This window comes from Streptomyces sp. VRA16 Mangrove soil (genome assembly GCF_017377775.1).
Taxonomy (GTDB): Bacteria; Actinomycetota; Actinomycetes; order Streptomycetales; family Streptomycetaceae; genus Streptomyces.
In genome coordinates this window covers 1-56,861 of the sequence record NZ_JAFVLN010000010.1, presented here as the reverse complement: position 1 = coordinate 56,861, position 56,861 = coordinate 1, and the positions used below count along the sequence as shown (strand labels likewise).

The 56,861-nt window shown below is 69.9% G+C and carries 51 protein-coding genes and 1 pseudogene (1 of these 52 running past the window's edge); 29 read left to right on the top strand and 23 right to left on the bottom strand.

Annotation, left to right across the window (positions count from 1 at the left end; genetic code table 11):
• The 4 genes from J3486_RS25800 to J3486_RS25785 form a co-directional block, all read left to right on the top strand.
• Positions 1–105, top strand: partial view of a LysR substrate-binding domain-containing protein gene (locus tag J3486_RS25800; RefSeq protein WP_207824244.1) — the end only. The gene continues 849 nt to the left of window position 1, outside the view; only the last 105 of its 954 coding nucleotides appear in the window; its start codon lies off the left edge, out of view; the stop codon is at positions 103–105.
• A gap of 184 nt (positions 106–289) precedes the next feature.
• The gene (locus J3486_RS25795) at positions 290–1,201 is read left to right on the top strand and encodes a MarR family transcriptional regulator (protein WP_207824242.1); all 912 of its coding nucleotides are present in this window, start codon (positions 290–292) and stop codon (positions 1,199–1,201) included.
• 102 nt (positions 1,202–1,303) lie between these two features.
• Complete coding sequence (locus J3486_RS25790) at positions 1,304–1,690, top strand: roadblock/LC7 domain-containing protein (protein ID WP_207824240.1); 387 nt, start codon at positions 1,304–1,306, stop codon at positions 1,688–1,690.
• A gap of 7 nt (positions 1,691–1,697) precedes the next feature.
• A complete protein-coding gene (locus J3486_RS25785) occupies positions 1,698–2,126 on the top strand; it encodes a hypothetical protein (RefSeq protein WP_207824230.1) in 429 nt (142 codons plus the stop codon).
• 58 nt (positions 2,127–2,184) lie between these two features.
• Here the strand turns inward: J3486_RS25785 and J3486_RS25780 are convergent, their stop codons facing one another.
• The 5 genes from J3486_RS25780 to J3486_RS25760 form a co-directional block, all read right to left on the bottom strand.
• Positions 2,185–4,512 carry an FtsX-like permease family protein gene (locus J3486_RS25780; protein WP_207824228.1) on the bottom strand — a complete coding sequence of 776 codons (2,328 nt, stop codon included), beginning with the start codon at positions 4,510–4,512 and terminating at the stop codon, positions 2,185–2,187.
• Complete coding sequence (locus J3486_RS25775; RefSeq protein ID WP_207824226.1) at positions 4,509–5,201, bottom strand: ABC transporter ATP-binding protein; 693 nt, start codon at positions 5,199–5,201, stop codon at positions 4,509–4,511. Before J3486_RS25775 ends, J3486_RS25780 begins: the two co-directional genes overlap by 4 nt.
• Positions 5,198–5,725, bottom strand: a complete 528-nt coding sequence (locus J3486_RS25770) for a PadR family transcriptional regulator (protein ID WP_207824223.1) — start codon at positions 5,723–5,725, stop codon at positions 5,198–5,200. Before J3486_RS25770 ends, J3486_RS25775 begins: the two co-directional genes overlap by 4 nt.
• Positions 5,726–5,935: 210 nt before the next feature.
• Entirely contained in the window at positions 5,936–6,169 is a 234-nt protein-coding gene (locus J3486_RS25765; protein ID WP_207824221.1) for a hypothetical protein, read from the bottom strand.
• Positions 6,166–7,095 (bottom strand): SPFH domain-containing protein, encoded by a 930-nt coding sequence (locus tag J3486_RS25760; protein ID WP_207824219.1) that lies wholly within the window; start codon positions 7,093–7,095, stop codon positions 6,166–6,168. The genes J3486_RS25765 and J3486_RS25760 overlap by 4 nt, the downstream gene beginning before the upstream one ends.
• 319 nt (positions 7,096–7,414) lie before the next feature.
• Between J3486_RS25760 and J3486_RS25755 the strand changes: the two genes are divergently transcribed.
• A complete protein-coding gene (locus tag J3486_RS25755; RefSeq protein WP_207824218.1) occupies positions 7,415–9,742 on the top strand; it encodes a transglycosylase domain-containing protein in 2,328 nt (775 codons plus the stop codon).
• A 105-nt stretch (positions 9,743–9,847) separates the two neighbouring features.
• Here the strand turns inward: J3486_RS25755 and J3486_RS25750 are convergent, their stop codons facing one another.
• The 4 genes from J3486_RS25750 to J3486_RS25735 form a co-directional block, all read right to left on the bottom strand.
• Positions 9,848–11,881 carry an ATP-binding SpoIIE family protein phosphatase gene (locus J3486_RS25750; RefSeq protein WP_207824216.1) on the bottom strand — a complete coding sequence of 678 codons (2,034 nt, stop codon included), beginning with the start codon at positions 11,879–11,881 and terminating at the stop codon, positions 9,848–9,850.
• Positions 11,882–11,918: 37 nt separating this feature from the next.
• Complete coding sequence (locus J3486_RS25745) at positions 11,919–12,080, bottom strand: hypothetical protein (protein ID WP_207824203.1); 162 nt, start codon at positions 12,078–12,080, stop codon at positions 11,919–11,921.
• Between the two features lie 187 nt (positions 12,081–12,267).
• Complete coding sequence (locus tag J3486_RS25740) at positions 12,268–12,945, bottom strand: DUF402 domain-containing protein (protein ID WP_207824201.1); 678 nt, start codon at positions 12,943–12,945, stop codon at positions 12,268–12,270.
• A 74-nt stretch (positions 12,946–13,019) separates the two neighbouring features.
• Positions 13,020–14,423, bottom strand: coding sequence for an aspartate ammonia-lyase (locus J3486_RS25735; RefSeq protein WP_207824199.1), 1,404 nt, complete (start codon positions 14,421–14,423; stop codon positions 13,020–13,022).
• Between the two features lie 126 nt (positions 14,424–14,549).
• Here J3486_RS25735 and J3486_RS25730 point away from each other — a divergent pair, with 126 nt between their 5' ends.
• Positions 14,550–14,924 carry a VOC family protein gene (locus J3486_RS25730; protein ID WP_207824197.1) on the top strand — a complete coding sequence of 125 codons (375 nt, stop codon included), beginning with the start codon at positions 14,550–14,552 and terminating at the stop codon, positions 14,922–14,924.
• Positions 14,925–14,982: 58 nt separating this feature from the next.
• On the opposite strand, the gene J3486_RS25725 is transcribed toward J3486_RS25730, so the two are convergent.
• The gene (locus J3486_RS25725) at positions 14,983–16,665 is read right to left on the bottom strand and encodes a fumarate hydratase (protein WP_207824194.1); all 1,683 of its coding nucleotides are present in this window, start codon (positions 16,663–16,665) and stop codon (positions 14,983–14,985) included.
• Positions 16,666–16,842: 177 nt separating this feature from the next.
• Between J3486_RS25725 and J3486_RS25720 the strand changes: the two genes are divergently transcribed.
• Together J3486_RS25720 and J3486_RS25715 are read left to right on the top strand one after the other, a co-directional pair.
• Positions 16,843–17,523, top strand: a complete 681-nt coding sequence (locus J3486_RS25720; RefSeq protein ID WP_207824192.1) for a DUF1707 domain-containing protein — start codon at positions 16,843–16,845, stop codon at positions 17,521–17,523.
• 181 nt (positions 17,524–17,704) lie between these two features.
• On the top strand, positions 17,705–18,073 hold the full coding sequence (locus J3486_RS25715) for a WhiB family transcriptional regulator (RefSeq protein WP_207824190.1): 369 nt from the start codon (positions 17,705–17,707) through the stop codon (positions 18,071–18,073).
• A 304-nt stretch (positions 18,074–18,377) separates the two neighbouring features.
• On the opposite strand, the gene glpX is transcribed toward J3486_RS25715, so the two are convergent.
• On the bottom strand, positions 18,378–19,418 hold the full coding sequence (glpX, locus tag J3486_RS25710; RefSeq protein ID WP_207824188.1) for a class II fructose-bisphosphatase: 1,041 nt from the start codon (positions 19,416–19,418) through the stop codon (positions 18,378–18,380).
• Positions 19,419–19,684: 266 nt separating this feature from the next.
• Between glpX and J3486_RS25705 the strand changes: the two genes are divergently transcribed.
• Positions 19,685–20,221 (top strand): DUF4245 domain-containing protein, encoded by a 537-nt coding sequence (locus tag J3486_RS25705; RefSeq protein WP_207824186.1) that lies wholly within the window; start codon positions 19,685–19,687, stop codon positions 20,219–20,221.
• Positions 20,222–20,287: 66 nt separating this feature from the next.
• On the opposite strand, the gene J3486_RS25700 is transcribed toward J3486_RS25705, so the two are convergent.
• From J3486_RS25700 to xseA, 3 genes are all read right to left on the bottom strand, one after another.
• A complete protein-coding gene (locus tag J3486_RS25700; protein WP_207824184.1) occupies positions 20,288–20,878 on the bottom strand; it encodes a malonic semialdehyde reductase in 591 nt (196 codons plus the stop codon).
• Positions 20,879–20,984: 106 nt separating this feature from the next.
• Positions 20,985–21,284, bottom strand: a complete 300-nt coding sequence (locus J3486_RS25695) for an exodeoxyribonuclease VII small subunit (protein WP_374194769.1) — start codon at positions 21,282–21,284, stop codon at positions 20,985–20,987.
• Entirely contained in the window at positions 21,281–22,495 is a 1,215-nt protein-coding gene (gene xseA / locus J3486_RS25690; RefSeq protein WP_207824182.1) for an exodeoxyribonuclease VII large subunit, read from the bottom strand. The genes J3486_RS25695 and xseA overlap by 4 nt, the downstream gene beginning before the upstream one ends.
• A gap of 118 nt (positions 22,496–22,613) precedes the next feature.
• Between xseA and J3486_RS25685 the strand changes: the two genes are divergently transcribed.
• On the top strand, positions 22,614–24,086 hold the full coding sequence (locus tag J3486_RS25685; RefSeq protein ID WP_207824180.1) for a choice-of-anchor A family protein: 1,473 nt from the start codon (positions 22,614–22,616) through the stop codon (positions 24,084–24,086).
• A gap of 30 nt (positions 24,087–24,116) precedes the next feature.
• Here J3486_RS25685 and J3486_RS25680 read toward each other — a convergent pair whose 3' ends face one another.
• Positions 24,117–25,490, bottom strand: a complete 1,374-nt coding sequence (locus J3486_RS25680) for an APC family permease (protein WP_207824177.1) — start codon at positions 25,488–25,490, stop codon at positions 24,117–24,119.
• A gap of 131 nt (positions 25,491–25,621) precedes the next feature.
• Here J3486_RS25680 and J3486_RS25675 point away from each other — a divergent pair, with 131 nt between their 5' ends.
• Positions 25,622–26,617 (top strand): 4-hydroxy-3-methylbut-2-enyl diphosphate reductase, encoded by a 996-nt coding sequence (locus tag J3486_RS25675; protein WP_207824175.1) that lies wholly within the window; start codon positions 25,622–25,624, stop codon positions 26,615–26,617.
• A gap of 128 nt (positions 26,618–26,745) precedes the next feature.
• Complete coding sequence (gene ppgK / locus J3486_RS25670) at positions 26,746–27,492, top strand: polyphosphate--glucose phosphotransferase (RefSeq protein WP_207824173.1); 747 nt, start codon at positions 26,746–26,748, stop codon at positions 27,490–27,492.
• 13 nt (positions 27,493–27,505) lie between these two features.
• Here the strand turns inward: ppgK and J3486_RS25665 are convergent, their stop codons facing one another.
• Positions 27,506–28,048: a DUF6542 domain-containing protein gene (locus J3486_RS25665; protein WP_307804936.1), complete on the bottom strand. Its 543-nt coding sequence runs from the start codon at positions 28,046–28,048 to the stop codon at positions 27,506–27,508.
• 254 nt (positions 28,049–28,302) lie between these two features.
• Here J3486_RS25665 and ychF point away from each other — a divergent pair, with 254 nt between their 5' ends.
• From ychF to J3486_RS25650, 3 genes are all read left to right on the top strand, one after another.
• Positions 28,303–29,391: a redox-regulated ATPase YchF gene (ychF, locus tag J3486_RS25660; protein WP_207824170.1), complete on the top strand. Its 1,089-nt coding sequence runs from the start codon at positions 28,303–28,305 to the stop codon at positions 29,389–29,391.
• A 325-nt stretch (positions 29,392–29,716) separates the two neighbouring features.
• Positions 29,717–30,001 (top strand): hypothetical protein, encoded by a 285-nt coding sequence (locus tag J3486_RS25655; protein ID WP_093721254.1) that lies wholly within the window; start codon positions 29,717–29,719, stop codon positions 29,999–30,001.
• Positions 29,983–30,396, top strand: a complete 414-nt coding sequence (locus J3486_RS25650) for a PIN domain-containing protein (RefSeq protein WP_207824168.1) — start codon at positions 29,983–29,985, stop codon at positions 30,394–30,396. Before J3486_RS25655 ends, J3486_RS25650 begins: the two co-directional genes overlap by 19 nt.
• Positions 30,397–30,412: 16 nt before the next feature.
• Here J3486_RS25650 and J3486_RS25645 read toward each other — a convergent pair whose 3' ends face one another.
• Both J3486_RS25645 and J3486_RS25640 read right to left on the bottom strand, forming a co-directional pair.
• Entirely contained in the window at positions 30,413–31,822 is a 1,410-nt protein-coding gene (locus J3486_RS25645) for a hypothetical protein (protein WP_207824166.1), read from the bottom strand.
• 139 nt (positions 31,823–31,961) lie between these two features.
• Complete coding sequence (locus J3486_RS25640) at positions 31,962–33,710, bottom strand: DUF6119 family protein (protein WP_207824164.1); 1,749 nt, start codon at positions 33,708–33,710, stop codon at positions 31,962–31,964.
• A gap of 353 nt (positions 33,711–34,063) precedes the next feature.
• On the opposite strand from J3486_RS25640, the gene J3486_RS25635 reads away from it, so the two are divergent.
• The 9 genes from J3486_RS25635 (at position 34,064) to J3486_RS25595 (ending at position 46,736) form a co-directional block, all read left to right on the top strand.
• A complete protein-coding gene (locus J3486_RS25635) occupies positions 34,064–36,229 on the top strand; it encodes a hypothetical protein (RefSeq protein WP_207824162.1) in 2,166 nt (721 codons plus the stop codon).
• A gap of 17 nt (positions 36,230–36,246) precedes the next feature.
• Positions 36,247–37,881 carry a class I SAM-dependent DNA methyltransferase gene (locus J3486_RS25630; RefSeq protein WP_207824161.1) on the top strand — a complete coding sequence of 545 codons (1,635 nt, stop codon included), beginning with the start codon at positions 36,247–36,249 and terminating at the stop codon, positions 37,879–37,881.
• A complete protein-coding gene (locus tag J3486_RS25625; protein ID WP_207824159.1) occupies positions 37,874–39,076 on the top strand; it encodes a restriction endonuclease subunit S in 1,203 nt (400 codons plus the stop codon). The genes J3486_RS25630 and J3486_RS25625 overlap by 8 nt, the downstream gene beginning before the upstream one ends.
• Entirely contained in the window at positions 39,073–42,411 is a 3,339-nt protein-coding gene (locus tag J3486_RS25620; RefSeq protein ID WP_207824157.1) for a type I restriction endonuclease subunit R, read from the top strand. Before J3486_RS25625 ends, J3486_RS25620 begins: the two co-directional genes overlap by 4 nt.
• A 225-nt stretch (positions 42,412–42,636) precedes the next feature.
• The gene (locus J3486_RS25615) at positions 42,637–42,822 is read left to right on the top strand and encodes a hypothetical protein (protein ID WP_207824155.1); all 186 of its coding nucleotides are present in this window, start codon (positions 42,637–42,639) and stop codon (positions 42,820–42,822) included.
• Positions 42,819–44,225 (top strand): N-6 DNA methylase, encoded by a 1,407-nt coding sequence (locus tag J3486_RS25610; RefSeq protein WP_307804935.1) that lies wholly within the window; start codon positions 42,819–42,821, stop codon positions 44,223–44,225. Before J3486_RS25615 ends, J3486_RS25610 begins: the two co-directional genes overlap by 4 nt.
• Entirely contained in the window at positions 44,206–45,399 is a 1,194-nt protein-coding gene (locus tag J3486_RS44360) for a hypothetical protein (protein WP_229378597.1), read from the top strand. Before J3486_RS25610 ends, J3486_RS44360 begins: the two co-directional genes overlap by 20 nt.
• 660 nt (positions 45,400–46,059) lie before the next feature.
• On the top strand, positions 46,060–46,341 hold the full coding sequence (locus tag J3486_RS25600; protein ID WP_229378596.1) for a hypothetical protein: 282 nt from the start codon (positions 46,060–46,062) through the stop codon (positions 46,339–46,341).
• Positions 46,323–46,736, top strand: a complete 414-nt coding sequence (locus J3486_RS25595; RefSeq protein WP_207824150.1) for a DNA-binding protein — start codon at positions 46,323–46,325, stop codon at positions 46,734–46,736. Before J3486_RS25600 ends, J3486_RS25595 begins: the two co-directional genes overlap by 19 nt.
• Before the next feature lie 55 nt (positions 46,737–46,791).
• On the opposite strand, the gene J3486_RS25590 is transcribed toward J3486_RS25595, so the two are convergent.
• The 3 genes from J3486_RS25590 to J3486_RS25580 form a co-directional block, all read right to left on the bottom strand.
• A complete protein-coding gene (locus tag J3486_RS25590; RefSeq protein WP_207824148.1) occupies positions 46,792–47,148 on the bottom strand; it encodes a hypothetical protein in 357 nt (118 codons plus the stop codon).
• Positions 47,149–47,275: 127 nt separating this feature from the next.
• On the bottom strand, positions 47,276–47,683 hold the full coding sequence (locus J3486_RS25585) for a type II toxin-antitoxin system VapC family toxin (protein WP_207824147.1): 408 nt from the start codon (positions 47,681–47,683) through the stop codon (positions 47,276–47,278).
• Positions 47,680–47,955: a hypothetical protein gene (locus tag J3486_RS25580; protein WP_207824145.1), complete on the bottom strand. Its 276-nt coding sequence runs from the start codon at positions 47,953–47,955 to the stop codon at positions 47,680–47,682. Before J3486_RS25580 ends, J3486_RS25585 begins: the two co-directional genes overlap by 4 nt.
• Before the next feature lie 242 nt (positions 47,956–48,197).
• Here J3486_RS25580 and J3486_RS45015 point away from each other — a divergent pair, with 242 nt between their 5' ends.
• From J3486_RS45015 to J3486_RS25560, 4 genes are all read left to right on the top strand, one after another.
• The gene (locus J3486_RS45015) at positions 48,198–49,208 is read left to right on the top strand and encodes an Lrp/AsnC family transcriptional regulator (protein WP_307804934.1); all 1,011 of its coding nucleotides are present in this window, start codon (positions 48,198–48,200) and stop codon (positions 49,206–49,208) included.
• Between the two features lie 122 nt (positions 49,209–49,330).
• Entirely contained in the window at positions 49,331–50,797 is a 1,467-nt protein-coding gene (locus J3486_RS25570) for an amidase (RefSeq protein ID WP_207824692.1), read from the top strand.
• A gap of 29 nt (positions 50,798–50,826) precedes the next feature.
• On the top strand, positions 50,827–51,048 hold the full coding sequence (locus tag J3486_RS25565) for a hypothetical protein (RefSeq protein WP_207824143.1): 222 nt from the start codon (positions 50,827–50,829) through the stop codon (positions 51,046–51,048).
• Entirely contained in the window at positions 51,045–52,676 is a 1,632-nt protein-coding gene (locus tag J3486_RS25560) for a sodium:solute symporter (protein ID WP_229378595.1), read from the top strand. Before J3486_RS25565 ends, J3486_RS25560 begins: the two co-directional genes overlap by 4 nt.
• Here J3486_RS25560 and J3486_RS25555 read toward each other — a convergent pair.
• Positions 52,598–53,590 (bottom strand): SMP-30/gluconolactonase/LRE family protein, encoded by a 993-nt coding sequence (locus J3486_RS25555; protein ID WP_229378594.1) that lies wholly within the window; start codon positions 53,588–53,590, stop codon positions 52,598–52,600. The genes J3486_RS25560 and J3486_RS25555 overlap by 79 nt on opposite strands.
• Positions 53,591–53,750: 160 nt before the next feature.
• Here J3486_RS25555 and J3486_RS25550 point away from each other — a divergent pair, with 160 nt between their 5' ends.
• The gene (locus tag J3486_RS25550; protein WP_229378593.1) at positions 53,751–54,194 is read left to right on the top strand and encodes a MarR family winged helix-turn-helix transcriptional regulator; all 444 of its coding nucleotides are present in this window, start codon (positions 53,751–53,753) and stop codon (positions 54,192–54,194) included.
• Between the two features lie 114 nt (positions 54,195–54,308).
• Here J3486_RS25550 and J3486_RS25545 read toward each other — a convergent pair.
• Positions 54,309–56,861, bottom strand: a pseudogene (locus tag J3486_RS25545) (glycosyl hydrolase family 65 protein); the annotation flags it as partial.

The following is a 56,861-nucleotide window of genomic DNA, read 5'->3' as shown; positions in this document are numbered from 1 at the left end:
ATGCGCGGCGGAGCCGCGCGCGCCACCGAGTACGAGGAGCTCGCCGCGGCGCTTCGCGAGGCGCTGGAACCGCTGCCCGTACGGGTGCTCGGGGCTGAATCCTGACGGGTGACAACCGGTCAAATCAGCCCGGGACACTGGCTTTTGTGCCGCCGGATGCGTCAACTCGCGTCAGGTAGAGGCAGGTAGGAAATGTGCCACGGGGACGTGCGCCCCGGCTGATACAACATCCCCCCTGAGTGCGACGCGTCAGGCGTCTGTGCGAAACGCCGGGGGTGTGATGGCGGTCATGCGGTGGGACGGGTGGGGCCCTCTCGGCCAGGCCGGCTGCGACCTGCTGGCCCAGACCCTGATCGCCTGCGGGCACGAGGAGTTCACCGGCCGGGTGCGGGTGAGCGGCAGCCCCGGCGGCACCCTCCATCTGCGCCACGGTCTGGTCGTCGCCGTCGAGAGTCCCGGCTCCCCGGGCCCGGAGGCGCTGCTGCTGCGCTCCGGCCGCGTCACCGACGAGCAGTGGGCCGAACTCGTCCGGGAGGCGGGTGGATCGGCCTGGCCCGTCGCGGGGCTGATCGCCCACCGGTACGCCGGGGCCGTGCAGTTGCGCGTGGTGTGTCTTCAGGCGATGCAGGACGCCACGTTCGCCGTCGTCGCCGGGGTCGTCACCGGCTGCGAGCGCGCCCCCGAGGGTGAACCCGCGGCCCCGTCGCCGGTCGGCGAGACCCCTGCCCTGCTGCTCCAGGACGCGGCCCGACGGCTGCTCGCCGTCGCCGAACTCCCGTACCGCGTCGGCCCCGACCGGGAGCGACCGGCCCCCGGCACCCGCGCCGTGCCCGCCGTCCGGCTCACCGCGCTGCGGCGCGAACTGCTGCTGCACGCCGACGGCCGCCGTACCGCCCGCGACCTCGCCTTCCGCACCGGACGCGCCGTCTACGCCGTCACGGTCGAGGTCGCGCGGATGCTGGCCGAAGGGCTCCTGGAGTGCGACGAGAAGCCTGTCCCCGCGCGCCTGCCCGGAGTGCGCCCCGGCGTGCGGATCGCCCCGCGGCTGCGCGCCCTGCCGCCGGCCCCGGCCCGCCCCGAGCTGGAGGCGCGGCACGAGGAGGCGCAGGCGCCGGCGGAGCCGACGGACCTGCCGCGCCGCCGGCCCGGCGCCAGTGGCATCAACGAAGCCCTCAACCCGCAGAGAAGCAAGGCGAGTTGAGCCCGCCCTTCGGCGGTGCCGGGTCGGGGGACGCGGTGACCGGCGAGGGGCATCCGACGGAACACACAATCAGATGCACTCTGCACCTGGGGGGATGGACTCATGGATCACAACGCACTCGCGCTGGAGATGCGCGGCCTGCGCGAGCAGGTCACCGGCATCACCGACACGGCCGTCGCCGCGGCCGACGGGCTGCTCATCGCCGCCGACACCGCCGACGCCATCGACAAGGAGGGCCTGGCGGCCGTCGCCGCCGCCGGGCTCGGCCTCGCCCGGCGCACCGCCGACCTCACCTCCCGCGGCACGCTGCGCAGGACGGTGACGTACGGCAGCCGGGGCTGCGCCGCCTTCTACGCGGTCGGCGACACCGCGCTCATGGTCGTCCTCGGCGACGAGGGCCTGGACGTCGACCGGCTGCACGCGGCGACCCAGCCGGCCCTCGACCGGATCGAGGCGATCCTCGCGGAGAAGACCCCGGAAGGCGTGTGATGAGGGAATGGCGACGAAGCGCATGAACGCCAGCTTCTCCGACCAGGTCATGGGCCTGGTCAAGAGTCTCCGTACCGAAGCCCCCGACTGCGTGGCAGCGGGTGTCGTCGACATGTCCACCGGCATGCTGCTCTCGTACGAGACCGTGGACAACCATCCCTCCGAAGTGCTCGACCTGCTGGCGGGGGCCACCCTCGACCTGTTCCAGGGGCGCACCGTCCTGATGATCGAGGACGTCTGGAAGGAGCGGCGCGGCCAGACCCACGACAACCACTTCTTCCAGGAGATCCTGGTCAACAGCGACAACGTCACCCACCTGTTCGTCCGCCTCACCGAGCAGCAGGACGTCGTCGCCGTGGTGATCTGCCGCAAGTCGGTGAACGTGGGCATGCTCATCGCCCAGGTGCGCCGGGTCGTGAAGGAGTACAGCCTCTGACCCGCACCGCGAAAAGCCCCTCCGCGCAGTGTGCGGAGGGGCTTTCGGGTCCCGCGGGCTACTCCGTGCGCAGCCCTTCCGGCCGCATCAGCCGGTACAGCGGCGGCAGGCTCAGCAGGGTGACCGCCGCGATCGCCGCCGCGCCCACCCCCGTGAGCGGCAGGAACACCAGCCAGTCCGTGACCTGTTTGCCGGCCATCCGCAGCATCAGCCGGCCGAGCACGAGCCCGCCCCCGACCGCCACCGTCATGCCGAGCACGACCGGGATCGCCGTCTGCCACAGCACCGACCAGGCCAGCGTCGAACGCCGGGTGCCGTAGGCGACCAGCACCGACAACAGCCGCCTGCGGTCGCGCAGCTGCTCGATCTGCGAGACCAGCATGGACGCCGCGATCAGCGTCATCGTCAGCGCCGCCGCCGTGAACAGGCCGCGCCGGATCCGCGCGTACTCCTCGTCGGTGGCCAGCCCCTGGTACGCGTACATCCGCATGCCCGGGTCGAGCCGGAAGCCGGTGTTGCGCACGTACTCGGCGGCGTCGGGCACCCGCAGGTCCACCTGGATCTGGGCCGTCGTGGTGGCGGTGTCCACCCGCCCGATGTCGACGGCGGACGGGGTGGCGAGGATGCCACCGAAGAGATGGCCGCCCGGGTCGCGCCGTGCCTTCACCGCGCGCGTGTCCTTCGGCAGCGTCCACCGCAGGGCGCCGGAGTCCCCGAGGTCGAGGCGGGCGCCGGGCCTGGCGTCCTTCGTCACCTGGGCGTCCTGCACGGTGTCGTCGGTCCCGGTGACGCGGAAGACGTCGCCGTCGTGGCAGGACGGCACCTTCGCCAGTTCGCGCAGGGTGGCGCAGGTGCCGACGGAGAGGGTCACGGTGCGCTGGACGCCGTCCGCGTCCGGCTTCGCGCCCGCCGGGGTCACCCAGGTGTCCACGGTGCCGATCACCGAGCGCACGCCCTTGGTCGCCTCGAAGTCGCGCACCATCCGCTCGGCCAGCTTCCCGTTCGACGCGTCGGCGTACGCGCCGAACTGCGCCCGCGACGGGTCCTGCCCCGTCGACTGGGTGAAGTCGCCGTCGATGCCGGACATGTACATCTGAAGGGCGATGCCGCCCGCCACCGCGATGGTGATCCCCGCGACCGCGCGGCTCGCGCCGTTGCTGCTCAACTGGAGCCTGCGCACGGCCAGTTGCCACGGCACCGGGCCGCCGCGCAGCCGCCGTACGACCGCCTCCACCAGCCACGGCAGCACCAGGACGAGACCGAGCAGGACGAGCCCGATGCCGGTCGCGGTCCGGGCCACTCCGAGGCGGCCCCGCGTGTCACCGGCGCCCGTCGTGAGCAGCAGCAGCGCGCCGAACACCGGCACCGGCAGCCGCCACCACAGCCGGCGGGCCCGCGGGCGGCCGCTGCGCACGACGCCCAGCGGCTCGATGGTCACCGAGCGCAGTGCGAACACGGTGACCGCGATCGCCGCGAGCGGCACGGCCAGCAGGATCAGCGCGCCGAGCACCGGCACCGGGCTGAAGTCGGAGGGGAACGCGTCCAGCCGCCAGACCTTCACGACGGCGAAGAGCTGCCGCCCGGCGAGGAAGAACCCGATGCCGAACCCGATGCCGAGCAGCGTGCCGAACAGCGCCTCGCCCGCCGCCGTCCTGCGGGTCATCCGGGCGTCCGCGCCGACCAGCCGCAGCGCGGCGAGCCGCCGGTCGCGGCGCTCGCCGCCGAACCGTACGGCCGTCGCGATGAAGATGGCGACGGGAACGAGCAGGACCATGCAGGCGAGCACGATCAGGACGACCAGGATCGGGTCCATCTCGTCGGTGCCGTAGTCCACCCCGAAGTGGTCGAGGCGGGACGTGTTGGCGTTGTCGGCGAGGGTGTCGCTGCCCGCGTAGAGATAGAGGTGGAACGGGCTCTCCAGGCCCGCGTCGTGGATCGTGCCCACGATGCGGTAGTCGTAGCGCTCCTTCAGCAGCGTGCCGTCGGGGGAGTCGAGCAGCTTCTTCAGGGCGGGCGAGACCACCATCTCGCCGGGGCCCGGCAGCTTGTCGACGCCGGGCGGCAGCGGCGGGTGGGCGCCCTCGGGGCGCAGCAGATAGCCGTCGACCGTGTCGTCGCGGTAGCCCGAGGAGAGCGAGCGGGCCAGCATCGTGCGGTCGCTCTTCTTCAGCCTGCCGTCGAGGTCACCGACGCCCAGCTGCCGTGCGTCGCCCCGCGCGTCGCGCTCGTGCAGCAGCGTCGGCACGGAGGCCGCCCCGAGCAGCAGCGCCACGCCGAGGCCGACGCCGAGCGCCGTGAGCAGCGTACGGACCCAGCCTTCGCGGCCGCCGGAGAAGGCGAACCGCATGCCGAGGCCGAGGTCGCGCAGCCACCCCGAACGGGTCATCGGGCGAACTCCACGCTCATGTCACGGGACGTGCCGTCGCGCACGACGACCTCGCGGTCGGAGTAGGCGGCCACCCGCGCCTCGTGCGTGACCAGGACGACGGCGGCGTTCGCGGACCGGGCCGCGTCCGTGAGCAGCTCCATCACGCGCTCGCCGTTGAGGGAGTCCAGGGCGCCGGTCGGCTCGTCGGCGAAGAGCACGCGGGGGCCCGTCACCAGCGCGCGGGCCACGGCGACGCGCTGACCCTGGCCGCCGGATATCTCACCGGGGCGTTTTTCGGCCAGATCGTCGACCTCCAGGCGCTCCAGCCAGCCGGCGGCCTGCCGCTCGGCCTCCTTGCGCCTGGTGCCGTTCAGCCGCAGCGGCAGCGCGACGTTCTCGACGCACGTCAGCTCGGGCACCAGCTGGCCGAACTGGAAGACGAAGCCGAACTCGCCGCGGCGCAGGGCGCTGCGCTCCGCGTCGGACATCGCGGACAGCTCGCGGCCGTCGTACGTGATGGTGCCGGAGTCCGGTGTGACGATCCCGGCGAGGCAGTGCAGCAGGGTCGACTTGCCCGAGCCCGAGGGGCCCATGACGGCGACGACCTCACCGGGGTGGATGGAGAAGGAGGCGCCGTCCAGCGCGGGCGTCGGGCCGTAGGCCTTGTGCAGATCGGTGGCGGCGAGCAGGGAACCGGCGGGAGTCATGCGGAACGCACCTCCGCGGCGAGCTTGTCGAGGCGCGCGGCGGTCAGCTCCAGCCAGCGCAGGTCGGCTTCGAGGTGGAACAGGGCGTGGTCGCAGATGAGCTGGTCGGCGAGGTCGCCCTTGCGCTTGCGCTCGGTCAGGGCGCGCATCAGGCGCAGGTGCTCGGCGCGCTGGGTGTCGAGGATCTGGGCTGCGTCGCGCTCGGTCAGCAGCGCGAGGACGACCTTGGTGTAGAGCGTCGACTGAAGGTACGGTTCCGGCTTCTCCGGGGACGCCAGCCACTGCTGCACGTCCGTGATGCCGGCGTCGGTGATCGCGTACCGCTTGCGCTCGGGCCCGCCGCCCGCCTCTATCCCGTCGACCTCGACGAGGCCGTTCTTCAGGAGGCGGGACATGGTCGAGTAGACCTGCCCGTAGTGCAGCGGCTTGTCGTGCCCGAAGGTCGAGTCGAAGGTCCGCTTCAGGTCATAGCCGTGGCGAGGCCCGGCTTCCAGAAGCCCGAGAAGGGTGTGGCCGATGGACATGACGGCGACTGTACATGGTGTGTATACCCGGGGTGTATAGCGGGCCGGGATCTCTTCTGGGGTGGTGCGGCGGCCGACGGTCGGTGGGGGCCGGTCGCGCAGTTCCCCGCGCCCCTGAAGGCATGCGCAACGCGCAGCCTCCCCCGCAGAGGAGATGCCGCACGAAGTGCGCATCTCGGGGGCGCGGGGAACTGCGCGACTAGCCCCCACTCACGCGTCGGCCGCCGAACCGCCCTCCCTCTCCGAGGTCTTGGGCGGCCGGCCCCGCCGGGGTATCGGCCCGGCCGAACCGGGCAACCGCCCCGACTCCGCGAGCGCGCGGCGGAGCAGGAACTCGATCTGCGCGTTCGCGGAGCGCAACTCGTCCCCGGCCCACCGCGCCAGCGCGTCGTACACCGCCGGGTCGAGTCGCAGCAGAACCTGCTTACGGGGGCGCGGGGTCACTGGTAGAGCGTCCCGGTGTTCAGCACGGGCTGCGCCGCCCGGTCGCCGCAGAGCACCACGAGCAGGTTGGAGACCATCGCGGCCTTGCGCTCCTCGTCCAGCTCGACGATGTCCTGCTCGGAGATGCGGGCGAGGGCCGCCTCGACCATGCCGACCGCGCCGTCCACGATCTGCCGCCGCGCGGCGACGACCGCGCCGGCCTGCTGTCGCTGCAGCATCGCCGAGGCGATCTCGGGCGCGTACGCGAGGTGCGTGAAGCGGGACTCGATGATCTGGACGCCGGCCGCGTCCACGCGCGCGTGGAGTTCGACGGCGAGTTTCTCGGTGATCTCCTCGGCGTTGCCGCGCAGCGAGAGGCCCTCCTCCTCGTGTGCGTCATAGGGGTACTCGATGGCGATGTGCCGCACGGCCGCCTCGGTCTGCGTCGAGACGAACTCCAGGAAGTCGTCGACCTCGAAGCTCGCCTGCGCGGTGTCCTCGACCTTCCACACCACGACGGCGGCGAGCTCGATCGGGTTGCCGTACGCGTCGTTGACCTTGAGGACGGCGGTCTCGTGGTTGCGTACGCGCGTCGAGATCTTGGTGCGCGAGGTCAGCGGGTTCACCCAGCGCAGGCCGTCGGTGCGGATCGTGCCCCGGTAGCGGCCGAAGAGCTGGACGACGCGGGCCTCACCCGGCGCCACCATGTTCAGCCCGGACATGGCGAAGACCGCGGCGATCCCGAGCACGATGCCGACGGCGATCAGTACGGCCTTGGCGCCGTCGGAATCGACCCCCGCGCCGACGGCGATCATGGCGACCGCGGCGAGCAGACCGACGAGGCCGAGCAGCAGGGCGAGCCCGCCGCCGATGCTGTGCGCGGTGAATTCGCGCACTCCGGTCCTGGGCATCTGGGGTACGTCTGGTGTGGCGTCCGTCTCGGACATGGCAGTCCCCGTTCCTCTGAAACCTTGCTGAGCTGCTGGTTCGTGTCAGGCGTGGCGCGAACCCGTTCTAGCAAAGTGATATCACTTTACTCCACATGGCAACCTTCCACAGGTGTGACTCGTCGGTTCTCGTGGGGTGCGTGCCGATTGTCACGTCCCGAAAGTCCGGAAAGCCTGATATTCGCTGGTAGGCGCGGTGTTAGCTTCATGCACTGATTCAGCCTTCTCGCGGAGGGGTTGACCGGATTCACAGAACGGTGCGGCATGATCCGCGCACCGGAGCAGGCCGAGAACGACGAGATACGGAGCGGTGGACGTCATGGGCCGAGCGGAAGAGCGGCGAGCACGGCAGCGTGGTGGCACGCGCCGGGCGGCGCCTGCCCAGGCGACGGGTCACCGTGCCGAGAGCGGGCGCATGGACCGGAGGAGAGGCGGGAGGGCCGGCAAGGACGACCGGAGCTTCATACGCCGCCTGTTCACCTGGAAGAAGGTGCTGGGCACCATCTTCGGGTTCGTGCTGCTGTGCATGGGCGCGTTCGTCGTGCTCTACATGGTGATCGACGTGCCCAACGGCAACAGCGAGGCCAAGCTCCAGAGCAACATCTTCAAGTACAGCGACGGCACGACGATGGCCCGCACCGGCACCGTCAACCGCGAGATCGTCGACCTGGCGGAGATACCCCAGCCCGTCCAGCACACCTTCGTCGCCGCCGAGAACAAGTCGTTCTACGACGACTCGGGCGTCGACCTGAAGGGCACCGCCCGCGGTCTGGTCAACACCCTGTCCGGCAAGGGCAAGCAGGGTGGTTCGACGATCACCCAGCAGTACGTCAAGAACTACTACCTGACCCAGGACCAGACCGTCACGCGCAAGCTGAAGGAACTGGTCATCACGCTCAAGCTGGAACAGAAGAAGTCCAAGGACGAGATCCTCGCGGGCTACATCAACACCAGCTACTACGGGCGTGGCGCCTGGGGCATCCAGGCCGCCGCCCAGGCGTACTACGGCAAGGACGCCTCGAAGCTCACGGTGCAGCAGGGCGCGTATCTCGCGGCGCTGCTCCAGGCCCCCAGCCAGTACGACTGGTCGAGCGCCACCGACACCGGCAGGAAGCTCGCCAAGGCCCGCTGGAACTACGTCCTCGACAACATGGTCGAGAAGCACTGGCTCGACGCGAGCAAGCGTGAGGGCATGACCTTCCCCAAGCCGAACGAGCCGAAGGCGGCGTCCGGCTTCACCGGCCAGGAGGGCTACCTCTACGAGGCGGCGAAGGCCGAGGTCATCAAGGACCTCAACATCACCGAGGACCAGTTCAACGCCGGCGGCTACACGGTCACCCTCAACATCGACCCCAAGAAGCAGAAGGCGCTGGAGAAGTCGGTCAAGGACCAGCTGACCGCCAACCTCGAACCGAAGACCCGCAAGGCGGACGCCCGGGTGCAGGCCGGCGCCGTCTCGGTCGACCCGAAGACCGGCAGGATCGTCGCGATGTACGGCGGCGCGGGCCAGTCCAAGCACTGGAGCAACAACGCCACCCGCACCGACTACCAGCCCGCCTCCACCTTCAAGCCGCTGATCCTCGCGGCCGCGCTCCAGGACCAGGCCACGACCCAGTCCGGGCAGCAGATCAAGGCCAGCACCGTCTACGACGGCACGAGCAAGCGCCCGGTCGTCCTGGACGACAAGAAGGTCGGCTTCGCCCCGCCGAACGAGGACGACCACGACTACGGCCAGGTCACCGTGCAGACCGCCATGAACAAGTCCATCAACTCCGTCTTCGCCCAGATGGGCGCCGACGTCGGCATGGACAAGGTCATGGAGACGGCGAAGCAGCTCGGCATGGACTCCGCCGACCTCAAGCCGTACTACGCCCAGACGCTCGGCACCATGGGCGCCAGCCCGCTGGAGATGGCCGGTGTCTACGCGACGCTCGACAACCACGGCAAGAAGGTCACCCCGCAGATCGTGAAGTCGGTCAGTACCCAGGACGGCAGGTCCGAGCTGCCGGACGCGATCGGCGGCCAGGTCATCGACCGCGGCGTCGCCGACTCGGTCACCTCGGTCCTGACCGGCGTGGTCGACGACGGTACGGCGAAGACGTCGGTCCGTGACAACCCGGCGCGCGACGGCCAGCAGGTCGCGGGCAAGACCGGTACCTCCGACGACAACAAGTCGGCCTGGTTCACCGGGTACACGCCGGACCTGGTCACGTCCGTGGGTCTGTTCGGTGAGGGCGCGCAGAAGACGGCCGATGCCGGCAAGCAGGTCTCCATGAAGGGCGCCGGCGGTCTGCCGCGCGTCGACGGCGGCAGCTTCCCGGCCCGGATCTGGGCGCAGTACATGTTCAACTCGACCAGCTCGAACAGCAAGTTCGACCTGGACACCGACATGGGCGCGGGCGTCGAGCCGACCACCACGGCCCCGGTGACGCCGTCCCAGGAGCCGACGACCGAGGCGCCGAGCGAGACGCCGACGACGCCGAGCCAGACGCCGACGACCGAGGCGCCGACCGAGACGCCCACCACCGAGCCGCCGACGCAGGAGCCGACGACGGAGGAGCCGACGGACCCGGGCGGCGGTGTCACCGACTCGCCGACGATCGAGCTGCCGGGCGGCGGGGGCAACGGCAGAGGCAACCAAGGCTAGCCACACGGCACGCGTGAGGGGGCGACGGAATTCCGTCGCCCCCTCACGCGTGCCGGGTCCACCTCGCGCCCGCGCCTGCCGGGCCCGTCCCACCCGCGCACAGGTCTAGGCGCCGCCGCCCGGCCGCGCCAGCTCGAACCAGACCACCTTGCCGGTGGAGAGCCGGGTGGCGCCCCAGCGCCGGGCGAGACGGTTCACCAGGAACAGGCCGCGGCCGCCCTCGTCGGTGGCGCGCGCCTGCCGCTGCCGGGGCAGCTGCGGCACGTCGTCGCCGACCTCGCAGCGCAGCACGTCGGTACGGAGCAGCCGCAGCGTCACCGGACGGGACGCGTACCGCACCGCGTTCGTGACGACCTCGCTCACCAACAGCTCGACCGAGTCGGTCAGTTCCTCCAGACCCCAGCGCGACAGGGCGCTGCGGGCCAGCCTGCGGGCGCGGCCGGGCGCCGCGTCCTCCGGCTCCAGGAACCAGTACGCGACATCGCTCGGCGCGATCCCGTCGAAGCGGGCGGCGAGCAGCGCGATGTCGTCGTCCCGGTCGCCGGGGCCGAGCATGTCCAGCACCTCGTCGCAGAGGGCTTCGAGGGGCGGCGGATGGTCCGGGCCCGTCAACTGCGCGGTGGCGGCGAGCCGTTCACGCAGTTGCTCTATGCCGGTCCACACGTCCCGCAGTCGCGACTCGACCAGGCCGTCCGTGTACAGGAGCAGCGTCGCACCGGCCGGCGCGTCCAGCTCCACGGCCTCGAAGTCGACGCCGCCGACACCGATCGGGGCGCCGGGCGGCACCCGCAGCACCTCCGCGCGCCCGCCCAGGTGGAGCAGGACCGGCGGCGGATGCCCCGCGTTGGCGATGGTGATGCGGTGCGAGACCGGGTCGTAAACCGCGTACAGGCACGTCGCCATGCGGTCGGTGCCGAGCCGCTGCGCCTGCTCGTCCAGGTGGTGCAGGACCTCCTGCGGCGGCAGGTCGAGCCCGGCCAGGGTCTGCGCCGTCGTGCGCAGCTGGCCCATGATGGCCGCCGACGTCATGGAGTGCCCCATCACGTCGCCGACCACGAGGGCGACCCGGCTGCCCGGCAGCGGGATCGCGTCGTACCAGTCGCCGCCGACCCGGGCCGTCTCCGCCGCCGGAAGGTAGCGCGAGGCCAGCCGGACGCCCGTCGGGCGCGGCAGCGTCTCCGGGAGCATCGTGCGCTGCAACTCGTCGGCGATGTACGCCTCACGCCCGTACAGCACCGCCTTGTCGATGCCGAGCGCGCTGTGCGTCGCCAGCTGCCCGGCCACCAGCAGGTCGTCGGGGTCGAAGGGGAACCGGTCCTGGCGGCGCAGGAACACCGCGGCCCCGATCACCCGGCGCCGCCCCCGCAGCGGAGCCAGGATGACGCGCTGCCCGGTCGGCAACACCGGGTCGCCGCCCAGGAGTTCGGGCAGCGCGGCGAGCGCGGCGGGCGTGTCCGCGAAGACCGGGCGCACCCCGCGCAGCACCTCGGCGAGCGCACCGCCGGGACGCACCGTGCACAATTCGGCACTGCCCGGAGCCAGTTCGGGCTGCGGCACGAGCGTCGACGGCTGTCCCGCACCGTCGGTCTCGGTGTCGTCCACGGCGTCGGGGATCCGGTCGGTGCGGCGCAGTCGCAGCACCATCGGGCCCGTCGGACGCTCGTCGCCGACCGGGAGCGGCTCGCGCAGATAGACCAGGATGGCGTCCGAGAACGTCGGCACCGTGGCCCGGCACAGGCCCATCACGATCTCGTCGAGGTCGATGCCGCGGGCGATCCGCCGGGTCGCGGCGCCCACGAACCGCAGCCGGTCCCCGTCCCTGCGCATCGCCACCGGCTGGCCCGTCGGGCGCGGCTGGCCGGAGCGCCGCTCGGCGCCGTCCGGCGGCCCGGGCGGATCGGGGCGCACGGGTTCGGGCCGCCCCGGCTCGGGAGAGGCCGTGTGCGGCTGCGAGTGCTCGGCGTCCGTGGCGGCCCGGCGCGGCTGCTCCGGTAAGCCGCCGGACGCCCCGGTCGACTGCGCCGACTGCGCCGACTCCGGGGTGTGCCGAAGGGCCCCGCGAGGGTCCGCGGGGCGGGCCGCCGCGCCGAGGTGGCGGCCTTCGTGGGAGCCTTGATAAGAGGCTGAGTGCTCCGTCACGCGTGTCGAATCCGTCCGTCCGGGGCTGCGCGCCGTGTCACTGGCCGGTGCGTCGGCAGTCGATGAACAGCTGGTGCTCGGGTGCCCGCAGGAGTCCCGATACCCGGAACGTGTGCCCGGGGAACGGAATCCCGGCCTCGCGCACGGCACAGGCGCGTGCGCGCAGGCCACTGTCGGCCACTTCCTGTGTGCCGTCCATGAGTTGACGGTCTCTCCCGCCCGATCCACCCACGTTCACGGTCTCGCCGCCCCTCGATGACCTCGTTGACATCGTGTCAGACCCACTACGTGCACGAAGAGTTGCTGCCCGAACTCCTCACATCTGCTGCGGTGCGCGCTTGCGGAGGACGATCCTACGTTTACTCCCCGGGGGCGCATCAAGGGTCTCATGAGGACACATGCGCGGGCGCAGGCATCCGGTCCCAGTCGGCGGGCAACGCCGGTACCGGCCAGGCCGGGTCGGGCCGCCAGCGCTGCCAGCCGTCGCAGAACGGATGGCCCCAGCCGCGGATCACCTCGACGGCGCGGGCCCCCGCCTCCCGCACCGACCGGGCCTGCCGCGCGTCCATCAGGCCCACGGTCTGCGCCTGCGCGAACTCGTCCTCGTCGTGCCAGCGCCAGCTGCCGTCCTCGTACACGGACAGGTCCAGGAAGTGGTCCTCGGAGTCGACACCGCCCGACCAGCGGGTCTGCGGCTCCTCAAGGTTCACGTACCAGTTGCGGAAGGTCCAGTCCGGCTCCCAGAAGAGCCACACCGACCACGGCTCGCCGGGCCGCGCCAGCTTCAGCACGCCGGCGCCGAACCAGCGGTCCCGGTGCACCGTGCGCGGCTTGGTGTAGCGGGTGGCCAGCGGCTCGCGGTGCAGCGGGGTGCCGTCCGCGAGGACCGGCTTGACGCACTCGGTGCCGGGCGCCATCCAGGCGGCGAGCAGCTCGTCGGTGTCCTGCACGACGGTGACCGGACGGCAGATGTGAAAGCCGTCGCCCGCGTTGGCGCGGTAGCGCCACAGGACCTGCTCCCCTGGCGCCCAGCGCCCCACGCCACACCGGTCGTTGTCTGTCATGGACAGATATTAGGTGCCGCTGGCATACGACCACAGCGACGAGCGTCACGAATACGTCATCCGGCCACCACCTGTTACGGGCGGGTCATCCGCAGGACATCCAGCGCCTCGTCGAGCTGCTCCTCGGTGAGGTCGCCGCGCTCCACGTACCCGCCCTCGACGACCACCTCACGGATCGTCCTGCGCTCGGCGAGGGACTTCTTGGCGACCTTGGCCGCCTCCTCGTACCCGATGTACTTGTTCAGCGGCGTCACGACGGAGGGGGAGGACTCGGCGTACTCGCGGGCGCGCTCGCGGTTCGCGGTGATGCCGTCGACCGTGCGGTCGGCCAGGAGCCGGCTGACGTTGGCCAGCAGGCGGATCGATTCCAGGACGTTCTTGGCGATCACGGGCAGCATGACATTCAGCTCGAAATTGCCCGCCGCACCCGCGGTGGCCACCGTCGCGTCGTTCCCGATCACCTGCGCGGCGACCATCAGCGTCGCCTCGGGAATGACCGGATTCACCTTGCCCGGCATGATCGACGAACCGGGCTGCAGGTCCGGGAGGTTGATCTCGGCGAGCCCGGTGCGCGGGCCCGACGCCGCCCACCGCAGATCGTTGGCGATCTTCGTGAGGCCGACCGCGACGGTGCGCAGCTGCCCGCTGGTCTCCACGATGCCGTCGCGCGCGCCCTGCGCCTCGAAGTGGTCGCGCGCCTCGGTCAGCGGCAGGCCCGTGGCCCGCGCGACCTCGGCGATCACGGCCGCCGAGAACCCGGGCGGCGTGTTGATCCCCGTACCGACCGCCGTGCCGCCCAACGGGAGTTCGGCCAGGCGGGGGAGCGAGGCCGTGAGCCGCTCGACGCCGTAGCGGACCTGCGCCGCGTACCCGCCGAACTCCTGGCCGAGCGTCACCGGCGTCGCGTCCATCAGATGCGTACGGCCCGACTTCACCACGTCGGCGAACTCCGCCGCCTTGCGCTCCAGGGACGCGGCGAGGTGGTCGAGGGCCGGGATCAGGTCGTGGGTGACGGCGGCCGTCGCCGCGATGTGGATCGAGGAGGGGAAGACGTCGTTCGACGACTGCGAGGCGTTGACGTGGTCGTTCGGGTGCACGTCCCGGCCCAGGCGCTCGGTGGCGAGGGTGGCCAGGACCTCGTTGGTGTTCATGTTCGACGAGGTGCCGGAGCCCGTCTGGTACACGTCCACCGGGAACTCGTCGTCCCAGCGGCCCTCGGCGACCTCGCCCGCCGCGTCCACGATGGCGTCCGCGATGTCCTTGTCGAGCACCCCGAGCTCGGCGTTGACCTTGGCTGCGGCGGCCTTGATGCGGGCGAGCGCCTCGATGTGGGCGCGCTCGATGCGCTGCCCGGAGACCGGGAAGTTCTCCACGGCGCGCTGGGTCTGCGCCCGCCACTTGGCGTCCGCGGGCACCCGCACCTCGCCCATGGAGTCGTGCTCGATCCGGAATCCGCCGTCGTTCGCCGTGCTCGTCATGACTGCCTTCCTCCTCATGGTCCTGTCCCTGCCAGCGTCGGCCACCCGGCCGCTATTCCACGGCAACCGCGCCACATCCGTCGCCGGCACGTGTGCGCAGACGTCCGTACGGGAAACGCGGGACCCATGACGACGACGCTCGGTGCCTTCGTCCTCGGCACCCCCGATCCGCCCGCCCTGGCCGACTTCTACCGCGCCCTGCTGGGCTGGGAGGAGGTCGACCGGCAGCCCGACTGGGTGCGGCTGCGCCATCCCGGGCAGGAGCGGCCGGGACTGAGCTTCCAGCGGGAGACGGACCACACGCCCCCGGTGTGGCCGCAGCGCCCCGGCAGCCAGCAGATGCAGGCGCACCTCGATCTCCAGGTCGACGACCTGGAGGCCGAGACGGCGCGGGCCCGCGCGCTCGGCGCGACGCTGGAGGAGCACCAGCCGCAGCAGGGCGTACGGGTGCTGCGCGACCCGCACGGCCACCCGTTCTGCCTCTTCCTGCCGGGCGCCTGACGCACGAAGGCCCCCTCCGTGCCGGAGGGGGCCTGTGCACGAAGGACCGTGCGGACGGTCAGGACAGCTGCGAGCCCTGGCGCACCGGGATGTGCGTGAACGTCGGCTCGGGCGCCGGGTTCTGGAAGAAGTCGTTGCCCTTGTCGTCGACGACGATGAACGCCGGGAAGTCCTCGACCTCGATCTTCCAGACGGCCTCCATGCCGTCCTCCTCGTTGTCCAGGACCTCGATCTTCTTGATGCAGTCCTGGGCGAGACGGGCGGCCGGGCCGCCGATGGAGCCGAGGTAGAAGCCGCCGTGCGTGCCGCACGCGTCGGTGACCTGCTGCGAGCGGTTGCCCTTGGCCAGCATCACCATCGAGCCGCCCGCCGCCTGGAACTGCTCGACGTACGAGTCCATCCGGCCGGCCGTCGTCGGGCCGAAGGAACCGGACGCGTAGCCCTCGGGGGTCTTGGCCGGGCCCGCGTAGTACACCGGGTGGTCCTTCAGGTACTGCGGCATCTCCTCGCCGGCGTCGAGCCGCGCCTTGATCTTGGCGTGGGCGATGTCGCGGGCCACGACCAGCGAACCGCTCAGCGAGAGGCGGGTCTTGACCGGGTACTTCGTCAGCTCGGCACGGATCGCGTCCATCGGCTGGTTGAGGTCGATCTTCACGACGTCGGAGGACTCGGCGTCCTCGTTGAGGGACTCGTCCGTGGTCTCCGGCAGGAACCGCGCCGGGTCCGTCTCCAGCTGCTCCAGGAAGACGCCCTCGGCGGTGATCTTCGCGACGGCCTGGCGGTCCGCCGAGCAGGAGACGGCGATGGCGACCGGGCAGGAGGCGCCGTGCCGCGGCAGACGCACCACGCGCACGTCGTGGCAGAAGTACTTGCCGCCGAACTGGGCGCCGATGCCGATCTTCTGCGTCAGCTCGAAGACCTTCTCCTCCAGCTCCTTGTCCCGGAAGCCGTGGCCCAGCTCCGAACCTTCGGACGGGATCTCGTCCAGGTAGTGCGCGGAGGCGTACTTCGCGGTCTTCAGCGCGAACTCGGCGGACGTGCCGCCGACGACGATCGCGAGGTGGTACGGCGGGCACGCGGCCGTACCCAGCGAACGGATCTTCTCCTCCAGGAACTTCATCATGGAGGCCTCGTTCAGGACGGCCTTCGTCTCCTGGTACAGGAACGACTTGTTGGCCGAGCCGCCGCCCTTCGCCATGAAGAGGAACTTGTAGGCGCCGCCGTCGGTCGCGTACAGCTCGATCTGGGCCGGGAGGTTCGAGCCGGTGTTCTTCTCGTTCCACATGGTCAGCGGGGCCATCTGCGAGTAGCGCAGGTTCAGGTTCTTGTAGGCGTCGTAGATGCCCTTGGAGAGCGACTTCTCGTCCTCACCTTCGGTGAGGACGTTCTGCCCGCGCTTGCCCATGACGATCGCGGTGCCGGTGTCCTGGCACATCGGGAGCACGCCCGCGGCCGCGATGTTCGCGTTCTTCAGCAGGTCGAGCGCGACGAACTTGTCGTTGTTCGACGCCTCCGGGTCGTCGACGATCCGGCGCAGCTGTGCGAGGTGGGCCGGGCGCAGGTAGTGCTGAATGTCGTGGATGGCCTCCTCGGCGAGCTTGCGCAGCGCCTCCGGCTCGACCTTCAGGAACGTACGGCCGTCCGGCCCCTCGACGGTGGAGACACCTTCGGAGGTCACCAGGCGGTACGGCGTGGTGTCCTCGCCCTGGGGGAGCAGATCGGTGTACGCGAACTCAGGCATCTCGCCCATTCCTCACTCGACAGACAGCAGGCTGGCATTCGTTGGCAGCGCCAACCAGCGTAGAACCTGGTGGCGCGGCCGGAGCTGTGAGGTAAGGCTCAGTTGGTCCGTGACAGGGCGCGATCGGGAGGCCGCGCCCCCTAGTCGCGATCTATCGCGTTTGGGTACGCTGCTGTCGTGGACCTCCAAAAACGCCCTTCGCAGCCCGCCCCCAGCGCTCCCACGGCGGACCCGACCGTCCTGCGTGCCTCCGACGCGGACCGGGACCGGATCGCGGACATCCTGCGCGAAGCGCTCGCGGAGGGCCGGCTCGACGCGGACGAGCACGCCGAGCGGATCGACCGGGTCTACCGCGCCAAGACCGTGGGCGAGCTGGAGCCGCTCGTGCGGGACCTGCCCGGCGTGCACGCCGCCCGCCCGACGGTCGTCTCCCCGGCGCCCGACCAGCCCGCGCCCGGCACCGTCCCGCCGCTGCCGGGGGAGAACCTGGTGGCGGTGTTCAGCTCGACCGTCCGCAGGGGCCGCTGGCGCGTGGGCCGCCGTACGCACGCGTACGCCGTGTTCGGCAGTGTCGAGATCGACCTCAGCGAGGCGATCTTCGAGTACCCGCAGGTCTACATCAAAGCGGTCTCCGTCTTCGGCAGCGTCGAGATCAAGGTCCCGGAGAACATCTCGCTGCGCGGCAGCGGCGGCGGCATCCTCGGCAGCTTCGAGGTGGACGCGATGGACGCGCCCGAGGCCGAGGCGCCGGTCGTGTACGTCGACGGGGTGGCCGTGCTCGGCAGCATCGAGGCGCGGCCCCGGCGCGGCAAGGTCATCGCGAACCTGGAGAAGCACCTGCGCAAGCACTTCGGCTGAACGCACGGCTCCGCGAGGGCGCCCGGGTGAACTCCTGTATGCGCTCGGGAACTTCCGTGCTTCGGAACTCAGTGCATAGGCGTCGACACAGCGGGTAGAGCTTGCTGCATCGTCTACCGATCGACCCCTGTTGCCTTTGAAGCTCGCGAAAGCCGTCGTTAGCCGTCGTCAGGAGTAGACCGTGCTGCATCCGCCGCATCAGTCCCTGCAGGTCGCCGCCGTACCGCAGCAGCGGGGGCCAGCCAGGGACAGGGATCAGGACGCGCCCTGGCACACGGAGGCCGTGTGCAGGCGCGACGAGGCGGGACTCTTCTTCGCCCCTTCCAAGGAGCCCACCGCCGCGCGCCTCTCGCGCGAGGATGCGGCCAAGCGGGTCTGTGCCCGCTGTCCCGTGATGGTCGAGTGCCGTGAGCACGCGCTGCTCCAGCCGGAGCCGTACGGGGTGTGGGGCGGCCTGACGGCGGCCGAGCGCCGGGTGGTCCTCGCCCGCAGGCGCCGGCGCGACGTGGAGCTCAAGAAGGCGGCGCGAGCGGTGGCCGCCGCCGGCTGAGCCGGTTCCGTACGCGTTCGGGGGCGCCCTGTGCGAACAGGGCGCCCCCTCACGGCTTCACTGCGCCGGCGCCTCGACCGGTCTGTTCGCACAGGTCTGTTAGGCAGGTCTGTTAGGCAGGCTTGCTCGACCGGCCTGTTCGGCAGGTCTGGTCGACGGGTCTGCTCGGCAGGTCTGTTCGGCAGGTCTGGTCGACGGGTCTGCTCGACCGGCCTGTTCGGCAGGTCTGGTCGACCGGCCTGCTCGACCGGCCTGCTCGACCGGCCTGTTCGGCAGGTCTGCTCGGCAGGTCTGCTTGTCGGGCCTACTTGGCCCGGTCGAAGTCGATCGCGCTGTAGGCACGCAGCTTGCTCAGCCGGTGCTCCGAGTCGATCTGCCGGATCGTGCCGGACTTGGAGCGCATCACGAGGGACGACGTCGTCGCCGTCTCCGAGCGGTAGCGCACGCCGCGCAGCAGCTCGCCGTCGGTGATGCCGGTGGCCACGAAGAACACGTTCTCCCCGGAGACCAGGTCGTCGGTGGACAGGACGCGGTCCAGGTCGTGCCCCGCGTCGATGGCCCGCCGGCGCTCCTCCTCGTCCTTGGGCCACAGCTTGCCCTGGATCACACCGCCCAGGCACTTCATGGCGCAGGCCGAGATGATGCCCTCGGGGGTGCCGCCGATGCCGAGCATCAGGTCCACGCCCGTCCCCTCGCGCACGGCGAGGATCGAACCGGCCACGTCGCCGTCCGAGATCAGCTTGATGCGGGCGCCGGTCTCCCGGATCTCCTTGATCATGCCCTCGTGGCGGGGCCGGTCGAGGATGACGACGGTGACGTCCTCGGGGGAGGCCTTCTTCGCCTTGGCGACGCGGCGGATGTTCACCGACACCGGCGCGTTGATGTCCACGAAGTCCGCGGCCTCCGGGCCGGTGACCAGCTTGTCCATGTAGAAGACGGCCGACGGGTCGAACATGGTGCCGCGGTCGGCGGCGGCCAGCACGGCGATCGCGTTCGGCATGCCCTTGGCGCACAGGGTCGTGCCGTCGATCGGGTCGACGGCGATGTCGCACTCGGCGCCCGTCCCGTCCCCGACCCGCTCGCCGTTGAACAGCATCGGGGCCTCGTCCTTCTCGCCCTCGCCGATGACGACGACGCCGTTCATCGAGACGGTGGAGACGAGGGTGCGCATGGCGCGCACGGCCGCGCCGTCCGCTCCGTTCTTGTCGCCGCGGCCCACCCAGCGGCCCGCGGCCATGGCGGCGGCCTCGGTGACGCGGACGAGTTCCAGGGCGAGGTTGCGGTCGGGGGCCTCGGAGGGGACCTCGAGTTCGGACGGCAGCTGGTGATGCTGATGCTCGGTCATCGAGACGCACCTTTCTGTTCCGGCGTTGGTGTTTCGCCGGGATACGACAAATGAGGAGGGGCGCCCGAAGGGCTCAGTGCAAGGGCGGTGGTGGGCGACGGGCGGGCGGATGAGGGTTGTTATGGGGCGAACTCTATCGCCCGTACGACAATCTGAGCAGACCACCCCACGAATGAGCGGTTCCGTTCATGACAGGTGGCGCATTTCGGGACGCAACAGGGGACCTGACGGCGGAGATCGATCGGCCACCTGCGACGATGGGGCGCGTGGCAGGAAGAAATGGCAAGAAGACGGTGGGCAGCCTGGTGCTGTCCCTGGGTGTCTGTGTCGTGACGGCGGGCGTGGTCTATCTCTTCGTCCCGCACGACGACTCCAAGGAGACCCCGGTCCCGCGCGTGGACTACCGGGTCGAGCTCCTGTCGGCCCGCCGCGCGGCCCCTTATCCGGTGGCCGCCCCCGAGGGCCTGTCCAAGTCCTGGAAGGCGACCTCGGTGCGTTACGAGGCGGAGCGGAACGAGACCTGGCACCTCGGCTTCCTCGACCCCGACGGCCAGTACGTCGCCGTCGAGCAGTCGACCGACAAGCCGGCCCGGTTCATCGACGACGCCAGCCAGGGCGCCGAGGCGACCAGCGGCAAGCAGTCGATCAACGGCGCGGAGTGGCAGCGCTACAAGGGCGACAAGTACGACGCCCTGGTGCTGAAGGAGAAGGGCTCCACGACGGTGGTGACCGGCACCGCGGGCTTCGGTCAGCTGACGAAGATGGCCGAATCGCTGAAGATGGAGCGGGCCGAGTCCGCGTGATCCGTACATGCAGGAAGGGCCCCCGGCGACATCGCCGGGGGCCCTTCCTGCATGTACTGCGGTGGCTCAGACGGTCGTGATGACCTGGTCGAGCTCCAGGCGCGGGGAGCGCGGGAACCAGGCGTCGTCGCCCGGCTTGCCGATGTTGACGATCATCAGCGGGGTGTGGTCGGCGTCCAGGAACTCCTTCTGGACACCGTCGAAGTCGAAGCCGGTCATCGGGCCCGCGGCCAGACCGGCGGCGCGCACGCCCATGATGAAGTAGCCGGCCTGCAGCGTGGCGTTGACCAGCGCGGCCTGCTCGCGGACCGGGCGCTCGGAGAAGAACGCGTCCTTGGCCTGCGGGAAGTGCGGGAAGAGCTGCGGCAGCTCCTCGTGGAACTCGTTGTCCGCGGAGAGGATCGCGACCAGCGGGGCCGAGGCGGTCTTCGGCTGGTTGCCCTCGGCCATGTGCTTCACCAGGCGCTCGCGAGCCTCGGCGGAACGGACCAGGGTGATGCGCAGCGGCGACTGGTTGAAGGCGGTCGGACCGTACTTGACCAGGTCGTAGATCGCCTGGACCTGCTCGTCGGTCACCGGCTCGTCGGTGAAGGTGTTCGCGGTGCGGGCCTCGCGGAAGAGCAGGTCCTGGGCGGCGGGGTCAAGAACGAGGGACATCGATCAACCTTCTCGTGGGGATCAACTGATGACTCCGACCGTACGCCCAACGAGGTTCAACTTTCAACAAAAGCCTTCGTGATGCTGTTCACAAGGAGCCCGGACGTCACTCCTCGTCCTCGTCCGCCGCCCCTGCGTCGTCACCGTCCTCACCGTCGGCGCCGTTCGCGTCCGCCAGCGCCGCGTCGAGCCGGGCGCGCGCCCCGTCCAGCCAGCGGCGGCACACCTTCGCCAGCTCCTCGCCGCGCTCCCACAGCGCGAGGGACTCCTCCAGAGAGGTGCCGCCCGCCTCCAGGCGCCGTACGACATCGATCAGCTCGTCCCGCGCCTGCTCGTAGCCGAGCGTCGCGTCGGCCGGCTGGTCCTTCGTGCTCGCGTTCGTCTTCGCCATCGCCTTGTCCCTCATGCTTCTTCTGTGACTCGTACGGAGAACTCGCCCTCGGCGACCCGGGCCCGCAGCGGCTCGTCCGGGCCCACCTCGTCCGGGCCGCGCACCACGTGCCCGTCCGGCTTCTGCAGCACCGCGTAACCGCGCTTGAGGGTGGCCGCGGGGGAGAGGGCCACCACGCGTGCGTGCGTGTGCGTCAGCTCCGACTCGGCGCGGTCCAGGAGGTGGCCGAGGGTGCGCCGTGCGCGGTCGGCCAGCGCCGCGACCTGCTCCTCCCGCTCGTCCACCATGCGGTGCGGATCCTCTATGGAGGGGCGGGCGAGCGCCGCGGCGAGCCCGCGCTCCTCCCGCTCGATGTACGCCTCCACGCTGCGCCGGGCCCGGTCCCGCAGGAAGCGCACCCGCTCGTACTCCTCGCCCACGTCCGGCACCACCTTCTTCGCGGCGTCGGTCGGGGTGGAGGCCCGCAGGTCGGCGACGTAGTCGAGCAGCGGGGTGTCCGGCTCGTGGCCGATCGCGGAGACGACCGGGGTGCGGCACGAGGCCACGGCCCGCACCAACTGCTCGTCGGAGAACGGCAGCAGGTCCTCCACGCTGCCGCCACCGCGCGCCACGACGATCACGTCCACGTCGTCGAGCGCGTCCAACTCCTTGACCGCCTGAACCACTTGGGGCACCGCGTGCACGCCCTGCACCGGCACGTTGCGCACCTCGAAGCGGACCGCCGGCCAGCGCCTGCGCGCGTTCTCCAGCACGTCACGCTCCGCCGCCGAGGCGCGCCCGCACACCAGGCCGATGAGCTGCGGCAGGAACGGCAGCGGCTTCTTGCGGTCGGCGGCGAACAGCCCCTCCGCGGCCAGCGCCTTCTTCAACTGCTCCAGACGGGCCAGCAGTTCACCCATCCCGACCAGACGGATCTCGGCGGCGCGCAGCGAGAGCTGGCCGCGCGGCGCGTACCACTCCGGCTTCGCGTGCACCACGATCCGGGAACCCTCCCGCACGGCGTCCGCCACCGCGTCGAACACCTGGCGGTAGCAGGTGACCGAGACCGAGATGTCGTGCGAGGGATCGCGCAGCGTCAGGAACACGACACCGGCGCCGGGCCGCCGGGACAGCTGCGTGATCTGCCCCTCGACCCACACGGCACCGAGCCGGTCGATCCATCCGCCGATCAGCCGCGACACCTCGCCGACGGGGATCGGGGTGTCCGGGGACGTGTTGACAGCCATGCCGCGAGCGTAGCCGCAGCCACCGACATCGCCGTATGTACGACCATCGGGACGGCCCCCGCGCGGGGGTGCGGCGTGGTGGCGGCGCGGGCCACGGACGGCTTCCTAGCGTCGCAGGATGACGCGAACCACCCGCACTCCCCTGGCCGTCGCGGCCACCGCCTCCCTCGCCTGCACGGCCGGTCTCGGGCTCGCGCTGCCCGGCACGGCGGCCGGCGCCGGGGCGCTCCGCGACACCGTGACCATCGGCAACCCCGTGGCCGGCAGCAACGGCTTCGGTGTCGTCACCGAGGCGGACGCCACCCTCGGCAGCACCGAGTCCGAGGGCCCCGTCGCCGTCGGCGGGAACCTCCGCTTCGGCGACGGCTACAACGTGGCCCTCAACGACACCGGCAGCTATGTCGCCCCCGGCGACTCCCAGCCCATCGCGCTCCTGGTCGGCGGCCGCGTCGACTACGCGGGCAGCAGCCCCGTCGGCGTGCTGAGAGTGCTGCGCGACGGGTACGTGAAGATCGGCGACATGACCGGCGGACAGGCCCTGACCACCGACCAGAACGGGGCCTTTGTCGACACCCGGGTGGACACCACGGGCAGCGCCTACGACTCCACCCCGCGCATCGAACTGACCACACGGGAGTCGGCCGCCGCGGTCGCGCAGTCCGGCCTGATGGACTTCCCCGCCCTGTTCACGACGTACCGGGAGCGCGCCCAGCGGATGAACCGGTGCGCGACCAATGTCGTGCTGCGCGACGGGAACGGCACCCCACTGGGTGACCAGGACGCCGTCCCCGCGAACGCCAACCTGAAGATCACGCTCACCGAGGGCGTCACCAACGTCCTGCACATCACCGGCGCCAACCTGAACGACATCGCCGATCTGACGTTCACCAACCAGCCCAGCGCCTCGACCCCGCTGGTCGTCGTGGTCGACACCTCGGCGGAGGGCGGCGACTACACCTGGCGCACGCCCACCCTCGCCGGGGTCGGCGGCGCGCAGGCGCCCTACATGCTCTGGGACTTCCCGGACGCCACGAAGATCACCATCGCCGACGGGGACACCCTGGAGGGCACGCTCTTCGCCCCCTCCGCCGACGTCACCGACCTCGACCCCGCCAACATGGAGGGCGACGTCATCGTGAAGTCGCTGGTCGCGGGCCCGCTGACGGCGAGTGGCAGCACGGACGTGAACGCGGGGGAGATCCACTACTTCCCGTTCGCGGCGGAGCTGGAGTGCTCCGACAAGAAGCCCGCGAACGCCACGCTCACCCCGGCGCCGTCCTCCTCGTCCGTGACGCCGACGACCACAGCGACGCCGACGCCTACGCCTACGCCTACGCCGACCGCGACGCCTACGCCGACCGGTTCCCTGTCGCCCTCGCCGACCCCGACCCCGACCCTGACCCCGGCCCCGACCCCGGCTCCCTCGACGTCGCCCGCCGCGACACCGTCCTCGCAGCCCTCGCCGACCGGTCCCGAACTGGCGAACACCGGTGCCGGCCGGCGGACCGGACTGCTCGGGGTGATCGCCGTCGGCGCGATCGGCACGGGGAGCGCGGCCCTGATCTGGGCCCGGCGCCGCAGGACGCGCTGAAAGGCACGCTGAAGGCGCGCTGGAAAAACGTCACGCCTGGGGTGCGGCGGGCTCCCGTCCCCGCTGCACCACCAGCACCACCAGACCCACGGCCAGCCAGATCGCGCCGACCACCTGCGCCGTGCCGGACGCCTCCACGATCACCGCGACCGTGATCGCGGCACCGACGACCGGGATGACCAGATGCCGCCACCAGCTGATCTGCTCCCCGCGGCGGCGCACCACGAAGTAGCCGACCACGCTCGCGTGCAGCAGCGTGAACGCGGTCAGGGCGCCGATGTCCACGACCGACGTCAGTTGGTCGAGACCGTCGTCACGGCGGGCCGCCCAGACCGCCGCGATCAGCGTGATCACCGCGGCCACCAGCAGCGCGGCGCGCGGCACGCCCGAGTCCGTGCGGGACAGCGCCTTCGGCAGCCGCCGGTCGCGGGCCATCGCGAACAGCAGCCGCCCGGCCGCGGCCTGCCCGGCCAGGGCCGCGAACGCCGCGCCGATCGCCTTGCTCACCGCCACCAGGTCGTGGAGCCAGGTCCCGGCCGCCTCGTTCACGGTGTCGTAGAACGCGGACCCCTGCTTGGCGGGATCGGCGGCCAGCTGTGCCGACGTCGTCGGCTCCAGGAGGGCCGCCAGGTAGGTCTGCGCGATGAACAGCACACCGGTGAGGACCAGGCAGAACAGCACCGCCCGCGCCACCTTCGCCGAACCGCCGGTGACCTCCTCGGCGAACGTGGCGATGGCGTCGAAGCCGAGGTACGAAAGCACGGCCACCGACACCGCGGCGAGCACCGCCGACAGGGCGAACGTGCCCTGGGTGCCGTCGCCGGTCAGCGGCGACAGCCAGCCGCGCTGCGCGCCGTCCGTGGCGAGAACCACGATCGCGGAGACCATGAAGATCACCAGCACCGTGATCTCCATCGCCAGGACCGCGAAGCCGACCCGGGCCGCCGCCCGGACGCCCCACAGGTTGAGCAGGGTCGTGACGACCACGGCGAGCGCCGTCCACACCCACCGCGAGACGTCCGGCACCAGCGAGTTCATCGCGATCCCGGAGAACAGGTACGCGACGGCCGGGATGAGGAGATAGTCCAGCATCGCCATCCAGCCCGCGATGAAGCCGGGCCCCTTTCCGAGCCCCACGCGCGCGTAGGCGTAGACGGACCCGGCCCGGGGAGCGACCCGCACCATCTGCGCGTAGCTGAATGCGGTGAACGCCATCGCGATCGTGGCGACGACGTAGACGAGGGCGACGGCGCCGTGGGACTTCGCGTCCAGGGTGCCGAAGACGCCGACGGGTGCCATGGGGGCGATGAACAGGAGCCCGTAGACCACAAGGTCGCGAAAGCCGAGGTCCCGCCTGAGCGTGGCTTCCTCAGGGGTCCTCTCGGGGGTGGTGCCGGCGGACATCGCGCCTCCGTATGTCGCCCGTTTCCAAGCACAGACACGTGCACAGATCTTCAGTCTCTGTAAGCGCGCCGTTTCCGGCCTGTCGAACGGGGGATCTTTGGCCCGCCCGGTGCCCCCTTACGATGGGGAACATGACTGCTACCACTGGCTCCCGCCGCGTCCTGCTCGCCGCCCCCCGTGGCTACTGCGCCGGTGTGGACCGTGCCGTGATCGCCGTCGAGAAGGCCCTGGAGCAGTACGGGTCTCCGATCTACGTCCGCCACGAGATCGTGCACAACAAGTACGTCGTGCAGACGCTGGAGCGAAAGGGCGCCATCTTCGTCGAACAGACGGAGGAGGTCCCCGAGGGCTCGATCGTGATGTTCTCGGCGCACGGCGTCGCACCGACCGTCCACGAAGAGGCGGCGCGCGGCCGGCTCGCCACCATCGACGCGACCTGCCCGCTCGTCACCAAGGTCCACAAGGAAGCGATCCGGTACGCGAACGAGGACTTCGACATCCTCCTGATCGGGCACGAGGGCCACGAGGAGGTCATCGGCACGTCCGGCGAGGCCCCCGACCACATCACGCTGGTCGACGGCCCCGAGGATGTCGCCAAGGTCGAGGTCCGCGACCCGGAGAAGGTCGTCTGGCTCTCCCAGACCACGCTCTCCGTCGACGAGACGATGGAGACCGTCGACGCCCTGAAGACCAAGTTCCCGGGGCTCGTCTCCCCGCCGAGCGACGACATCTGCTACGCCACGCAGAACCGCCAGCTGGCCGTGAAGCAGATGGGCGCCGAGGCCGACCTCGTCATCGTCGTCGGCTCGCGCAACTCGTCGAACTCCAAGCGGCTCGTCGAGGTCGCCAAGCTGGCCGGGGCCAAGGACGCGTACCTGGTCGACTTCGCCAGCGAGATCGAGGAGTCCTGGCTGGAGGGCGTCGGCACGGTCGGTGTCACCTCCGGCGCCTCGGTCCCGGACGTCCTCGTCGAGGAGGTCCTGGAGTGGCTCTCGCAGCGCGGCTACGCGGACGTGGAGATCGTGAAGGCGGCCGAGGAGTCGATCACCTTCTCGCTGCCCAAGGAGCTCCGCCGTGATCTGCGCGCCGAGGCCGCGGCGCTGATGCAGGGCTCCACCGAGAGCTAGACCGGGTGATCCGACGGGTGATCCGTCGGGTGATCCGCGGACGGGTCCGTAGACGGGCCCGCCGGCGGTTCCGTCGGCGGTTCCGCCCACAAGAAGTGAGGGTCGGCGGCGCGTCGTACCGTGGGTCCATGGAGATCTTCGGTGTGGACATCGGCGGATCAGGGATCAAGGGCGCTCCGGTCGACCTGGAGCGCGGCGATCTCTCCCAGGAGCGGTTCAAGGTGCTGACTCCGCAGCCCGCCACGCCCGACGCGGTGGCCGACGGCGTCAAGGAGGTCGTCGACCACTTCGGGGTCAGATGCGACCGGGTCGGCATCACGTTCCCCGGCGTCGTCACGGGCGGCGCCACCATCCGCACCGCGGCCAATGTCGACAAGGGCTGGATCGACGTCGACGCCCGCGCGCTGCTCAGCGAGCGGCTCGGCGGCCTTCCGGTGACGATCATGAACGACGCCGACGCCGCCGGCGTCGCCGAGATGCACTTCGGCGCGGGCCGCGGCCGCAAGGGCACGGTGCTGCTGCTCACCTTCGGCACCGGCATCGGCAGCGCCCTGTTCTCCGACGGCGTCCTGGTGTCGAACACGGAGCTGGGCCATCTGGAGCTCGACGGCCACGACGCCGAGCACCGCGCCTCCACCAAGGCCAAGGAGGACCACGACCTCAGCTGGGAGCACTGGGCCAAGCGCGTCACCAAATACCTGGCGCATGTGGAGATGCTGTTCTCGCCCGAGCTGTTCATCATCGGCGGCGGCGTCAGCCGCAAGGCCCACAAGTTCCTGCCGCTGATCCAGGGCATCAAGGCGGAGATCGTCCCCGCCGAGCTGCAGAACAACGCGGGGATCGTGGGCGCGGCGATGTCCGCCTCGCGCGCGTAGCGCTCCGGACGGGTCAGGCCCGGCGCGGCCTGGGTGCCTTCGGCGGCTCCTGACCGGCCCCGGCTCCGGGCCCGTGCGGTCCGGTCCGGCGCTGCTGGGCGGCCTTGCGCGCCATCAGCCGCACCTTCCGTACGGTCACGACAAGACCGGCGACCAGCGTGCCGCCGTACAGCCAGCCGGCGCTCGTCGCCAGCATCGTCACCAGGTTGGCGAGGTGCGTACTGAGGTCGCTGCCGCTGTCGGCGACGAACAGCGCGCCGAGGGCGTACGCGATGGGCACCGAGACCGGCGCCGCGACCAGGTCGGCCTTGCGCACCCATCCCGCCGCGAGCCCGCTGACCAGCAGGAACAGCACGCCGTACACGGCGACGGAGCCGCCGAACAGCACGCCGTCGAGGAACCCGAGCACCAGCATCGCCACCACGCAGAACAGGCCGCCGCCCAGGCCCGTCAGGCGCGGGTTCGGGAAGCGGCGCAGCGCACGCAGCAGCGGCGGCAGCCGCCGGGCCGTGCCGCCGCCGCCCGCGCGGTACACGGTGGCGGACTCGGCGGGCACGTCGCCGCCCTGTGCCTGCGGAGGCAGGGCGGCGGGGCCGCGACGGGGGCGGGATTGCGGGGGACGCGTCCTGTGTTGCTCCACAGGCCCAACATAGGTGGGCTTATAGGCGCAATACGCCGCGGGACACGCGGTTGGGCCAAGCTTGACTGTTGTTGGCTCGGGCGTTCGATACGCCGCAGGTCCGAAGAGACCGAGGCCGTAGACTGGTGGACCGCCCACACCTCTCCTCCTCTTGTACGGGAAGTCGCAACGTGTCGCTCACGATCGGAATCGTCGGTCTGCCCAATGTCGGCAAGTCGACCCTGTTCAACGCCCTGACCAAGAACGACGTGCTCGCGGCCAACTACCCGTTCGCCACGATCGAGCCCAACGTCGGCGTCGTGGGCGTCCCGGACTCCCGCCTCACCAAGCTGGCGGAGATCTTCTCCTCGCAGAAGGTCCTCCCGGCGACGGTGGACTTCGTCGACATCGCGGGCATCGTGCGCGGCGCCTCCGAGGGCGAGGGCCTGGGCAACAAGTTCCTGGCGAACATCCGCGAGTCGGACGCGATCTGCCAGGTCATCCGCGCCTTCAAGGACGAGAACGTCGTGCACGTCGACGGCAAGGTCTCGCCCAAGGACGACATCGAGACGATCAACACCGAGCTGATCCTCGCCGACCTCCAGACCATCGAGAAGGTCCTGCCGCGCCTCCAGAAGGAGTCGCGCATCAAGAAGGACGTGGCCCCGAAGGTGGCGGCGGTCGAGGCGGCCAAGGAGATCCTGGAGAAGGGCGACACCCTCTTCTCCCAGGGCATCGTCCAGGGCAGCGGCAACGAGGAACTCCTCCACGACCTGCACCTCCTCACCACCAAGCCCTTCCTCTACGTCTTCAACGTCGACGAGGACGAGCTGACGGACGAGACCTTCAAGGCCGAGCAGAGCGCGCTGGTCGCCCCGGCCGAGGCGATCTTCCTCAACGCCAAGCTGGAGGCGGACCTCGCCGAGCTCGACGAGGAGGACGCCCTGGAGCTCCTGGAGTCGGTCGGCGCCGAGGAGCCCGGCCTGGCCACGCTGGCCCGCGTCGGCTTCAACACGCTCGGCCTCCAGACGTACCTGACGGCGGGCCCCAAGGAGTCCCGCGCCTGGACGATCAAGAAGGGCGCCACGGCCCCCGAGGCGGCCGGTGTCATCCACACCGACTTCCAGAAGGGCTTCATCAAGGCCGAGGTCATCTCCTTCGACGACCTGGTCGAGACGGGCTCGGTGGCCGACGCCCGCTCCGCGGGCAAGGCGCGCATGGAGGGCAAGGACTATGTGATGCAGGACGGGGACGTGGTGGAGTTCCGGTTCAACGTGTAGCGGCTGACGTATCGCCACGTCGCTGATCTGGCAAACATGCAGGTCAGAGAGGGTCCGGCTCTTCGGGGTCGGGCCCTTGGTTTTTTCCCGTGCTGGGATGGTGCTGGGATAGCTGACCCCTCGTCACCTGTCATCACCCCTGGTCATCCGTACCGTGCTGGGATGGTGCTGGGATGGGATGAGGAGCCCGTGCTGGGTTTCGGGCAGTGATCTGACCGGTGCGCGGGGAGGGCGGGACGGGGTTTCATCCACACATCTTCTTCACGGCTCTGGGGCGCCGTGCGGAGGCGTGGCGCTTTTCCTACTCGTTTGACACACTCGGGGTATGGGTGAGACGACGTACAGCATCGGGGAAGGTCCGGCGACGCGGGTGAGCCTGTCGCTGCCGGAGGGGACTGCGGAGGCGATCCGGGCGCGGGTGGGGAAGCGGGAGTTCTCCGCGTTCATCGCCGAGGCGGTCGAGCGTGAGCTGCGCGGGCAGGTCCTGGACGAGTACCTGGCGGACTACGAGAGCCGCAAGGGGCCAGTTTCCGAGCCGGCTCGTCAGCGGGCGCGGCAGGTCTTCGACGAGGTGTTCGCCGAGGAGGCCGAGTGGCCCGCCGCAGGCTGAGTCACGAGGGGACGCTCGTCCTCGACAGTGAGGGGCTTTCGAAGCTGCTCGCTGACGAAGAGCAGGTGGTGGCTCTGATCGCTGAGGCGCGGTCGCGTGGCATGGAGGTCGTGATCAGCGCGCTCACCATCATCGAGGCCGTCCACGCCCGTACGAACAAGTCACGCCTGAACTGGGTGCTTTCCGGGCTGCGGGTCGTCCCGGTCGGTGACGAGGAGGCGAGGGCTGCCTCGAAGTTGCTGATGAATGCCGGGTTGCACGGACACAAGTACGCGATCGATGCGGCCGTCGCCGAGGCCGCGCTGCGACAGCACCGCCCCGTGGTCATGCTGACTTCCGATATTGACGACATGGCCAAGCTGTGCGGCGAGCGGGTCCGGCTCGTGACGGTGTGATTTCCCTTGGTCCGGCTCAGTAGGAGCGGGGTCCGTAGGGGCTCCAGTGACCGAGGAATGGCTTGAGGTCGTCGCCGCTGGGTTTCGGCGGCGTGGGCAGTCTCAGCGCTGAGGCCGATTCGGTGAGGTTTTGGAGGTGCGCATCCGCGAACGCGAGCCACGCCTCGACCTCGGTCCGCTCCTGCCCGGGCGGAAGTGATGTGGCATGGACGCCTACTGCTGCGACGTATTCAGTCAGGCGGCTGGCCTGGTACCAGGTGTCTGCCTGTTCTCCGAGGTGTTTGACGCGGTAGGCGTGGGCGTAGGCGGCGTAGGCGGCGTAGGCGGCGTGGGCTTCCTGCATGGCGGCTTCCCAGCGCTTTTGCTGTACCTCTCTGGCTTGCTGGTCTGCAAGGCGTTTGCGTTCTGCGGCCTCGCCGCGGAGTCCGACCTCCTGCACGATCTCGGCGAGTTGTTCTTCCAGAGGCCGGTCGGGGAGATCTGCCCATTCGCTTGCACGGTGCGGGCTGCCGCCGCGGAGTATGAAACGCAGGCGGCTGGAGGGGGTGTAGTCGAAGCGGGGGATGCGCATCCATGAGTGCTTCTTGGCGTCGGCGAGTTCCTTGTCCGTGGGGACGTGTTCGCTGCGTTCCTGTTCTTGAAGGACGAGGAAGTCGACGCTTTCGCCTTGGGCGGTGATGGTGAAGTGCGGTGGCGCCTTGCGGCGCCGATGGGGCGGGGGCGCGCCTTGTGTGGTTCCGAGCGCTGCCTTGTGGCCTTGGGCTTCGGTGGCGGTGATGAGGGTTTGGATGATGCGCAGGGCTCGGCCCTGGAGGGGTTTGGTCAGGCCCATGGGCTGCGGCTGCTTTTGGAGAGCGGCCACGACGGCATGGGGTTTGGTGAGTCTGGCCGGCACAGGGAGTGGGGTGAGCTCCGCGAGGCGCCAGGCAGGGATGTCGACCAGCTTGATCTCGTAGCCGCGGTGGGTGCGGTACCCGTACAGCTCCTGCGTGTGGGGGATCTTGCCGGACTTGCGGGCAGCGTTGACCCGAGACGCCCAATTCACCGCGTGCGGGCCGGATTCGATAGGCTTGATGAGACAGTCGTCGTTCGCAGCGGCCAGTTCATCGAGTAGCTGGTCCGCGTAGTTCGCAAGGGCCTTCGGCACGGTTCGGGGGCGCGGCGGTGCCGATTTTCGGGCGGGGCGCTCCGGCGGTCGGGTGCTCTGCTCCACGGGGCGGATGCCGCGTTCGATGAGATGCTGCCGCCCCTTCTCGGTGAGGTGGGCGCTCCAATGCCCGCGGCGTTTGGTGACTTTGATGAGCCCTCGGTTCTGCAGGGCTTGTCCGCTGGTCTTGTACGTGCTGTCTGGCCAGACTCCGTCGGGACACCCCTGGCCCACCCAGTCGAGCACGGCCTGCTGCCGCTTGTTGAGGGCCTGTTCCATATAGCCTCCCGCCGTTCCTTGGGTGCCCTGCCACCGGAGACGATGCCCGCTGCCCTTGCGGGAATTCTGGGCTGCTGAAAGGACTCCTCGTTCGGATGAGAGATATAGAGGGCGTGTTTACGGCGAGAGTCCCGGGCGGCTACGCAGCCTCGTCGCGCATGGCGGACTGGGCCGACTCGCTTTCGACGCCGATGACTTCGACGGTCACGCCGCGAGCGGCGAGGGCCTTCGCGGTCTGGGCCAGGGTGATGGCGGAGAACGGGAAGAGGGAGTCCGGCGTGAGCTTGGCTCCGTCCTTCAGAAGGATCGCGAAGACGACGCGGCGCGGGGTGAAGTCCTCGGGGATGCTGCGGGCCGGATCGCTGTTGACGTGTACGGACCGGGCGAACTCCGCGCGTACGGCCGCGTTCTCGAAGAGGAGCTCAACGGAGACGCGCGCCTGGCTGAACAGGTGACTCAGCGGGCTTGAGGAGTGCGCGGGCTTCACGAGGACAAGAGTGTCGTCCTCGGTGAACAGGTCGCAGATCTCGACGGAGTTGCTTGCCCGAAAGGGGTTGTGGACATTCTTCTTGTCCAGGCAGACCCAGCCGCGACGGGCCTGGGCGGCCAGCTTGTTGTAGTCGCCTTCGTCTACGGGACGCATCACGCGCATACCCTTCTTGTTGAGCTTCTCGACGAGCGGCCAGCGGGGGAGATCGACGGAGGGCGCGTCGGGGAACAAGGGAGCCACGGTCTCGTTGACGTTGCGCAGGTAGCCCGCCCCGAGCTCGTACCACTCACCGTCGAGCAGACAGAACGTGCGGGAGCCGAGGGAGAAAGTGGCCTCGATCCACTTCATGGCGGTTTCCTTGGACAGGGCTTCCAGGGAGGCGGTGCGCGGGGCGAGCGCGGTCCGTGCGGAGAGCGTGTCACGAAACAGTTCGACGGTGCCCTGCCGGAGCGCCGTGACGCGGGCGCCTGCCTTGATCACACGGGCCCGCTCCAGGACGTAGTCGAGACTGAACTCGTCCCGGAGGTGGGGCGGGCATGACCCGATCTTGATGGTGCAGGCGGTGGACCGGGGCAGGTCGGTGCTCTGGGAGAAGGGGACGGCGGCGATGATCCGGCCGTCTGCGGGACGGCCGAGCGTGGCGTCCAGTTCCGCGTCGAGCGCGTCGATGAGGGAAGGGTCCTTGACCGCGGTGATGTGCTCGACGAAGGCCAGGTCGGGGTGGGGAACGACGTGCTCGCAGATCGCGGCGATGGCGCGGATGTCCTTGATCAGTGTGGCGGGGGTGGTGCCGAGTTTGATACGGAGTCCGATGCCGCCCTCCGCGGTCATGGCCCCGTTCCTGGTGCCGCTCCCTGCGGTGAGGTCGACTTCGTCGAGGTAGCCGCCGAGGTGGCGGATGATCCGCCCGTGGTCTCGGAGTCCGAGTGCCGGTACGGAGGCGCCGGCATGGATCAGGGAACTGTCGATGCGCGCCTGGCCGAGGACGCTGGCAGTGAAGTCCCGCACCTGCCGCGGGTTGATGGCGCGGATACCGAAGGACAGACCGAAGCGCGCGTCCTTGAGCTGGGTGGGAAGAAGCCTGTACCCCTGGTCGAAGCCGATCGCGTACACCGCGCCGTCGACGGCGAGCACGAGCAGTGCGCCGGTGCGCTGCTCGCTCTGCAGCAGGTCCGACTCGTCGGTGAGCCGGAGGATGTCCTTGCCCCAGGCGGCTTCCTCCTTCGCTACGGCGAAGGACACCGCGAGGGCGGGAACTCCCAGGTGATCGCTGACGTCGCGCACGACCGCGTCCAGGGTGTCGAGGGCGTCGACGTCGAGGGCTTCGAGCATCGACTCAGGGGTCGCCTTGACGTGGGTCAGGCGGTACAGGGTGCGCTTCGACGCGGTGCTGGACACAGAGGTCTCCTGGGGCGAGGTTGCGGTGCGGTTCGGTAACACGAGCGGCCTTACGGGACGGGTGGTGTCGAGGCGGACAGGGGTGAGTGCCCGGCAAGGGAGCAGGAGGTGCGGCGATGAGGACGCGGGTGCGGTCGGACTCGTATGGGGCTGGCGTCCCGGCGGGTGGTGCCGGGGTGATGGTGACGAAGGTGCCAGAAGATTGGAGGTGAAATTTTTCGAGAACCTGATAACCCTGGTTATCAATCGCTCGAAAAAATGAGAGCTCGACCGGCTGTAGCGTGTGAGGTGCCCTGGGAGAAACGTTCTCGACCGAGAGCACGAGGCAGGCGTCACGAAGGGAGCGGAACCGCATGGCCGGCACACGTGAAGCGACCGCTCCCATCCTGCCCGAGGAGATCTCCTGGCGGATCAGTTACGCCGAAATCGGGACCTTGGCCCAGGTCCAACGTCCCGTCGTCACCACCTGGGCCCGCCGGCACGCGGATTTCCCCGAGCCCGTTGCTTACGAGGGGGCCAGTCCGCTCTTCGACGGCCGTGAAGTCGCCGAATGGCTCCTGTCTACCGGCCGCGGCAATGCCGACGCCGACCAGATCCGGGCGGAGCTGGTGCTGCACACCCTGTCCGCCTGGCGGCGCGCGATCCCTGCCCGCACGCTGGTCGACACGGTGACCGCGCTGCTCTGCCTGCGCCAGCTCCTCGACCAACCGCTCTCCGAGCTGCCGTGGCGCACGATCCTGGAGCGCGCTGCGGAGACCGACTTCGAGGACGCCTATCTCCACAAAGAACTGCGCGACCTGCCGGACGCCGAACGTCAGGGACCCCTGCTCGCCGTACTCGCCGATCACCTTACCGAGGCCGCCTACACCCCGGCCGACGCGCTCGAACGGGTCATGGACGCGCGCCGCCGCCTGGGCTGCGACGACCTCGCCGCCGACGAACCGATTCCGCTGGTGAGTCGGGCGATGGCCCGTCTGACCGGCCTCGCGCGACTGAACGAGCGCGAGGAAGGAGCCACGGCCGCCGTCCTGTATCCCCGGAGCGGCGATCTGCTGGTCGCCCTGCGCGATTCCGTGTCCGATGCCGAGGATTCACCCTTCTTCCTCTCCGCGGACCCGATGCCGGACCTGGCCCGGCTCGCCCGCCGCCGCCTGATGGCGCAGGGCGTCCAGGAATTCGAGATGGACCTTGCGGACGGCGAGGAACTGGCCACGGACGACTGGGGAAACCCGCACGTCATCGTCTGCTGCCTTCCTTACGAGGCGGCCGAGGCCCGCAGCCCGCTCGCCGTCCTGCAGAGCCTGCAAGACCTCACCGACCTCCTAGCCGAGGACCGCACAGCCGTCGTCCTGGGCCCTGCCGACGCGCTCGTCCGGCCCCTGCCTGCGCGCGGGGAGGCGGACCGTCTGCGCCGGGATTTCCTGGAACAGCACCTCCTTAAGGCAGCGATCAGCCTCCCCGAAGGCGTGCTTCCTTTCCGCCCGGCCCACCGCACCGCGATCTGGATCCTGCACCGCACCCCCGAAGACAAGCGCACTGGCCAGGTCCTCCTTGCCGACCTCTCCTCACACGCCCTCACCCCGCAGACCCTGGACGCACTAGCCGAGGACATCGACATCTTTCGCGACGCGGGCTGGCGGGCAGACAGCCGCCACGAACCGCGCAACGCCGCCGTCGTCCGGGCCACCGCGCTGACCGGCGCACCGGGTGCCGCGTTCACCCCGCAGCACCGCCCGCACGCCGACCGCTACACCCGCACCGTCGTCGAACGCCCAGCCCGAATCTCCGAGACCGAACTCCGCCTCCAGCAGCTGATCGACGCCACCCGTAGCGCCCTCGACCACGCGCCCACGATCCGCGCCAACGCCGTCCTGCGCCCCGACGACCAGCCGGCCCGCCGCACCACCGTGGCCCGCCTGCTCAAGGACCGCCGCCTGCGCCGACTGCCCGGCCACCGCATCGCCGCCGAACACCTCCTCACCGGCGGCGCGGGCCACTACACGGTCCTCACCCCGGCCGAGATCACCGGCAGCGCGCCGGTCGGCAGCCACCGCATCGACCGCGCCGTACTCCTCAACACCTACGAGCACGCCTACTTCACCGAACCCGGCGACATCGTCGTCACCGCCACCCCGAGCTTCGGCGCGTACATCGACGACGAGGGCCTGTCCGTGGTCGCCTTCCCCGCCCGTGTCCTGCGCGCACGGTCCGACGCCGAGCACCCCGTACGGCCCCGCGTCCTGGCGGCGCTCCTGCGCTCGGCGGCCACCGAACACCGGCGGGTGAGCGGCGCGGTCCGCTCCGCCCGCCGCATAGAGGACCTCCTCATCCCCGACCTCCCCGGCGACGAGGCCGAGCGTTACGACGCTCTACTGGCCGACATTGCCCGCCGCACGGCCCTGCTGCGCCAGCACGCGGCGGCCCTCGACGACCTGACCTCCCTGACCGCCGCCGGCCTCGTCGACGGCACACTGACCCTCACTGACCCCCTCTCGCCTGATCTTTCGTCCGATTCTTGAAGGAGACCCGAGCGCCCATGCCTCCCCGGAAGAAGAAGCCCGCTGACCAGGCGGAGCTGTTCACCGCATCCACGCCCAAGGAGATCCAGGCCATCCTCTGGAAGGCCGCCGACAAGCTGCGCGGCTCCATGGACGCCAACCAGTACAAGGAGTTCGTCCTCGGCCTGATCTTCCTCAAGTACGTCTCCGACGCCTTCGAAGAGCGTCGCGAACAGCTCGCCAAGGAGCTCGCGGAGGAAGGCATTGCCAAAGACCGCCTGGAGGAGTTCCTGGAGGACCAGGACGAGTACACCGGGCACCACGTCTTCTGGGTGCCCGAGAGTGCCCGTTGGTCCTCGATCTCCGCCAACGCCAAGAGCGGCAACGTCGGCGAGGTCCTCGACCAGGCGATGGACGCCATCATGAAGGCCAACCCGTCGCTGACCGGCGTCCTCCCCAAGATCTTCAACAAGGACAACGTCGACAAGAAGCGCCTGGCCGAACTCGTCGACCTCATCACCGACGCACGCTTCGGCGGCAGCGACGACAAGCCCGCCCAGGACGTCCTCGGCGAGGTCTACGAGTACTTCCTCGGCAACTTTGCCCGCGCGGAAGGCAAGCGGGGCGGTGAGTTCTACACCCCGAGCAGCGTCGTCCGCCTCCTGGTGGAGGTCCTGGAACCGTACGAGGGCCGGGTGTACGACCCGGCCTGCGGCTCCGGCGGCATGTTCGTCCAGGCCGCCAAGTTCATCGAGGCCCACCGTGGCCGCGGCCACAAGGCCGACATCTCCGTCTACGGCCAGGAACTCAATGAACGCACCTGGCGCCTGGCCAAGATGAACCTCGCCATTCACGGCATCGACGGCAATCTCGCCGCCCGCTGGGGCGACACCTTCGCCGACGACAAACACCCGGACCTCAAGGCCGACTACGTCATGGCCAACCCGCCCTTCAACATCAAGGACTGGGCGCGCAACGAGTCGGACCCGCGATGGAAGTACGGCGTCCCGCCGAGAGGTAACGCCAACTACGCCTGGCTCCAGCACATGATCAGCAAGCTGGGGGAGCGGGGAACGGCTGGCGTCGTCCTTGCCAACGGCTCGATGAGCAGCCAGCAGAGCGGGGAGGGGGAGATCCGACAGGCGCTGGTCGACGGCGACATGGTGGCGTGCATGGTCGCGCTGCCGGCGCAGCTGTTCCGGACGACGGCCATTCCGGCTTGCCTGTGGTTCCTGGCGAAGGACAAGTCGCCGGGGGGCGTGAAGGGGCAGAAGGTTGCGGCCGCGGACCGCCGGGGCGAGATCCTGTTCATCGACGCCCGGGACATGGGCGAGATGGTCGACCGTACTGAGCGGGTGCTGACGGAGGCCGATCTCGCGAAGATCGCGGGGACTTATCACGCGTGGCGGGGGACGACGAGCGCGAAGGACGCGGGGGAGACGTACGCGGATGTGCCGGGGTTCTGCGCGAGCGCGGACCTGAAGACGGTGCAGGAGCACGGGTACGTGCTGACGCCGGGGCGGTACGTCGGGGCGACTGAGGCGGAGGAAGAGGATGCCGAGGCGGTCGCGGAGAAGATTGCGCGGCTGACCGGGGAGCTGTACGAGCTGTTCGATAAGTCGGACGAGCTGGCGAAGTCGGTGCGCGAGCAGCTGGAGAAGATCGATGGCTGAGCGTACTACTTCCACTTTCCTGGAGTTGATTCACCGAGGTGTACTAGAGATCGGTGATGGATACCGGGCAAAGAATAGCGAGCTTGATGGAGATGGCCTCCCGTTTATGAGGGCGGGGAATCTTACGGATCAAGGCTGGAAGACAGATGGCTTGGAGCGGTTTCATCGCCATCTCGCAGATAAGATTTCTGGGAAAGTTTCCCGTCACGGAGATACGGTAATCACGACTAAGGGGAACAGTACGGGGCGGACCGGCTACGTTGCGCCTGGAATGGCTCCGTTTGTGTATTCCCCGCATCTCAGTTTTTGGCGCACTCTCGATCCATGCCAAATTGACGCCCGGTATCTAAGGTATTGGGCGATCGGTCCGGAGATGGCTGATCAGCTTGCTTCGATGGCGCATGGCACAGATATGGCGCCGTACCTGAGTCTGAGCGACCAGAAGCGGCTGAGGATTTCACTCCCTGAAATCTCGCAGCAACGTGCCATTGGCGCTATCCTCGGGGCGCTGGACGACAAGATCGCCGTCAATGAGCGCATCGCGGTCACGGCGGACGAATTGGCCTTGGCTCTGGCTCTCGATGAGCGATGGGAAAAACGGATTCGGCTGGGCGAGATCGCCGACCTCAGTAAGGTTCAGCAGGTCCCTCAGGAGATGTCCGACGATCTCGTCGATCACTACAGCCTGCCGGCCTTCGATTCCGGGAAGGCTCCTGATCGTTGTTCTCCGCTCTCGATTAAGAGCGGGAAGTTTGTGATCGATTCCCCTGCGGTCCTTCTGTCCAAGCTGAACCCTGAGATTCCAAGGGCTTGGGATGTGGTGCCAGATAGGTCGGTTCCCTCTCTGGCGTCAACGGAGTTCTTGGTTCTTGTGCCTGGACTTGGCATCTCCACGCATGAACTCTGGTCGGTAGTGGCGCAGCGGAAGTTCCTTGAGGAACTGGCGGCGAAGGTCACCGGAACGTCCAAGAGTCACCAGCGTGTGCGTCCAGCAGAGGTGATGGAGACGGAGGTGGTCGACCCCCGGCAGTTCGGCGAGGTCGGCGGCCAGATTCGTTCCCTGGCCCAGTCGATTCTCGCGGCTCGCCGTGAGTCGAAGACCCTTGCCACCCTCCGCGACACCCTCCTCCCCCAACTCATGTCCGGCCGCCTCCGCGTCAAGGACGCCGAGAAGATTGTCGAGGACCATGTATGACCACGCACGGGAACGACGACGGCTGCAGCGACACCCCCAACAACCCCGACACCTCCACCCCCGACAACTTCCGCCCCCTCGAAATCGACTGGGAGTTTCTCGCCCTCGAAGAGCTCGTGGAGCTCGACTGGCCGAAGGCCGAGGGCAATGAGCTCGCGCCCGGTTCCGGGCACCGCCGTTCCTGGGACGACCTGATCCTCTACTCCGATCTCCGCGAGGCCATCGAGCGGCTCAACCCCGACCTCCCCCCGGAGGCCGTCCGTGAGGCCCTCGCGACCGCCTCGACCCCGGCCTCCCAGGACACGTACGAGGAGAACCGGACCGCGCACGGCTACCTGACCGACGGCGTCCACTCCGTCACGTACACCGACGCGCTCGGCGCCGAGCACACCCCGACCGTCCGGATCGTCGACCTGGAGCACGCGGACGCGAACACATACCGCGCCGTCCGTCAGGTGACCGTGATCAACGGTGAGCGCAACCGCCGCTTCGACCTCGTCCTGTACGTCAACGGCCTCCCGCTCGCCGTCATCGAGCTCAAGCGGGCCGGCGACCCGAACGCCACCCTGTCCGCCGCGCACACCCAGATCCGGCACTACATCGAGGAGTTCCCGACCGCCTTCCGCTACAACGCGGTCGTACTGCTCTCCGACGGCATCACCGCGAAGTACGGCACCCCCTTCACCCCGTACGAGCACTTCGCCCCGTGGAACACCGACGAGTTCGGCGCCCGCGTGGACACCGTGGACGCTGCTGCCGTCCACGCCGACGCCGACGCCGATGCCGACGTCCCGACCGGCCAGGACCTCGCCCTGCACGGCCTGTTCACCCAGCCGCGCTTCCTCACCCTGGTCCGGTCCTTCATCAACTTCGTGGTGGCCAAGCGCATGAAGCGGATCGCGAAGCCGCACCAGTACTTCGCGGTCACCCGTGCCGCCGACGCCGTGCGCCGCGCCGCCGCGACCGACGGCAAGGCCGGCGTGGTCTGGCACACCCAGGGCTCGGGCAAGTCCGAGGAGATGGTGCTGACCACCAACCTCGTCATGCGCGACCCCGCTCTGCACAACCCCACCGTGGTGGTCGTCACCGATCGCACCGATCTCGACGACCAGCTCTTCGACACGTTCAAGGAGAGCGAGGTCCTCCCCGAGCAGCCTCACCAGTTCCTCAACCGCGCCGCACTCCGCGAAGAGCTTGCCGCCAAGCGCACCGGCGGCATCCTGTTCACCACCCTGCAGAAGTTCGGCCGTACCAAGCAGGAGAAGGAATCCGGGACCGACCACCCGCTCCTTTCCGAGCGGCGCAACATCGTCGTCGTGGTCGACGAGGCCCACCGCAGCCACTACGACCACCTCGACGGCTACGCCCGCCACCTGCGCGACGCACTCCCGCACGCCACGCTCCTCGCCTTCACCGGCACACCGATCTCCGAGGCCGACCGCAACACCCGTGAGGTCTTCGGCGACTACATCGACACCTACGACCTCAAGCGGGCCGCCGACGACGGCGCGACCGTGAAGGTCTACCACGAGAGCCGCGTTGTCCAGCTCGTCCTCGACCGCGACGTCGACCCCACCGCCATCGACACCGAGGCCGATCGCATCACCGACGGCCTGGACGATACCGAGCGCACCCGCGTCGAGCAGGCTGTCGCCACCATGAACGCCATGTACGGCGCCCCTGCCCGGATACGCGACCTGACCCAGGACCTGGTCGAACACTGGGAGGCGCGCCGTGCAGCGATGCTGCCGTTCGTCGCGGACGCCGACGACGCACCGGGCGGCGCCCCCGGCAAGGCGATGCTCGTCTGCGCCACCCGCGAGATCTGCGTTCGCGTCTATGACGCCCTGCGCGAACTGCGCCCCGACTGGCACACGGACGACCACACCACCGGCGCCATGAAGATCGTCTACTCCTCGGACTCCCGCAAGGACTCCAAGGAACTGCGCGTTCACGCCCTGCGCGACTCCCAGCGCAAGGCCGTCACCAACCGTGCCAAGGACCCCGAGGACGAACTCCAGCTCCTCATCGTCAACAACATGCTCCTGACCGGCTTCGACGCGCCGTCCATCCACACCATGTACCTGGACCGGCCGCTGCGCGGCGCCGGCCTGATGCAGGCCCTCGCCCGCGTCAACCGCCGCTTCCGCAAGAAGGAGGACGGCCTCCTCGTCGGCTACGCCCCCCTCACCGAGAACCTCCAGAAGGCCATCGCCGAGTACTCCGCCGACGACCAGGCCGACCGGACCCTCGGCCAGGACATCGACCGCGCCCTGGACGAACTCCGCAACGAGTACGACATCCTCGATCAGATGCTGATCGGCTGGAACTGGCGCGAACGCCTCTCCCGCCCCGACCCGAAGGCTTTCATCAAGGCGGCCTACACCACGGCCGAGTACCTCCGCAGCCCCGCCACCCCGGGCAACAACCCCGACCAGCTCGACGACCCGAACCAGACCCTCAGTCGCCGCTTCCGCGAGCACGGCTACCGCCTGGAGCGCTTCTTCGCCTTGGCCGGCTCCTCCGCCGACATCTCCTCCCGGTTCGGCGACCAGCCGTACTGGAAGCGCGACATCCAGTTCCTCGTCGAGGTCCGTACGTACATGGCGAAGCTCGACGCCATGGACCGCGAGGCACAGGGCCTGCCCGTCGCCCGCGACGTCGCCCTCTACCTCTCCCAGCTCACCTCCGCCGTCGTGGAGACCGGCGGTGTCACCGACCTCTTCTCCGAGGCCGGGCTGGACAAGGCCGACCTCACCCACCTCAACGACGCCCTTGTCGGCCGCCTGCAGAACAGCGAAACCCCGCACCTGGCCGCTGAAGCCCTGCGCCGCCTCGTCGAGCAGAAGATGCGCGAGCAGACCCGGCACAACATCGTCCGCCAGACCGCGTTCTCAGAGCGCCTTCAGGACCTGATGGCCCGCTACATGCGTCAGCAGCTCACCAGCGCCGAGATCATCGCCCAGCTGGTGGAACTGGCCAAGACGGTCGCGGAAGACGCTCGGCGAGGTGAGAAGTTCACCCCGCCGCTGGGGGACGACGAACTCGCCTTCTACGACGCGGTCGCCGACCTCGGCAGCGCCCGCGACCTCATGGGCGACGAGATCCTCTCCGGTATCGCTCGGGACCTCGTGGTCCAGGTCCGCAAGAACCTCAAGAAGGACTGGATCGCCCGCGAACCGGTCCGGGCCAGGCTTCGTGCCACCATCAGGCGTCTCCTGGCCCGCCACGGCTACCCGCCCGAGCAGTCCAAGGAAGCGATCGACCTGGTGATCCGCCAGATGGAACACTTCGCCGACAAGTGGTCCCAGGACGGCTCGGCCGCCGACGCATAGCCCCCGCTCATCTCGCTTCTGGCCCCGGCAAGCATCTGTTTGCCGGGGCGGTCGTCTGCCCGACCGAATGTCCTTCGTGGGGTCGGCAGGGGCTGCGCCCGACCGCCCTACGGTAAAAGCAAATTCCCGTGCTGCGAGACGTGAGGTGCGTCAGGCCACTACTTTCAAGTCCGCGGAACGAACCGCAGAACTGCTAACTGCTGGTGGAACCGAGGGAGTTGTGGCATGTCGCAGCGAGCGCTGCTGTTGGTGGTGGTCGTCCTGGCGTCCGTGGTGGTGGGGCTCGTGGCCGGCATCCTCGAGTTCGTGGGCGCGGGAGAGGTCGTTACGGCCATCCAGAACGGTGGTGCCGCCTGCGGAGCCACTGTTCTCATCGGGCTGGCGGTCGTCTCCTGGCTGAGGTCGTCGTGACCCAGGAGGAATGGGCGAACGAAGAGGGGCGGCTGAAGTACCGGCGAGTGCTGCGGGCCGTCGAGAAGCTACGCAGCGTCGCCGATGCCGCGACGACGTACCGGCTTGCCTTTCAAGTGGTCTACCTTCACTGCTGGTCCCGCCATGGATCACCGGCGGAGGTGGACCGGTTGTGGAGGCCGGGTTCGGAGTCAGCGGGGGCCAGGCTCGGCGCAGTGTGGCCGCGTACGCCCGTTGCTCGCGCCCACAGTCTTGCTGCGTATCGCGACGAAGGCGTGAGCCGTCCCTTCGAGCTCATCGACCCGGCCCTCCGTGAGCTGATCGCGGAGGTGCGGCAGCTGGATCCGGACCCGAGGCTCCTTGACGTGCTCCTCGACACGTACTCGACACGCTATGCGCGTGGCGATGACTACTTCACGTCAAACGACCTGGCGTACCTCTTCGCGGGGCTGGCCGCTCCCCGAGGAGGCGAGATTGTTCGGGACCCGGTGTGCGGCAGCGGGCGACTGCTGCGCGCCGCCGCACAGCGGGCTCGGGCACAGGGGGGTGAAGTGCGCTTGTCCGGTGCGGATATCAACCGGACGGCGCGTTATGCCGCAGCCGTCAACCTCGCCCTGCACGGATTCCTTGCCGACCTCGGCAAGGAAGGAGCTGACACCCTGAGGGCCGGCACTTCACCGATGCCGGCCGACGTGATCGTCGCCAACCCTCCTGTGAACCAGCGGGACTGGGGGCACGGTGAACTGAAGGACGACTGGCGGTGGACCCTGGGGGTGCCACGTCCGGGTAACGCGAACTTCGCCTGGGTCCAGCACATCCTTGCCGATCTCACGCCACAAGGACGGGCCGTCGTTCTGCTGTCTTCCGGCGCGGCGCACAGCAGCAACAGCACCGACGGACTGATCCGCCGTGGGCTGCTGGAGAACGGTCTGGTCGTGGGCGTCGTGGCCTTGCCGACGTGGCTCTTTCCGCACGCCAGCGCGAGCACGGCGCTGTGGCTGCTGGCCAAAGGGGAGCGGCCGCACTCCGATCAGGTCTTGTTCGCGGATGCAGGGAAACTGCCAGCGGCGAAGGAGGGGCAGCGGCGCCACTTCGCAAAGGACTCGGCCGAACGCCTGCTGCAGATCTTCGGTGAATGGCAGGGACTTCGACGCCGTGAGGGCGAGGGGGACCCTGAATCCGTCCCATGGTGCCGTGCGGCGAGGTACGAGGAAATCGCTGAGGCGGGCTTCGATCTGACTCCCGCACGCTACGTACGGAACGGGGGCACCGAGCAGTTGCATTCAAGTGACGGAGACCGGAACCGGAAGGCCGAGCTGTATGAGTGCATGGATCGTAGCGCCGCAGCCAGGAACCGAGTCCGTGATGCCCTGGAGAGCAGGCATGACTACAGAATCGGATGATATCCCCACTCCGTGGCCCCTCGTTGAGTTGCGTGAGTTCCCTGGGGTCGAGTACGCCGCCTACGGAATTGCGCGACAGCAGAAGGCATCCGGCGGAATCCCTATGATCCGCGCCACAGAGATTGTCGAGGGAGGTGTGCACGTCCAGGAGTTCACATTTGTGCCTCCCGAGGTGGCCAAACGCCACCCACGCAGCACGCTGAGGTCTGGGGACCTCCTTGTCGTGCTCGTGGGGCGCGTGGGGGAGGCGGCAGTTGCAGGGGAGGAGCACGCGGGATGGAATGTCGCCAGGTCGCTCGCGGTCGTCCGCTGGACACCAGAGGGCCGCGCCCAACAATGGGATCTGTGGCTTCGATGGTGGCTGAAGACCTCGCAGAGCCAGAACTATCTCACGCTGTCCTCGTCGAACGCCGAGCACATGACCTTGCCTCTGCAGGCACTCAACCGACTTCCCGTGCCAGTGCCTCCAGCGCCGGTGCGGGAGAGGCTGCTTTCGCTGATCTCGCTTGCTGAGCGCAAGAATGCGTTGAACACCCGGATTGTGTCTTGCGCGACGGAACTAGCGGATGCGCATTTCATGGAGGCGCTGCAGACGTGCGGGCAAGGTCCCGCTACCGAGCGTGCAGTGGGCGAAGTGTGTCAGGTTACGGCTGGTGCGGCACAGTCTCTGCCGGACAGCGAGCAGTCGGCTATGCCGTGGGTGTCTCCCCGCGAAGTACTGAACTGCAAGACAGTACATCTGGGTGCAGTGACTTCACGTACCGTGGCGCAAGCGGAGGTTGTATGCCCGTCCGGCAGCCTCTTGATCGCGCCCCGTCCCGGGGAGGTGCGGACCGTGCTCACTACTACCCCGGTAGTGCCAGGTCGGCGGACGCTCGCGATTTACACAGAGTCCGAGGTCGATCGGATGTGGTTGTTGCACTCGCTGCGTTACCGGAGGCGGGAATTGACGGCCGTTACGCAGGGTGAGCAGGCCCGCGCGATGAGGCGCAAGGACTTTTCCCGTTACAAGATCCCCTGGCCGACCGATGCGGTGAGGCGGGACTTCGCCAGGCGTGCTGCTGCCCTGCACGACCTCGCCTACGCCTCCGCCAGGGAGCGACACGTGATGGAGGAGCTGGTGGTGCACGAGCTGGAGAAGGGGGGCCTGGCGCGTCGCACCTCGGCCAGCTGAATGCCGAGCTGATCCACGTTGCCCCTCTCTGGAGCACGGAATCCAACGCTCTGAACGAACGGCGCAGTAACGCGCGCACCGGTTCTCCGCTGGTGGTCCGAGGGAGCCCTGACCAGCCATGTTTGGGCGCCACCGGCAGGACTCGAACCTGCCGTCAAGCGCTTAGAAGGCGCCTGCTTCACCCGCTGAGCTATGCAGACTGACCTGCGACAGCGCGGAAGCTTCTGACTATGCCCCGCCAAACCGGGGGTATACGGGACCTGCGCACGCTCGCGCCGACCCCGAGGTCTGGACGTACATTCTGGGAGGCGGCCAGGCGGCGGAGCTGGCCGCCGATGCCCGGGAGGGCCGCGAGTGAGCGCGAGCGCTGTGCTGCTCTGCGAGGTTCGGCACGGTGGCGCGAGCCTGATGTGGCGTGCGTAGAAGTTCCGCAGGCTTCAGGCGTGTGCGGGCGCTTCCGGGTAGCGTTGGCGATCTTCGGTGTTCTTGTACTTTGTCGCGCATCCCGTGCTGGGATGGTGCTGGGATGCGCCTGCATTTCCGCAGTTCACGGCCTTGTGGTGGAGTTCCGCTTCAACGTGTAGCGGCTGACGTATCGCCACGTCGCTGATCTGGCAAACATGCAGGTCAAAGGGGGTCCGGCTCTTCGGGGTCGGGCCCTTGGTTTTTTCCCGTGCTGGGACGGTGCTGGGATTCGGACGTCGCGCTGCCGATGTGCCGGAGGGGACTGCGGAGGCGATCCGGGCGCGGGTGGGGAAGCGGGAGTTCTCCGCGTTCATCGCCGAGGCGGTCGAGCGTGAGCTGCGTGGGCAGGTCCTGGACGAGTACCTGGCGGACTACGAGAGTCGCAAGGGGCCGGTTTCCGAGCCGGCTCGTCAGCGGGCGCGGCAGGTCTTCGACGAGGTGTTCGCCGAGGAGGCCGAGTGGCCCGCCGCAGACTGAGTCACGAGGGGACGCTGGTCCTCGACAGCGAGGGGCTTTCGAAGCTGCTCGCTGACGAAGAGCAGGTGGTGGCTCTGATCGCTGAGGCGCGGTCGCGTGGCATGGAGGTCGTGATCAGTGCGCTTACCATTATCGAGGCGGTCCACTCGCGTACGAACAAGTCACGCCTGAACTGGGTGCCTTCCGGGCTGCGGGTCGTCCCGGTCGGTGACGAGGGGGCGAGGGCTGCCTCGAAGTTGCTGATGAAGGCCGGCTTGCACGGACACGAGTACGCGACCGATGCGGCCGTTGCCGAGGCCGCGCTGCGACAGCACCGTCCCGTGGTCATGCTGACTTCCGATATTGACGACATGGCCAAGCTGTGCGGCGAGCGAGTCCGGCTCGTGGCGGTGTGATTTCCCCTGGTCTGCCTTCTGCCCTTCGGCGGTTGGTCAGTGAGTGGCGGTGGAGCTACCAGTATTCGGCGGATCTCCGGTTTCGGTAACCGGGAACCTCGTCGGCGTCGGGGCGTACCTCGGGATGTACCAGCCGTGCGAGGAATGCCAGCAGCACATCGTCCGGGCCATCGAGGAGCCCGAACCGCGGGTCCTCGAAAACCCAATCGTCCTCCCCGTCGTAGTTGTTGAACCGGTGCTGGATGATGTCGGTGCGGGCGGTCGGTTGGCGCGAGTCGGTTGATGGCGGGGCGTCCAGGACGTCGGCGGTCGGCGACCGGACAGGAGCCGAAGGACTGCACCGCTCCTTCGATGAACTGCGCACCTGCTGGCGCCGCAACCCGCACCAGAGGCACGCGCTGTACGTGCTCATGTTCGTTGCGGTGCTTCCCGTGCCGTTTCTACGCGACCGGATGGCCGTCCTCTGTCGTGACCTGCGCCGCAGGATTGAGAGCGGGTCATGGATGACCCGCAGGTGATCGCGTACACGCGCGACGCCCTCACACGTCCTTGATCTGTACGCGGTCGCCGCACAATTTCGACCAGTCGTCGCGGTCCGAGGTCAGTACCAGGACGGGCGCCGGGGAGCGGAGCGCCATCGCGGCGACGAGGGCGTCGATGGCGTACTTGTGGCCGTGCAGGCCACCGGCGTCGGCCAGCAACTGCACCGCGGTGAGGCTGTCCGCCTGGGTGACGTCCTGGACCTGCAGACGGGAGAGAAGCCAGCGCAGCCGGGCGGTGTCCGTCTTCCCGTAGACGGCCTCCACCACCGTCAGGGCTGACACGAGGACGGGCACGCCTACGCGCCGTGCGGCCTCGATCCGGGTGACCATCTGGCGGTCGTTACACAGCAGCAGCGACAGTGCCTGGGAGTCCAGAACCAGGGACCTGGCCGCGGGCTCCTTCATGCGGCGCTGTCGTTCGACGCGTACGGCGTCGGCGCGTCACCGAACAGCTCGTGCTGCGCGGCCTGGATCTCGGCTTCGCTCAACGGTTCGTGCTCAGCTTCGTATGCGGCCACGATCTCGGCGAGGCCGTCCATCGCGAGTTGATGCCGGACCGCCGCGGTCACGTACGCGGACACGCCGCGCTTGCCGGTGCGGGTCCGCAGGGCACCGACGAGTTCCGAGGGCATCGAGACGGAGATGTTCTCCGTGCCGCCGGGGCGGGGTGACTTCATAGGCGCCAGTCTAGTACAGGAACTATTACATCGGGTGAGCTGCTGCGCGGCCCGGATCCGGCGGCGTGGTCTCGGCGCCATTGGATCTTCTTGTGCTTTGTCGCAGCTCCCGTGCTGGGACGGTGCTGGGATGCGCCCGCATTTCCGCAGCTCAGAGCCTTGAGACTGAATCTCGCTTCACCGTGTGACCGCCCACCCAGGGGGCGGGCGGGGCGCGGTCGGGCAGGGCCTAGGGTCGCTGCGTGACGACTGAATCGAATCCGCACGCCCCGATCGCCCCTCTCGACGCCCTCGACCGTCGGATCGTCGCCGCCCTGCAGATCGACGGGCGGGCCTCCTGGCGGCGGATCGCGTCCGCGTTGGGGGAGCCCGAGCGGAAGGTGGCGCGGCGGGGGCTGCGGCTGCTGGAGAGCGGGGCGGTCGTCGTGCGCGGGCTCGTGGTGCGGGGGGAGACCGTCATCCTGCGGATGAACTGCCGGCCGGGCGCCGTGCGGGACACCGCCGTCGCCGCCGCCCGCAGGGACGACGCCATCTTCTCGTACGTGCTCGCGGGCGCCGCCGACTGCGTGGCCGAACTCCAGTGCCGGCCGGGCGAGTTGGGGCGGCTGATGCTCGACGAGGTGCCCGCGCTGCCGGGGCTCGTCGAGCAGCAGGTCTCGCCCGTGCTGCGCTACTTCCGCACCGTGCACGAGTGGTCGCCCGGGATTCTCGGCGACGCCGAGGTCGAGGCGCTCGGCGGCACCGCGGCGCGCCCGGTGGACGGGGTCGAGGTGCCGGATGTCGAGATCGGGCCCGACGAGGCTGCCATCCTGCGGGCGCTCGCCGAGGACGGGCGGCGTACGCACGACGAACTCGCCGCAGTCGCCGGGGTGTCGGTGGCCACGGCGCGGCGGCGTGTGGAGGCCCTCACCCGGCAGGGCCTCGTCAGCATCCGGGCCGCCGTCGAGCCCGCGCTGCTCGGACTGCCCGTCGAGGCGCTGCTGTGGATCAGGACCCGGCCCGACGAGGTCGAGGCCGTGGGGCGGCTCCTCGTCGAGTCGCCGCTGGTGCGATACGCGGCCGTGGTGATGGGTGAGCACCAGCTCCTGGTCGATGTGACCCAGCCGTCGAAGGGCGATCTGCACGCGTTCCTCACCGAGGCGCCGTGGGTGCGGCGGGCGGAGGCCGTGCAGTCCCATCTCGTGGTGGAGGCGTGGAAGCGCAGCGGGGTGCCGACGCGAGGAGTCTCCTCGTTCTCCGTTGCGGAGACGTGACCATAAGTTTCAGCTGAGTGAATTGAGCGTCTGAAAAGTTCATGCGGTCCAAGTTGTTGACTGAAAAGTTCAGCAGCCGCAGTGTGGTGGCGCACACCGTCGCCTCCCGCACGAGGACCGCCATGCCCGTACGCCCTGTTGAACCCGGTGCATCCGAACCCGGCGCATCCGAAGCCGACGCGCTCTGCGCCCTCGACGCCGTCGAACTCGCCGCCCGGATCCGCCGCCGCGAGCTGTCCGCCCGCGAGGTCGTCGCCGCCCACCTCGATCGCATCGAGCGGGTGAACCCGGCGGTCAACGCCCTCGTCACCCTGGACGGCGAGGGTGCGCTGAAGGCGGCCGCCGCGGCCGACGAACGGGCTGCGTCCGGCGCCGAGTTGGGCCCGCTGCATGGGCTGCCCATCGCCTTCAAGGACACCCACCTCACCCGCGGCATGCGCACCACCCACGGCTCGCCGCTCTTCGCCGACCACGTGCCCGACGAGGACGAACTCCTCGTCCAGCGCATCGAGTCGGCCGGCGCCATCCGCATCGGCAAGACCAACGTGCCCGAGTTCGCGGCCGGTTCGCACACCTTCAACACCGTCTTCGGTGCGACCCTGAACCCGTACGACACCACGCGCTCGGCCGGCGGCAGCAGCGGCGGCGCCGCGGCCGCCCTCGCCGCCCGGCTCGTCCCGATCGCCGACGGCAGCGACATGGGCGGCTCACTGCGCAATCCGGCCTCGTTCTGCAACGTCGTAGGACTGCGCACGACACCCGGGCGCGTACCGTCACTGCCCTCCGGCGACGTCTGGGAGACGCTCGCGGTGGCCGGGCCCATGGGGCGCACCGTCGCCGACACCGCGCTGCTGCTGTCGGTCATGGCCGGGCCCGACCCGCGCAGCCCGCTCTCCCTGGAGGTCCCGGACCCCGCCGCGTACCGCGCCCCGCTGGAGCGCGACCTGACCGGACTGCGCGTCGCCTACGCGCCCGACCTCGGCGGGCGGGTCCCCGTCGACCCCGAGGTGCGCGCCGTGGTCGCTCAACAGGTCGGCGTCTTCGAGGAGTTGGGCTGCATTGTCGTCGAGGACTGCCCCGATCTGGACGGCGCCGAGTCCGCCTTCCGCACGCTGCGCGCCCAGTCCTTCCGGCAGGGCTTCGGGCCGCTCCTCGACACCTCCCGGGACGCCCTCAAGCCCAGCCTCGTCTGGAACATCGAGGAGGGGCTGAAGCTCACCGGCGACGATCTCGCGCGCGCCCGCGCCGAACTCACCCGGCTGCATCTCGCCGCCGTCGCCTTCTTCGAGCGGTACGACGTGCTGATCGCCCCGGTCAGCCAAGTGGCGCCCTTCGACGCCGAGTCGGAGTACCCGACGCTCATCGACGGGAAGCCGCAGCACACCTATCTCGACTGGATGCGCTCCGCGTACCTCCTCTCCACCCTGGGCGCACCCGCCCTCTCCGTCCCCGCCGGATTCACCCCCTCCGGACTCCCCGTCGGGCTGCAGATCGTGGGCCCGCCGCGCGCCGAACGCGCCGTGCTGGAGATCGGTGCCGCCCACGAGGCGGCCACCGGGCACGGACGGCACGCGCCCACCCTCCCGTAGGAGCCCGACTCCCCTCAGCTGGAGCCCCGATGAGATCACCGCACGCGCTCTGGGCCGCCGTGCCCGTCCTGGCCTTTCTGGCCACCCCGTATCTGCCCTTCGTCAACGGGCCGCACCTGTGGCTCGGCATCCCGTCCGTCCTGTGCTGGTGTCTGATCTGGACGGCCGGGACGACCGTCTCCCTCGCCGTCGTCGACCGGTTCGCGCGCCCCGGCGGCGCCGGTGACGAAGAGAGCGGGGAGCCCGCATGAACAGCACCATGGTCATCACGGTCGTCGGGATCGTCGCCATCGCGGCGGTCGGGATCAGCGGGCGCCGCGCGCCCAGCACGGAGCTGGGGGAGTGGACGGTCGGCAAGCGCCGCTTCTCCACCTTCACCACCTGGTTCCTGCAGGCCGGTGAGTCGTTCACGACCTTCAGCTTCCTGGGGCTCGCGGGCATCGCCTTCGGCGGCGGCGTCGCCGCGTCGTTCGCCCTGTGCTACCTGGCCATCAACTTCGTCCTCCAGTACTTCACCGCCCCGCGCATGCGCGAACTCGGCGTCCGCGGTGGCTACTTGACCCAGGCCGACTTCTTCGTGGACCGCTACCGCAGCCCGCTGCTCGGCAAGGTCGTGGCGGTGGTCGGCGCGGTCTTCCTGCTGCCGTACCTGCAGCTCCAGATCACCGGTCTCGGCATGATCGTGCAGCTGGCCACGGGCAGCCGCACCGGCGGCAACTGGAGCATGGTGCTCGCCACCGTGCTGACCGTCGGTTTCGTCCTGTGGTCCGGCATCCGCGGCATCGCGCGCGTCGCCTACCTCAAGGACGCGCTGATGATCGTAGGGCTCGTGGTGCTCGTCGTGGGCGTGGCCGTCTCCGTCGACGGCGGCATCGGCGGGGTCTTCGAGTCGGTCCGCGACGCGCACCCGCAGCTGCTGACGCTCGATCAACCCGGCTACGACGCCACGTTCTTCGTGACCGCAGTGATCATCTCCGGGCTCGGCGGCGGCCTCGGCACCATGGCGCACCTGTGGCCGCCGGTGCTCGCCGCGGGCAGCGGGCGCACCCTGCGCTCGAACGCGATCTGGCTGCCGCTCTACCAGCTCGCACTCGGCATCCCGATCGTCGTCGGCTTCGCGGGCGTCCTGCTCGTGTCGAAGGACGCGGCGCCCAACTCGGTCGCCCTCACCCTCGCGGGACAGACCCTGCCGGGCTGGCTGGTCGGGCTAGTCGCGGTCGCGGCGGCCTCGGCCGCGATGGTGCCGTCCGCCGCCATCGTCGTGGGCATCTCCAGCCTGCTCTCCCGCAATCTGTTCAGCGCCCGCGACCCCCGCAGCCAGCTGCGCACGAACCATCTGTGCGTGGTGGCCGCGGCGGGCCTGGCCCTCGCCCTCGGCCTGACCCGCCCCGGGCTCCTCTCCGATCTGCTGCTGCTCACCTACGGCGGCCTCACCCAGCTCGCCCCGGCGATCGTGATGGGTCTCGCCCGGCGGGTGCGGCTCGGCGCGCTGCCCGCGCTGCTCGGCATCGTGGCCGGGGTCGCGGTGCTGGCCTGGCTGACGTTCGGCGGCGTCGACGTCGGTACGGTCGACACGGGCCTGATCGCGCTCGGCGTGAACCTGGCCGTCACCGCGGTCGCGCACCTCACCGTGGGCGACCGCGGCACGGCCGCTCACATCGCGTCGGGCACAGCATCGCGCACCGAGTCGGGCACCGAGTCGCGCCGCTCGGCGCGCACCGAGTCGGGCACAGTGTCGAGCACCGAGTTGCGCACCGAGTCGGGCCCCTCGTCGAGCACCGCGTCGCGCCCCTCGTCCGCTCAGATGCCGTCGACCGAGGCCACCGTGAACGGCTCCTCGGGCGTGCCGTCGCCCAGCGGGCCGCCCTTGTCGAACTGAGAGCGTACGACCAGCAGTTGACCCCCGAAGGCGCCGTCGTGGGTCAGCGTCGTGGGCACCTGGAGCGCGGGATCGGTGACGGACCTCGTCACCCGGGCCGCGCTCCCGGAGCCGTTCAGCCGCCAGCGGGTGAGGGTGTTGTCCAGGTTCTGCGCCGCCCACAGGGTGCGGCCGCGCAGTTCGAGTCCGTCGCCGTTGGTCAGGGGCGGGCCGTGCAGATCGACGCGGCGGACGGCGGCGACGCCGCCCGTGGTGACCCGGTACAGATCGCCGGCGCCCATGTCGACGACGTACAGATGGCGGCCGTCGGCGTCGGAGACGATGCCGTTCAGGGTGTACGTGTCCGAGTGGATGCGGTCCGTCAGGTCGGCCCAGGCGGTCAGCGTCCCGGACCCGCCACGCGCCAACTGCTCCGGTGTGACGCGGTAGATGACGGTCCGCAGCGAGTCGGTCAGATAGACGGTGCCGTCCGGCGCCACCGTCAGGTCGTTGACGAGTGACGGTGCGCCGCCGGTGACGTCGAACCGGGCGGTCAGCGCCCGGGTGCGCACGTCGTACACCGTGACGCCCTTCGACGAGTCGATGACCCACAGATGCCCGGCGCCGTCGACCCGCAGCCCGTTGGCCGTCGGCGCCGGCGGGCAGGAAGGGCTCGGCGGCGGTCTGTCCCGGCTTCGCCCGGTAGACCGCTCCCGTGCTGAACGAGCCGACGTACACGTCCCCCGTCCGCGGATCCGCGGCGATGCCCTCCGGGTAGACGCGCTCACCGGGCAGCGTGAAGGCGGTGGTGACGCGCGCCGCCGGGGTGTGGGCCTCGGCGGCACCGGTGCCGAGTGGTATCGCGACCGTGAAGGCGGCGAGCGCGGTGGCGGTGGCCAGAGTGCGGCGCGTGAAACGCATGTGCATACCCCCATCGTCCGGGCCGCCGCGGTGACGGCCCGACTGTCAGGGCGCGAACGTAAGTTAGAACTCTAATATTCGTCAAGATGCTAATGTTCATCAAGACACTAATGCTCATCAATGCGCTAATGGTCGATCGAGTTCCTCCATGGGTTAGCCCGATACGATTCGGTCATGACGTCGTCCCTGCCGGTCTCCGAGCGCCTCGGGTCCCACATCAAGCGCGCCGAACAGGCCCTGAACGCGGCCAAGCTCGCCGCGGTGAAGCCCGCGGGCCTGACCGTCGCGCAGTACGCGGCGCTGCTCTACCTCGACGAGAAGCCCGGCATCTCGGCCGCCGCGCTCGCCCGGCTGTGCGGCGTGACCCCGCCGACCATGAACACCGTCCTGAAGAACCTCCAGGAGCGCGGCCTCATCGAGCGCACCCCGCACGAATGGCACAAGAACGTCCTGGAGATCACGTTCACCGAGGAGGGCCGCGCCGCGATGGCGGCGGCCGACCGGCGGGCGGTGCGGGTGGAGCGGGCGCTCGCCGACGCGTTCACGGACGACGAGAGGGTGACGCTCGCGGCCCTCCTCGACCGCTGCGTCACCCTGCTCGACGCCACCCGCGACTGACGACGCCACCCGCGACCAGCTCGGTACGAGCAGCGTCGCGAGGGCCGGGCCGAGCGGCCGATCGGGTCGCCGCGGGCCTGCGCACGGTCCCGGCGGCCCGCGGCGACACGTCCATCACCTGGGCGTGCCTGCCCTCACCGTCAACTCCCCGATGGCCTGCGGCGCTTGACCGGTCTCCGTGACGCGGACGAACCGCCCGGCGCGGCCCGGCGCGAACGGCGTCCAGCGCTTCCCGTCCGCCGACACCTCGGCCCGGTAGGCGCGCGCTCCGGTCACCTTGAGCGCCGAGAGGGCGCGCCGGGCGCCCAGGTCGACGGTGAGCGCGGCGCCGCGGACGGTGGGCAGCCAGGTGGTGGCCGGATTGCCGTCGACCGCCGCGTCCGCGTACTGCCCGGCGTCCTCGGACGTGGCTCGCGCCGGACGGCAGCGCGCCGCGTCCGTGGTCGGGGCGAGGTCGGGCCTGCGCGTCGGCAGCGTCGTCCCCCCGGCGGTCACCGTCACGCGGCCGCCCGGCGCGGCCACCGCGAAGGGCGACCCGGACGTCAGCCGTACGGTCGTCGTGCGCGGACCGATCGCCACGTCGAAGGTCCGGCCGCGCCAGTGCAGCCCGTTGACGGTGACGCCCTTCGACAGCTGCGGCGGCAGCGTCGGATCGAGGCGGACGGCGGCGTCGTCCCGCAGCCGCATCCCGGTCAGGCCGTGCGTGAAGACCTGGAGGAAACCGCCCTTGCCGGTCAGGAAGTCCTGCGCAGGCTGCCCGGCCAGCGCGTCACCGGCCCCCGCCTTGTCGCCGCGCGCCTCCGAGAACGTACCGAACGGGTCCCGGAAGAACGGCCGCGAAGCCCGCTCCAGGAACGTGTACGTGGCGCAGCCCGGCTCGCCGATCGCCGCCGCGGCGACCGCGTGCACCGAGTCGGTCATCGCGGGCCCGTTCCGGTCGGTGTGCGCGGCGTAGTGGTCGAGCGTCGCGGCGGCCGCGCCCTTCGGCATCGGCCTCCAGTCGAGCGGGTACAGCAGCAGCACGGCGTCGGCCTGCTTGATGTCGGAGGGCGTGAGCGAGGTCGTAACCGGCGTACTGGAGAAAGACCTTGCGGCGCGTGTCGTACGGGATGCGCAGCCGGTCGGCGACCCGCGTCCAGTCCCGGCCGGGGCGCTGCCCGACGAGTCCGGCGGCCCTGGCGGCGGCGCGCAGCGATGTGGCCGCGACCGCGTTGGTGTAGACGCCGTCGTCGACGCCGTTGCTGTACTCGTCGGGCCCGGCCACGTTCTTGATGGAGTACGAGCCGTCGGCCGCGTTGCGGGTGACGCGTTAACTCCAGTACGTGGCAATCCCCTTGAGCAGTGGCCAGCCCTTCTCGCGCAGCCAGGCCCGGTCCCCGGTGGCCTGGTAGTACTGCCAGGCGGCGAGCGCGATGTCGCCCTGGAGATGGTTCTGCTGGACGCAGTGGGGCGGGTACCAGCTCTGGCACTCGTTCCACAGCGAGCCCGAACTCGCGCTGGTCCAGGGGTACATGAGGCCCCGCACGGACGTCTTGCGGGCGTTGTCGGCGGCGGCGGCGCGGGTGCGGTAGCGGTACTCCAGGACCGGCTCGGCCAGCGCGGGGCGGGTGGCCAGCAGGGACGGGAACATCCAGGTCTCGGCGTCCCAGAAGATCATCCCGGCGTAGTTGTCGCTGCTCAGGCCGGTCGGCGCAATGCTGTCGCGGGCACCGGCGCGGACCGAGGCGAGCAGCCCGTACTGGGCGGCGCGCACCTGCGCCTGGAGGTCGGGGCGGCCGGGGATCTCGACGTCCGAGGCCCACAACGCCCGCCAGGCGCCGGTGTGTTCGGCCCACAGCCGGTCCCAGCCCGCGGACGCCGCCCGCTGCGAGGCGCCGACCGCGGCGTCGTGCGGGGTGCGCGAGGTCAGGCCGGTGTCCACGCCGACGTACTTGACGACGTCGTAGCGGACACCGGACGCGGCGTCGAAGTCCGCCGACTGCCCGGTGCTCAGGCCGTCCGAGCGGCGCGCCGGGTGGGTACGGCCGGGGGCGCGCAGGGTGGAGGCCACGGTGCCGGGAACTCCGGTGCCGTCGGTGCGGAACCCCACCGCCGCCGTGCGCTTGCCCGCCGGGCCCGCGCCGGTCGCCGCGACCCGGCGGGCGCCGCGGCCGTCGATGCGGTCGGTCACGGTGACCTCGCCCGACCAGTGCGGGGTGACGCGCAGGCGGACGGCGGCGACGTGCGGGCGGGCCCGGTCGGCCAGCACCTCGTAGGTCAGGTCGGTGCGCGCGCCGTCCTTGTGCACCCAGGTCAGCGAGGTGGTGACGACACCGCAGTGCATGTCGAGGCGCTGCCGGTAGTGCGTGGTACGGCTCTTCGGCCCGTACGTCTCGCCGCGGGCGCGCACGTCCAGGGCGCTCCAGTGGGGGAGGGCGGCGAGGGCCTGCCGGTGCGCGGTGTTCTCCGGCCCGCGCGCGTAGAGGCCGGAGACGAAGGCGCCGTCGTAGCGGGGTGTGTACAGCGGCCAGCCGGTCTTCTCGCCGGGGCCGCCGTGGGCGTAGCCGGTACCGGCGGACGGGACACGGACGCCGAGGTAGCCGTTGCCGGTGTAGGCGGTGTACGGGTTCGTGGGCCGCGGGGTGGTCGTGCCGAGGGTCCAGGCGGGGGCGGCGCAGGGGGTGGCGG

Coding starts and splice junctions, on each gene's coding strand:
- J3486_RS25795 (WP_207824242.1), top strand. CDS start 290: ATGCGGTGGGACGGGTGGGGCCCTCTCGGCCAGGCCGGCTGCGACCTG.
- J3486_RS25790 (WP_207824240.1), top strand. CDS start 1,304: ATGGATCACAACGCACTCGCGCTGGAGATGCGCGGCCTGCGCGAGCAG.
- J3486_RS25785 (WP_207824230.1), top strand. CDS start 1,698: ATGGCGACGAAGCGCATGAACGCCAGCTTCTCCGACCAGGTCATGGGC.
- J3486_RS25780 (WP_207824228.1), bottom strand. CDS start 4,512: ATGACCCGTTCGGGGTGGCTGCGCGACCTCGGCCTCGGCATGCGGTTC.
- J3486_RS25775 (WP_207824226.1), bottom strand. CDS start 5,201: ATGACTCCCGCCGGTTCCCTGCTCGCCGCCACCGATCTGCACAAGGCC.
- J3486_RS25770 (WP_207824223.1), bottom strand. CDS start 5,725: ATGTCCATCGGCCACACCCTTCTCGGGCTTCTGGAAGCCGGGCCTCGC.
- J3486_RS25760 (WP_207824219.1), bottom strand. CDS start 7,095: ATGTCCGAGACGGACGCCACACCAGACGTACCCCAGATGCCCAGGACC.
- J3486_RS25755 (WP_207824218.1), top strand. CDS start 7,415: ATGGGCCGAGCGGAAGAGCGGCGAGCACGGCAGCGTGGTGGCACGCGC.
- J3486_RS25745 (WP_207824203.1), bottom strand. CDS start 12,080: ATGGACGGCACACAGGAAGTGGCCGACAGTGGCCTGCGCGCACGCGCC.
- J3486_RS25740 (WP_207824201.1), bottom strand. CDS start 12,945: ATGACAGACAACGACCGGTGTGGCGTGGGGCGCTGGGCGCCAGGGGAG.
- J3486_RS25735 (WP_207824199.1), bottom strand. CDS start 14,423: ATGACGAGCACGGCGAACGACGGCGGATTCCGGATCGAGCACGACTCC.
- J3486_RS25730 (WP_207824197.1), top strand. CDS start 14,550: ATGACGACGACGCTCGGTGCCTTCGTCCTCGGCACCCCCGATCCGCCC.
- J3486_RS25725 (WP_207824194.1), bottom strand. CDS start 16,665: ATGCCTGAGTTCGCGTACACCGATCTGCTCCCCCAGGGCGAGGACACC.
- glpX (WP_207824188.1), bottom strand. CDS start 19,418: ATGACCGAGCATCAGCATCACCAGCTGCCGTCCGAACTCGAGGTCCCC.
- J3486_RS25700 (WP_207824184.1), bottom strand. CDS start 20,878: ATGTCCCTCGTTCTTGACCCCGCCGCCCAGGACCTGCTCTTCCGCGAG.
- J3486_RS25695 (WP_374194769.1), bottom strand. CDS start 21,284: ATGAGGGACAAGGCGATGGCGAAGACGAACGCGAGCACGAAGGACCAG.
- xseA (WP_207824182.1), bottom strand. CDS start 22,495: ATGGCTGTCAACACGTCCCCGGACACCCCGATCCCCGTCGGCGAGGTG.
- J3486_RS25685 (WP_207824180.1), top strand. CDS start 22,614: ATGACGCGAACCACCCGCACTCCCCTGGCCGTCGCGGCCACCGCCTCC.
- J3486_RS25680 (WP_207824177.1), bottom strand. CDS start 25,490: ATGTCCGCCGGCACCACCCCCGAGAGGACCCCTGAGGAAGCCACGCTC.
- J3486_RS25675 (WP_207824175.1), top strand. CDS start 25,622: ATGACTGCTACCACTGGCTCCCGCCGCGTCCTGCTCGCCGCCCCCCGT.
- ppgK (WP_207824173.1), top strand. CDS start 26,746: ATGGAGATCTTCGGTGTGGACATCGGCGGATCAGGGATCAAGGGCGCT.
- J3486_RS25655 (WP_093721254.1), top strand. CDS start 29,717: ATGGGTGAGACGACGTACAGCATCGGGGAAGGTCCGGCGACGCGGGTG.
- J3486_RS25645 (WP_207824166.1), bottom strand. CDS start 31,822: ATGGAACAGGCCCTCAACAAGCGGCAGCAGGCCGTGCTCGACTGGGTG.
- J3486_RS25635 (WP_207824162.1), top strand. CDS start 34,064: ATGGCCGGCACACGTGAAGCGACCGCTCCCATCCTGCCCGAGGAGATC.
- J3486_RS25630 (WP_207824161.1), top strand. CDS start 36,247: ATGCCTCCCCGGAAGAAGAAGCCCGCTGACCAGGCGGAGCTGTTCACC.
- J3486_RS25625 (WP_207824159.1), top strand. CDS start 37,874: ATGGCTGAGCGTACTACTTCCACTTTCCTGGAGTTGATTCACCGAGGT.
- J3486_RS25620 (WP_207824157.1), top strand. CDS start 39,073: ATGACCACGCACGGGAACGACGACGGCTGCAGCGACACCCCCAACAAC.
- J3486_RS25615 (WP_207824155.1), top strand. CDS start 42,637: ATGTCGCAGCGAGCGCTGCTGTTGGTGGTGGTCGTCCTGGCGTCCGTG.
- J3486_RS44360 (WP_229378597.1), top strand. CDS start 44,206: ATGACTACAGAATCGGATGATATCCCCACTCCGTGGCCCCTCGTTGAG.
- J3486_RS25590 (WP_207824148.1), bottom strand. CDS start 47,148: ATGAGCACGTACAGCGCGTGCCTCTGGTGCGGGTTGCGGCGCCAGCAG.
- J3486_RS25585 (WP_207824147.1), bottom strand. CDS start 47,683: ATGAAGGAGCCCGCGGCCAGGTCCCTGGTTCTGGACTCCCAGGCACTG.
- J3486_RS25580 (WP_207824145.1), bottom strand. CDS start 47,955: ATGAAGTCACCCCGCCCCGGCGGCACGGAGAACATCTCCGTCTCGATG.
- J3486_RS25570 (WP_207824692.1), top strand. CDS start 49,331: ATGCCCGTACGCCCTGTTGAACCCGGTGCATCCGAACCCGGCGCATCC.
- J3486_RS25565 (WP_207824143.1), top strand. CDS start 50,827: ATGAGATCACCGCACGCGCTCTGGGCCGCCGTGCCCGTCCTGGCCTTT.
- J3486_RS25560 (WP_229378595.1), top strand. CDS start 51,045: ATGAACAGCACCATGGTCATCACGGTCGTCGGGATCGTCGCCATCGCG.
- J3486_RS25555 (WP_229378594.1), bottom strand. CDS start 53,590: ATGGGGGTATGCACATGCGTTTCACGCGCCGCACTCTGGCCACCGCCA.
- J3486_RS25550 (WP_229378593.1), top strand. CDS start 53,751: ATGACGTCGTCCCTGCCGGTCTCCGAGCGCCTCGGGTCCCACATCAAG.